53 protein-coding genes, 1 tRNA gene, 1 other RNA gene and 3 pseudogenes (1 of these 58 running past the window's edge) are annotated in these 57671 nt (G+C 56.5%); 29 read left to right on the top strand and 29 right to left on the bottom strand.

What is annotated here, in order from left to right:
- Both flhA and flhB read right to left on the bottom strand, forming a co-directional pair.
- Positions 1-1258: the 5' portion of a flagellar biosynthesis protein FlhA gene (gene flhA, locus HA43_RS04285; RefSeq protein WP_039384912.1), read on the bottom strand. 830 nt of this gene lie to the left of the window's left edge; only the first 1258 of its 2088 coding nucleotides appear in the window; the start codon lies at positions 1256-1258; its stop codon lies off the left edge, out of view.
- Positions 1251-2405: a flagellar biosynthesis protein FlhB gene (gene flhB, locus HA43_RS04280; protein WP_039384913.1), complete on the bottom strand. Its 1155-nt coding sequence runs from the start codon at positions 2403-2405 to the stop codon at positions 1251-1253. Before flhB ends, flhA begins: the two co-directional genes overlap by 8 nt.
- A gap of 594 nt (positions 2406-2999) precedes the next feature.
- Between flhB and HA43_RS04275 the strand changes: the two genes are divergently transcribed.
- The 8 genes from HA43_RS04275 to HA43_RS04240 all read left to right on the top strand — a co-directional run bounded on the left by HA43_RS04275 (position 3000) and on the right by HA43_RS04240 (position 12000).
- Positions 3000-3488 (top strand): hypothetical protein, encoded by a 489-nt coding sequence (locus HA43_RS04275; protein ID WP_039385979.1) that lies wholly within the window; start codon positions 3000-3002, stop codon positions 3486-3488.
- 85 nt (positions 3489-3573) lie between these two features.
- Positions 3574-4788 (top strand): type IVB secretion system protein IcmH/DotU, encoded by a 1215-nt coding sequence (gene icmH, locus HA43_RS04270; protein WP_094111060.1) that lies wholly within the window; start codon positions 3574-3576, stop codon positions 4786-4788.
- Positions 4788-6902 (top strand): type VI secretion system membrane subunit TssM, encoded by a 2115-nt coding sequence (gene tssM / locus HA43_RS04265; RefSeq protein ID WP_094111059.1) that lies wholly within the window; start codon positions 4788-4790, stop codon positions 6900-6902. Before icmH ends, tssM begins: the two co-directional genes overlap by 1 nt.
- Before the next feature lie 13 nt (positions 6903-6915).
- Positions 6916-7614: a type VI secretion system-associated protein TagF gene (gene tagF / locus HA43_RS04260; protein WP_071668900.1), complete on the top strand. Its 699-nt coding sequence runs from the start codon at positions 6916-6918 to the stop codon at positions 7612-7614.
- 33 nt (positions 7615-7647) lie between these two features.
- Positions 7648-8778 carry a type VI secretion system-associated FHA domain protein TagH gene (tagH, locus tag HA43_RS04255; RefSeq protein WP_094111058.1) on the top strand — a complete coding sequence of 377 codons (1131 nt, stop codon included), beginning with the start codon at positions 7648-7650 and terminating at the stop codon, positions 8776-8778.
- Positions 8775-9551 carry a PP2C family protein-serine/threonine phosphatase gene (locus HA43_RS04250; protein ID WP_071668902.1) on the top strand — a complete coding sequence of 259 codons (777 nt, stop codon included), beginning with the start codon at positions 8775-8777 and terminating at the stop codon, positions 9549-9551. Before tagH ends, HA43_RS04250 begins: the two co-directional genes overlap by 4 nt.
- 15 nt (positions 9552-9566) lie before the next feature.
- A complete protein-coding gene (locus HA43_RS04245) occupies positions 9567-10517 on the top strand; it encodes a hypothetical protein (RefSeq protein ID WP_094111057.1) in 951 nt (316 codons plus the stop codon).
- A 64-nt stretch (positions 10518-10581) separates the two neighbouring features.
- Positions 10582-12000, top strand: a complete 1419-nt coding sequence (locus HA43_RS04240; protein WP_094111056.1) for a serine/threonine protein kinase — start codon at positions 10582-10584, stop codon at positions 11998-12000.
- Here HA43_RS04240 and HA43_RS04235 read toward each other — a convergent pair.
- Both HA43_RS04235 and chaB read right to left on the bottom strand, forming a co-directional pair.
- Positions 11997-12671, bottom strand: a complete 675-nt coding sequence (locus HA43_RS04235; RefSeq protein ID WP_169713300.1) for a gamma-glutamylcyclotransferase — start codon at positions 12669-12671, stop codon at positions 11997-11999. The genes HA43_RS04240 and HA43_RS04235 overlap by 4 nt on opposite strands.
- A gap of 231 nt (positions 12672-12902) precedes the next feature.
- Positions 12903-13133 (bottom strand): putative cation transport regulator ChaB, encoded by a 231-nt coding sequence (gene chaB, locus HA43_RS04230; RefSeq protein ID WP_039384929.1) that lies wholly within the window; start codon positions 13131-13133, stop codon positions 12903-12905.
- Between the two features lie 366 nt (positions 13134-13499).
- On the opposite strand from chaB, the gene chaA reads away from it, so the two are divergent.
- A complete protein-coding gene (gene chaA / locus HA43_RS04225) occupies positions 13500-14585 on the top strand; it encodes a sodium-potassium/proton antiporter ChaA (protein ID WP_039384935.1) in 1086 nt (361 codons plus the stop codon).
- A gap of 63 nt (positions 14586-14648) precedes the next feature.
- Here chaA and kdsA read toward each other — a convergent pair whose 3' ends face one another.
- From kdsA to hemA, 6 genes are read right to left on the bottom strand one after another with little or no spacing between them, the layout of a single operon-like run.
- Positions 14649-15503 (bottom strand): 3-deoxy-8-phosphooctulonate synthase, encoded by an 855-nt coding sequence (gene kdsA, locus HA43_RS04220; protein ID WP_039384940.1) that lies wholly within the window; start codon positions 15501-15503, stop codon positions 14649-14651.
- Between the two features lie 24 nt (positions 15504-15527).
- Positions 15528-16337 carry an invasion regulator SirB1 gene (gene sirB1 / locus HA43_RS04215; RefSeq protein ID WP_039384942.1) on the bottom strand — a complete coding sequence of 270 codons (810 nt, stop codon included), beginning with the start codon at positions 16335-16337 and terminating at the stop codon, positions 15528-15530.
- A complete protein-coding gene (locus HA43_RS04210) occupies positions 16334-16732 on the bottom strand; it encodes a SirB2 family protein (RefSeq protein ID WP_039384943.1) in 399 nt (132 codons plus the stop codon). Before HA43_RS04210 ends, sirB1 begins: the two co-directional genes overlap by 4 nt.
- Before the next feature lie 11 nt (positions 16733-16743).
- Positions 16744-17574, bottom strand: a complete 831-nt coding sequence (gene prmC, locus HA43_RS04205) for a peptide chain release factor N(5)-glutamine methyltransferase (RefSeq protein ID WP_094111055.1) — start codon at positions 17572-17574, stop codon at positions 16744-16746.
- Positions 17574-18656 (bottom strand): peptide chain release factor 1, encoded by a 1083-nt coding sequence (gene prfA / locus HA43_RS04200; protein ID WP_094111054.1) that lies wholly within the window; start codon positions 18654-18656, stop codon positions 17574-17576. Before prfA ends, prmC begins: the two co-directional genes overlap by 1 nt.
- Positions 18657-18697: 41 nt before the next feature.
- The gene (gene hemA / locus HA43_RS04195) at positions 18698-19954 is read right to left on the bottom strand and encodes a glutamyl-tRNA reductase (protein WP_071668905.1); all 1257 of its coding nucleotides are present in this window, start codon (positions 19952-19954) and stop codon (positions 18698-18700) included.
- A gap of 215 nt (positions 19955-20169) precedes the next feature.
- On the opposite strand from hemA, the gene lolB reads away from it, so the two are divergent.
- The 4 genes and pseudogenes from lolB (at position 20170) to HA43_RS04175 (ending at position 24131) form a co-directional block, all read left to right on the top strand.
- Complete coding sequence (lolB, locus tag HA43_RS04190; RefSeq protein ID WP_094111053.1) at positions 20170-20796, top strand: lipoprotein insertase outer membrane protein LolB; 627 nt, start codon at positions 20170-20172, stop codon at positions 20794-20796.
- Positions 20793-21649, top strand: a pseudogene (gene ispE / locus HA43_RS04185) (4-(cytidine 5'-diphospho)-2-C-methyl-D-erythritol kinase). The gene lolB and the pseudogene ispE overlap by 4 nt, the downstream one beginning before the upstream one ends.
- 136 nt (positions 21650-21785) lie before the next feature.
- The gene (gene prs / locus HA43_RS04180) at positions 21786-22733 is read left to right on the top strand and encodes a ribose-phosphate diphosphokinase (RefSeq protein WP_104085358.1); all 948 of its coding nucleotides are present in this window, start codon (positions 21786-21788) and stop codon (positions 22731-22733) included.
- Positions 22734-22958: 225 nt separating this feature from the next.
- A complete protein-coding gene (locus HA43_RS04175; RefSeq protein WP_094111052.1) occupies positions 22959-24131 on the top strand; it encodes a GGDEF domain-containing protein in 1173 nt (390 codons plus the stop codon).
- On the opposite strand, the gene ychH is transcribed toward HA43_RS04175, so the two are convergent.
- Positions 24128-24403: a stress-induced protein YchH gene (gene ychH / locus HA43_RS04170; RefSeq protein WP_094111051.1), complete on the bottom strand. Its 276-nt coding sequence runs from the start codon at positions 24401-24403 to the stop codon at positions 24128-24130. The two genes, HA43_RS04175 and ychH, sit on opposite strands and share 4 nt — an antisense overlap.
- Before the next feature lie 262 nt (positions 24404-24665).
- On the opposite strand from ychH, the gene pth reads away from it, so the two are divergent.
- The 9 genes and pseudogenes from pth to HA43_RS04125 all read left to right on the top strand — a co-directional run bounded on the left by pth (position 24666) and on the right by HA43_RS04125 (position 33176).
- Positions 24666-25253, top strand: a complete 588-nt coding sequence (pth, locus tag HA43_RS04165) for an aminoacyl-tRNA hydrolase (protein ID WP_039384967.1) — start codon at positions 24666-24668, stop codon at positions 25251-25253.
- Between the two features lie 109 nt (positions 25254-25362).
- Complete coding sequence (gene ychF, locus HA43_RS04160; RefSeq protein WP_039384969.1) at positions 25363-26454, top strand: redox-regulated ATPase YchF; 1092 nt, start codon at positions 25363-25365, stop codon at positions 26452-26454.
- Between the two features lie 214 nt (positions 26455-26668).
- Positions 26669-27666: pseudogene (gene eitA, locus HA43_RS04155) on the top strand (siderophore ABC transporter substrate-binding protein EitA).
- Positions 27667-27701: 35 nt separating this feature from the next.
- A complete protein-coding gene (locus HA43_RS04150; RefSeq protein WP_369826786.1) occupies positions 27702-28706 on the top strand; it encodes a FecCD family ABC transporter permease in 1005 nt (334 codons plus the stop codon).
- On the top strand, positions 28703-29464 hold the full coding sequence (eitC, locus tag HA43_RS04145) for a siderophore ABC transporter ATP-binding protein EitC (protein WP_039384982.1): 762 nt from the start codon (positions 28703-28705) through the stop codon (positions 29462-29464). Before HA43_RS04150 ends, eitC begins: the two co-directional genes overlap by 4 nt.
- Positions 29465-29475: 11 nt before the next feature.
- The gene (locus HA43_RS04140; RefSeq protein WP_094111050.1) at positions 29476-30702 is read left to right on the top strand and encodes an MDR family MFS transporter; all 1227 of its coding nucleotides are present in this window, start codon (positions 29476-29478) and stop codon (positions 30700-30702) included.
- Between the two features lie 190 nt (positions 30703-30892).
- Entirely contained in the window at positions 30893-31654 is a 762-nt protein-coding gene (locus HA43_RS04135; RefSeq protein WP_071668910.1) for a basic amino acid ABC transporter substrate-binding protein, read from the top strand.
- Positions 31655-31699: 45 nt separating this feature from the next.
- Positions 31700-32464, top strand: a complete 765-nt coding sequence (locus HA43_RS04130) for an amino acid ABC transporter permease (protein WP_039384993.1) — start codon at positions 31700-31702, stop codon at positions 32462-32464.
- Positions 32451-33176 (top strand): amino acid ABC transporter ATP-binding protein, encoded by a 726-nt coding sequence (locus HA43_RS04125; protein ID WP_094111097.1) that lies wholly within the window; start codon positions 32451-32453, stop codon positions 33174-33176. Before HA43_RS04130 ends, HA43_RS04125 begins: the two co-directional genes overlap by 14 nt.
- A gap of 62 nt (positions 33177-33238) precedes the next feature.
- Here the strand turns inward: HA43_RS04125 and phoA are convergent, their stop codons facing one another.
- Positions 33239-34645 carry an alkaline phosphatase gene (gene phoA, locus HA43_RS04120; RefSeq protein WP_094111049.1) on the bottom strand — a complete coding sequence of 469 codons (1407 nt, stop codon included), beginning with the start codon at positions 34643-34645 and terminating at the stop codon, positions 33239-33241.
- Between the two features lie 246 nt (positions 34646-34891).
- Here phoA and HA43_RS04115 point away from each other — a divergent pair.
- The 3 genes from HA43_RS04115 (at position 34892) to HA43_RS04105 (ending at position 35893) form a co-directional block, all read left to right on the top strand.
- Positions 34892-34979 (top strand) — tRNA-Ser (locus HA43_RS04115).
- Between the two features lie 46 nt (positions 34980-35025).
- Positions 35026-35154: non-coding RNA, RtT sRNA (locus tag HA43_RS04110), on the top strand.
- A gap of 505 nt (positions 35155-35659) precedes the next feature.
- A complete protein-coding gene (locus tag HA43_RS04105; RefSeq protein ID WP_039384996.1) occupies positions 35660-35893 on the top strand; it encodes a hypothetical protein in 234 nt (77 codons plus the stop codon).
- A gap of 73 nt (positions 35894-35966) precedes the next feature.
- On the opposite strand, the gene HA43_RS04100 is transcribed toward HA43_RS04105, so the two are convergent.
- Complete coding sequence (locus HA43_RS04100) at positions 35967-36206, bottom strand: DNA polymerase V (protein ID WP_094111048.1); 240 nt, start codon at positions 36204-36206, stop codon at positions 35967-35969.
- Positions 36207-36464: 258 nt separating this feature from the next.
- Here HA43_RS04100 and HA43_RS04095 point away from each other — a divergent pair, with 258 nt between their 5' ends.
- Positions 36465-36692 (top strand): putative hemolysin, encoded by a 228-nt coding sequence (locus HA43_RS04095; RefSeq protein ID WP_094111047.1) that lies wholly within the window; start codon positions 36465-36467, stop codon positions 36690-36692.
- Positions 36693-37310: 618 nt separating this feature from the next.
- Here the strand turns inward: HA43_RS04095 and HA43_RS18820 are convergent.
- The 10 genes and pseudogenes from HA43_RS18820 to HA43_RS19145 all read right to left on the bottom strand — a co-directional run.
- On the bottom strand, positions 37311-37484 hold the full coding sequence (locus HA43_RS18820) for a hypothetical protein (RefSeq protein ID WP_158086429.1): 174 nt from the start codon (positions 37482-37484) through the stop codon (positions 37311-37313).
- 603 nt (positions 37485-38087) lie between these two features.
- Positions 38088-39908: an amylovoran biosynthesis protein AmsF gene (locus tag HA43_RS04085; protein ID WP_094111045.1), complete on the bottom strand. Its 1821-nt coding sequence runs from the start codon at positions 39906-39908 to the stop codon at positions 38088-38090.
- Between the two features lie 110 nt (positions 39909-40018).
- Entirely contained in the window at positions 40019-40333 is a 315-nt protein-coding gene (gene lysC / locus HA43_RS04080) for an Rz1-like lysis system protein LysC (RefSeq protein WP_071667929.1), read from the bottom strand.
- A 200-nt stretch (positions 40334-40533) separates the two neighbouring features.
- Positions 40534-41046, bottom strand: coding sequence for a lysozyme (locus HA43_RS04075; RefSeq protein ID WP_039385005.1), 513 nt, complete (start codon positions 41044-41046; stop codon positions 40534-40536).
- A gap of 1 nt (position 41047) precedes the next feature.
- Positions 41048-41278 carry a class II holin family protein gene (locus tag HA43_RS04070; protein WP_039385006.1) on the bottom strand — a complete coding sequence of 77 codons (231 nt, stop codon included), beginning with the start codon at positions 41276-41278 and terminating at the stop codon, positions 41048-41050.
- 172 nt (positions 41279-41450) lie between these two features.
- On the bottom strand, positions 41451-41819 hold the full coding sequence (locus HA43_RS04065; RefSeq protein ID WP_094111044.1) for a hypothetical protein: 369 nt from the start codon (positions 41817-41819) through the stop codon (positions 41451-41453).
- Between the two features lie 220 nt (positions 41820-42039).
- Complete coding sequence (locus HA43_RS04060) at positions 42040-42807, bottom strand: antitermination protein Q (protein ID WP_094111043.1); 768 nt, start codon at positions 42805-42807, stop codon at positions 42040-42042.
- A 94-nt stretch (positions 42808-42901) separates the two neighbouring features.
- Positions 42902-43603, bottom strand: coding sequence for a replication protein P (locus HA43_RS04055; protein WP_094111042.1), 702 nt, complete (start codon positions 43601-43603; stop codon positions 42902-42904).
- A complete protein-coding gene (locus HA43_RS19150; RefSeq protein ID WP_223811756.1) occupies positions 43600-43893 on the bottom strand; it encodes a hypothetical protein in 294 nt (97 codons plus the stop codon). Before HA43_RS19150 ends, HA43_RS04055 begins: the two co-directional genes overlap by 4 nt.
- Before the next feature lie 264 nt (positions 43894-44157).
- A pseudogene (locus HA43_RS19145) lies at positions 44158-44427 on the bottom strand (replication protein); the annotation flags it as partial.
- A 189-nt stretch (positions 44428-44616) separates the two neighbouring features.
- Between HA43_RS19145 and HA43_RS04045 the strand changes: the two are divergent.
- Together HA43_RS04045 and HA43_RS04040 are read left to right on the top strand one after the other, a co-directional pair.
- Positions 44617-45306 carry an XRE family transcriptional regulator gene (locus HA43_RS04045; RefSeq protein ID WP_039385017.1) on the top strand — a complete coding sequence of 230 codons (690 nt, stop codon included), beginning with the start codon at positions 44617-44619 and terminating at the stop codon, positions 45304-45306.
- Between the two features lie 687 nt (positions 45307-45993).
- Positions 45994-46206: a hypothetical protein gene (locus HA43_RS04040; RefSeq protein WP_039385019.1), complete on the top strand. Its 213-nt coding sequence runs from the start codon at positions 45994-45996 to the stop codon at positions 46204-46206.
- A gap of 79 nt (positions 46207-46285) precedes the next feature.
- On the opposite strand, the gene iraP is transcribed toward HA43_RS04040, so the two are convergent.
- The 6 genes from iraP to putP form a co-directional block, all read right to left on the bottom strand.
- Positions 46286-46648, bottom strand: coding sequence for an anti-adapter protein IraP (gene iraP, locus HA43_RS04035; RefSeq protein WP_094111040.1), 363 nt, complete (start codon positions 46646-46648; stop codon positions 46286-46288).
- A gap of 151 nt (positions 46649-46799) precedes the next feature.
- Complete coding sequence (gene phoH, locus HA43_RS04030; RefSeq protein ID WP_039385023.1) at positions 46800-47588, bottom strand: phosphate starvation-inducible protein PhoH; 789 nt, start codon at positions 47586-47588, stop codon at positions 46800-46802.
- A 528-nt stretch (positions 47589-48116) separates the two neighbouring features.
- The gene (efeB, locus tag HA43_RS04025) at positions 48117-49397 is read right to left on the bottom strand and encodes an iron uptake transporter deferrochelatase/peroxidase subunit (protein ID WP_094111039.1); all 1281 of its coding nucleotides are present in this window, start codon (positions 49395-49397) and stop codon (positions 48117-48119) included.
- A 2-nt stretch (positions 49398-49399) separates the two neighbouring features.
- Positions 49400-50515 (bottom strand): iron uptake system protein EfeO, encoded by a 1116-nt coding sequence (gene efeO / locus HA43_RS04020; RefSeq protein ID WP_094111038.1) that lies wholly within the window; start codon positions 50513-50515, stop codon positions 49400-49402.
- Between the two features lie 13 nt (positions 50516-50528).
- Positions 50529-51389 carry an iron uptake transporter permease EfeU gene (efeU, locus tag HA43_RS04015; RefSeq protein ID WP_128083779.1) on the bottom strand — a complete coding sequence of 287 codons (861 nt, stop codon included), beginning with the start codon at positions 51387-51389 and terminating at the stop codon, positions 50529-50531.
- A gap of 257 nt (positions 51390-51646) precedes the next feature.
- Positions 51647-53131: a sodium/proline symporter PutP gene (gene putP / locus HA43_RS04010; RefSeq protein ID WP_094111037.1), complete on the bottom strand. Its 1485-nt coding sequence runs from the start codon at positions 53129-53131 to the stop codon at positions 51647-51649.
- 527 nt (positions 53132-53658) lie between these two features.
- Here putP and putA point away from each other — a divergent pair.
- Complete coding sequence (gene putA, locus HA43_RS04005) at positions 53659-57603, top strand: trifunctional transcriptional regulator/proline dehydrogenase/L-glutamate gamma-semialdehyde dehydrogenase (RefSeq protein ID WP_094111036.1); 3945 nt, start codon at positions 53659-53661, stop codon at positions 57601-57603.
- Positions 57604-57671: the final 68 nt, after the last annotated feature.

Genomic DNA, 57671 nt, shown 5'->3' with positions numbered 1-57671 from the left:
GTGCGGGCGGCAGCTCCATGTTGTCGCGGATATGTACCACCGGCGGCAGAAAACCAACCTCCTGTGCCACTTTCTTACGGATGCTGCGGATACGGCCCAGCAGCTCGCCATTCTGGGTATGGTCAACCATCGGAATGAGGCGATAGCCCACTTCCATTCCCAGCGAATCCTCCAGCTGAACGTCGGTCCAGGAGGCCTCAACCGTGGCGGGCGTCTCCTGGGTTTTCATCAGGCTGGCTGATTCAGGCTGCTTCTTCGGCTGCATCTCACGGCCGCGCAGCCACCAGGCAAGCCCGAGCAGCGCGCCGGTAAACAGCAGAAAGACAAAGTTAGGCATGCCGGGCACCAGACCAAGCAGGCCGATTACCCCGGCGCTGAGCATCAGCACGCGTGGATTATTAAACAGCTGCCCGACCATCTGCTCACCGACATCCTGGTCAGTGGCGACGCGGGTGACGATGACGCCTGCTGCCGTGGAGATCACCAGCGCCGGGATCTGCGCCACCAGGCCATCACCGATAGTCAGCAGCGTATAGGTCTCACCGGCGTGGCCAACATCCATCCCATGCTGCACAACGCCCACCAGCAGGCCGCCAATGACGTTGATCACCATGATGAGAATACCGGCGACGGCATCCCCGCGCACAAACTTGCTGGCACCATCCATTGAACCGTAGAAATCGGCCTCCTGCGTCACTTCGGAACGGCGACGCTTGGCCTCATCTTCGCCAATCAGACCGGCGTTAAGATCGGCATCAATCGCCATCTGCTTGCCGGGCATTCCGTCCAGTACAAAGCGGGCGCCAACTTCCGCAATACGTCCGGCGCCTTTGGTGATGACCATGAAGTTGATGATCACCAGAATGATAAACACCACAATACCGATGGCAAAGTTACCACCGACCAGAAAGTGGCCAAACGCTTCTACGACGCGGCCCGCTGCGTCGGCCCCGGTATGTCCTTCCAGCAGAATGATACGGGTGGAGGCGACGTTCAGCGCCAGGCGTAATAGCGTTGAGAACAGCAGTATGGTGGGGAACGCCGCAAACTCCAGGGTGCGCTGGGTGAACATCGCCACCAGCAGCACCATGATCGATAGCGCGATATTAAAGGTAAACAGCAGATCGAGAATGAAGGCGGGCAGCGGCAGCACCATCATCGACAGGATCAACATTATCAGCACCGGTCCTGCCAGCACCTGCCATTGCGTCTCTTTAAAACTGCCCGGTAAACGCAGCTTTTCGGCCAGATTAGCCATCGTCTCTGTTCTCTCCTGCAAAGTCCATCTCTGCCGGGACCGGCAGATGCTTAGGTTTGGTCGGGATCAGGCCGCCTTCGCGCTTCCAGCGCCGCAGCTGCCAGACCCAGGCCAGCACTTCCGCTACGGCAGCGTACAGCGCACCGGGGATAAACTGACCAATTTCAGTATGCCGATAGAGCGCTCGCGCCAGCGGCGGCGCTTCAAGGATCGGCACGCGGTGCTCTTTTGCCACTTCACGGATGCGCAGCGCGATGTCACCTGCGCCTTTCGCCACCACTTTTGGCGCATTCATCTTGCCTTCCTGATACTGCAGCGCCACTGAGTAGTGCGTCGGGTTCGTCACAATCACGTCAGCTTTCGGTACATCAGCCATCATGCGGCGGCGGGCCGCCGCGCGCATCGCCTGGCGGATCCGCCCCTTCACGTGCGGATCGCCCTCATTCTGTTTATGTTCGTCGCGGATCTCCTGACGCGTCATGCGCAGCTTTTTGAAATAGCTGTAGAGCTGCCAGAACACATCAAAACCGACCATCGGAAACAGACCCAGCATCACCAGCCCGCAGCTGGTGGCGACCATACTCAGGCCATGGTGCAGCGCGTTAACCGGCGATTCCGCGATCAGCCGCAGCATCTCCTGCCAGTGGCTCCAGAGATACCAGCCCGCTACCACCCCTACCAGCACCGCCTTGAGGATCGCCTTCACCAGTTCAGCCGCGCTCTGGCCGGAAAAGAGGCGTTTTATGCCTGGCAGCGGGTTGAGCTTCTTAAAATCGAGTTTGATCGACTTACCGCTGATATGAATGCCGCCCAGCGCCATCGGGGCCGCCATGGCAACAATTACCAGCCCGCCCATCAGCGGCAGCAGCGCCACCACTGCCTGCATGACCAGATTGCCGATATGCGCCACAATAATTTTGTCATCGTTCACCATACCGTGATCGAAGCGAAAGCCGGTTGCCACCATACGGGCAAGCTGTGTGGCCATGTGGGAACCGCCAAGCCAGAGGATCATCAGCCCGGTCAGCAGCATCAGCACCGATGTCAGCTCGCGCGATCGCGGGATCTGCCCCTCTTCCCGCGCTTTCTCAAGTCGGTGGGGGGTGGGCGATTCTGTTTTGTCCTCGCTGCTACTCTCTTCAGACACAGCACACCTCAGCTGGCAGAAATTCTGAGCACAGGATGACAAACTTACCCGGGAGTGAAGCGCGGATTAAACCACGAAATAACCTGCTTATTGCGTCATAAGTAAAATCGTTGTCGTGCCCTGTCCGTTTTCTCAGCAGAAACAGCGCACAAAAGACGTGACGCGATCGGGGTTTTGGGGATCTGAACAGGCGCGGAAAATCTTAAAATGAGAATTTTCTGCAAAGAGATCACATTATTAATTTCACTGTAAAAAATAAATTTTTATAATGCTTTATCCCGGACAGACGTTTGCCTGAAAAGATTCTTCGCTACCCGGCCTGCCCGATGCCGGGTGAACCGTAAAAGTCGCTTAACTGTTGCAGCCTTCTGCAGACCTCCTCTGCGGCTTCAGGCGTGATGTTATGGTGCTAACACGCAATTTACCGCGATGCAATAGTTTGAATTCTCAAAAGTCTTAGGTAGACTGAGACGCACGTTGTCCTGAAGAGATCTGGCTGTTTTTCGTGGTTTTTTCGCAACACACTATGTTCATACTCGCCGGGTACGCCCACTGTTACTCTGCAATTAATCTGATGGAATGATAAGGATGATGGTGAAAAAAACGCTTATGCTTACGCTGCTGGCGACCCTGACGCTGGCCGGGTGCAAAACCCCGCCGCCGGCAGTGACAGAGGATACGCTGGTAACCAGTACGGTTAACGGCGTTACCCTGACGCATCGTTATGCGGTTGCCGCACCGGCAGAGTTCACCCCCGTCAACGCATCCTGGCGCGCACTCTACGCCGCTTCCGTTATGACCACCCCTGACTACGGCGGTAAAGTCGTGCGCTACCTTGATAACGCCCAGCGCTTTGAAGTGCTTGGCCGGGTGGAGCATAACTGGCTGGCGATTGCTGAAGAGCCTGAAGGCCAGCTGATAGGCTATATCCCCCCTAAAGCGGCCGTTGAGACCAGCCGCTATGACGCCACGTTGCGCAGCGATCGCCCGAAACCGCGTCGTGCTAAACAGGTGTGCGTGGCAGTAGGCGGTGCCAGTAAGGCGTGCCGCACCACTGATACCGCGACCTGGATCCTGGATTGAGTCAACAATCTGGCGCATATTGGCGACAGTCATACCGCAGTTTATGGCAAAATAGCGCCGTCATCGCCAGGAAAAACGAGAGTTAATGATGCAGGATCCCATTGCCCGCGAGGATATCAGCGCGGGCAACGATAACCTTTTGCTGAACGCCGCCGCCCCGGTGCTGAATGCTGTTGTCCGCATCCGGCAGGCTGCCACGCATGACGATCCGGCCGGGTTGCGCCAGCTGCTGATTGATGAAATCCGGCTGTTTGAACAGCGCTGCAAGCAGGCTGGCCTGCCGTTTGAGATGATTATCGGCGCACGCTACTGTCTTTGCAGCGTGCTGGATGAGGCGGCGGCACAGACGCCGTGGGGGACGCGCGGCGTCTGGTCAGGCAACGGCATGCTGGTGAGTTTTCACAATGAGAGCTGGGGGGGTGAAAAATTCTTTCAGCTTCTCTCCCGCGTTTCACAAAGCCCGCAGCAGCATCTGTGGCTGCTTGAAGTCATCCATTACTGTCTGCTGCTGGGATATGAAGGTCGCTACCGCGGCAGCGAAAGCGGCCGCACACAGTGTGAAGGGATCCGTAAACGTCTGGCGCAGCTGATCCACGACGCGCGCGCTGCAGAGAGTAGCACCGCAACGCCGCTGGTCGAGGTGCATCCGTTAGTGAACAGCCTGACGCGGCCGATGGTCCCGCTCTGGGCCTGTGCCACCGTGGCAGCGCTTATCGCCTGCATGGTCTACAGCATGCTGAACTGGCGGCTCGGCAATGCGGCTGAACCGCTGCTGCGCGATATCTATCAGACTCCCCTGCCGCAGATCATGCCCGGACGACGCCCCGCTTCACCGCAGGCGCTGCTCGATCTGCGCCAGCGTCTGAATGATGTGATTGCCGCCGGTCAGCTGGAAGTCAGCGATGGCGCGTTTGGCAGCAAAGTCATTATTCCCGCCGATAAACTTTTTGTTCCGGACGGCACCGTTGTAAACCCGGTCGGCCGCGCGCTGCTGGCGCACGTCGCCAGCGCTATGAAAAGCGTTAAAGGAACCGTTCTGGTCTCGGTCTATACCGATAACCGCGCCGTCGATGGCCGTTTCGCCTCCAGCTATGAATTTTCACTGGCCCGCGCGCGCGCTATTACGCAGCTGCTGACGACGCAGCTGGCGTCGGGGCAGAGCGTTAAAGCTGAGGGGCGCGGCGACAGTAATCCGCTGCTGCCTAACGACAGCAATGAAAACCGCGCCCGCAACCGCCGGGTTGAGATCACACTCTTCGCTGCGCCGGAAGCAGCGGTTACCCCGGAGGGCCAACGCTGATGCGCACATCTGTTCGTCACCTGCTGACTCATCGCCTGCTCTGGAGTCTGATTGGTGTTACCGCCCTCAGCTGCCTGGTGTGGATGCTTGGCCCGCTCTGGGTATGGGGTGAGACCCGACCGCTGGAGCCGGTTTTCTCCCGGCAGCTGGCCGTGGCCCTGCTCTTTTTTTGCTGGACGCTGTTTCAGCTTATTCCGGCAATATGGCGCGGCTGGTTCAATAGCAAGCTGCTGAATCGTCTCCAGAGCATGAGTCAGGAAGAGCTCTCCGATCGTCACTCCACCGAACAGGTGCTGGCACAGCGCTTTAGCGAAGCCGCGCTGCGTCTGAAACGCACGCAGTTTGGTCGCCATCATCAAAAAAGCTGGCTGGCGCGTTTTCAGAGTCACTATCTTTATGAGCTTCCGTGGTATCTGATTGTCGGCGCACCGGGCGCGGGCAAAACCACCGCGCTGCTGAACGCCGGCCTCTCTTTTCCCCTTACGGATACGCACGGCAATAGCGCAGTGCGTGGCGTAGGCGGCACCCGTCACTGCGACTGGTGGTTTACCGACAGCGCCGTGCTGATCGACACCGCCGGGCGCTATGCGCTGCAGGAGAGCCAGCGCGCGCGCGACAGCGCCGAGTGGCAGAGCTTTATCAACCTGCTCAAGCGCTACCGCACGCGTCAGCCAATTAATGGCGTGATCCTCACCATCAGCGTGGCCGACCTGCTGACCGACACCGCAGAGGCGCGGCATGCGCAGGCCACGGCGCTGCGCTGCCGTATGGCTGAGCTGCATCAGCAAACCGGTATCCATTTTCCGGTCTATATCATGGTAACCAAAACGGATCTGCTGAAGGGATTTCTGAGCTTTCATGCGGGCCTCAGCAAGCCGCAGCGGGATGCCATCTGGGGATTTACCTTTCCCTGGGAGCCGGGCAAACCTCACAAAGACGAGTGGCAGAGCAGTTTTACGGCACGTTTTCAGCGGCTTGAGCAGCAGCTTAAGCAGCAGCTGTCGGAGCGCATGGCGGCCGACCGCGATCTGATGCAGCGCGCTGACAGCTTTCTCTTTCCGCAGGAGTTTGGTTCCCTGCGCCCGCTGCTTAATGAGTATCTTGACGTGATCTTCTCCCGTCATGAGGAGGATATTGCCTGGTCTGCCCGCGGGCTGTTTTTTACCAGCGGGACCCAGGAAGGCCTGCCGTTTGACCGCATTATGGGCGCCCTTAATCGCAAGCTGCAGCTGCCGCAGAGCGGTGACCACACCCTGGCAGCCTGGGACAGCGTTAACCGCAGTAATCCTATTCCAGGCAATAAAGGCCAGAGCTACTTTATCCGCGATCTGCTCAGCGAACTGGTGTTTCGCGAAAGCGGCCTTGCCGGCAGCAACCGCCACTGGGAATACCGCAACCGTCTGCTGCACTGGATCGGCTATGGCGCGCTGGCGGGTGCGCTGATCCTGCTGTGCGGCTTATGGCTTACCAGCTATGTGCAAAACCAGCGCTATCTTGATCAGGTGGCGAGCCGTATTGCGCCCCTGACGCAGCAGAGTCAGCAGGTCACACATCAGCCCGTCGATAATATTTTTGATCTGCTACCCTTTTTAAATAACCTGGTTAAGCTGCCGCTGTCCGAGCGCTTTTCGCTGGATAATCCGCCGCTTACTATGCGCGCCGGACTCTATCGCGGCACACAGGTCAGCGACGCGGCCTGGGTGCTTTATCAAAATGCGCTTAAGTCTCTGCTGCTGCCGCGGGTGGCGCAGCAGATCACGCATTTGCTGCGCGACGATCCTGGCACCGATAACGCTTACAGCCGCAACGCGCTGCGCGCCTATCAGATGCTTTATCAGCCGCGAAATTACGACGGCACGTTTCTGCGCAGCTGGCTGATCGAAAATCTGCAGCGCACGCTGCCGGCCGATGTCAGCGTGCGCGATCTGCAGCAGCTCGACTGGCATCTCAGTCAGCTGCTCGATCAGCAGATACAATCTTCACCCTATGCACGTGATAACGCGCTGATGATGCGCAAGCTTGCAGAAAACCTGAAACGGGCGGGTCAGGAGAGCAGCGTGCTGGCGACCGCGCCAGAGGCCTCTGCCGGACAGCTGACCCGCTATAGTGAGTGACGGTGAGGTAAACATGGCGAACCACAGCGTGCCGGGCTGGTATGGCAAACTCCCCGCTACCGGCGATTTTTTGCGGCAGCGCCTGAGCGAGGCTACGGTCTCCCCCTGGAGTCACTGGTTTCAGCAGGGACTCACCCACTGGCATCAGCAGCAGCACGCCAGCACGCAGCTCTTTTTGCGCGCGCCGGTGTGGAACTTTGTTCTGCCGCTGTCGCCGCTGCGTCAGCAGGTGCAGATGGGCTGCCTGCTGCCCTCGTGCGATCGCGTAGGACGCGCCTGGCCGCTGCTGGCCCTGCGCACCTTTACGCTGAATGAGTGGCACCCGGCGCAGCTGACTATCTCCGGCGACTGGTTTCGCGAACTGGGCGGGCTGCTCTGGTCAGCGGTGCGCGAGCGCACCCTGCCGGAGAGCCTGGAAGCAGAGATGCAGCAGCTCTCACCCCTGCTGGTGCCCGGCAATCAGCGCAGCGATATTATGGATGTCATCGGTTTTGCGGATCTTCCCTGCACCCTGAGCTGGCAGGAAGTGGCAGAACGGTTTGAACCGCAGCAGCATATCAGCTACTGGTGGAGTAATCGCAGTGACGGCTTTGCCCACGCCACCCATAAACACAGCGGCCCGCTGACCGCAGAGCTTTTTTCACTGTTATTTAACCCGGCGGCGGGTGCGCAGCCGGGACGTAATGGCCTCTATCCACCCATGTTTGAATAAGCCGGCACGTTTGCCTTGTTAACGGGATGACTCATGCAATTTACCTTTGTGCAGTGCGATACGGATGTGCCCGCCAGAAGCGTCACCTTTATGCCGCCTGGCGGCACCATTGGCCGCAGTCAGGATAACGATCTGATCCTGCCTGATGAGACGCGCGCCATCTCACGCCTGCAGGCGCTTGTCCATCTCTCTGCCGAAGGGGAATGCCGTCTGACCGCACAGGGCAGCGTGACGGCGATTGAGCTCAATGGTCAGGTGGTGCAGCGGGGTGCCCAGGCCCTGCTGCAGCATGGCGATCGGCTGCAGATTGGTCAATATATGCTGGAAATTACCGATCCTGCGCATCAGCCTGCGCTACAGGACGATCCGCTGTCGTTTTTTAGCGAGGACGCCAGCGATCCACTTGGCATGCAGCAGGAGGCCGTCCTGAGTGCTGAGCTGATGCCGGGACCCCCTGCCCCGGTACGTCAGGAGCGGCGGCCCGATCCGCGGCTGGCCATCGATCCCGCCCGAGACAGCGCACCGCAAACCCGCCTGCCTGCAGAAGCCGGCGAGGAGAAGCTTATCGCCGCTCTGCTGGAGGGAATGGGACTCAATAATGGTCATCAGACATCGCTCGGTGAAGAGCAGATGCGCGTTACCGGTCGTATGCTCAGCCTGTTTTCTCAGGGAACCGTTGCCCTGCTCTCCTCGCGTTCAATTCTTAAGCGCGGCGTGAAAGCGGATATGACCATGATTCTGAACGAAGCCAACAATCCGTTTAAGATCCTGCCTTCCGGCAAAACCGTGCTGATGCAGATGTATCAGAGCCAGATGCCGGGTTTTATGCCGCCTGAAGCCGCAGTGCGCGATGCGCTGGTAGATTTGCAGGCGCATCAGCTGGGCATGATCGCCGGTATCCGGGCGATCATTGCTGCCATGTTGCAATCGTTTAATCCGCAGCGGCTGGAAGATCGCGCGCGCGAGGATGGCGCTCTGCCTAAAATCGCCTTCAGCAGCGGGCGCAAGGCCGCCCTGTGGGACGCCTTTACGCGACACTATCAGCGCACTGCCGGCGAGATTGAAGATGACTTCCATACGCTGTTTGGCGAAGCGTTTCTCAACGCGTATGACATGGAAGTTAATCAGTATAAAGATTCACAGACGCGGACGGATGAGACATGAAAATGATGTTTGCCAGCCGCTGTCAGCAGGGCCGGCGTGACGAAAATCAGGATCGCACCGGTGCGCAACTCGACGACGAGCGCGCCTGCTTTCTGGTGTGTGATGGCGTAGCCGGATTACCCGGTGGCGACTACGCAGCGCAGCTGGTGCGCGATACGCTCCTCAGCGCGGTGCAAAACAGCCGCAGCTTTACGCCTGCCACTACCCAGGCGGCTATCACTCTTTGTCAGCAAACGCTGGCGGCTGAGCAGGGGAAGAATCCGAAATTTTCCCGCATGAGCACCACGCTCGCGGCTCTGTTTATTGACCGTGAAAAACAGCGTGCATGGTGGGCGCACGCCGGTGATAGCCGGGTTTATCACTTTCGTCATGGTACGCTATGTGAGGTAACCCGGGACCATAGTCTGGCCCAACATCTGCAAGAGGCAGGCTATGAAAATTCCGGCATTAACAGTAATTTACTTTATAATGCCCTCGGCACTGAGCCGGTACGCCCGGTGACCTTCAGCAGCGCGATTGACCTCCAGGACGGCGATGCGTTTCTGGTCTGCACGGATGGCTTCTGGCTCAACCTGACCACGCAGGAGATGGAACAGGCGTTACGCATGGTTAACGCCTGTGAAGAGTGGCTGACGCTGATGGAACAGGCGGTCAATCGCAGCGACAAGCGGGACAACCTGAGCGCGCTGGCAATCTGGATTGGCGAACCGCAGGATGCCACGCTGCTCTATTCTCAGGCTGATGCGGCGCGCTTTGTGCCGCCTCACTATTGATTTGCAAGGATCCCTATGAAAGTGTGGTTGTCGGGCATTGCCGCCCTGCTGCTGGCCCAGAATGCACAGGCAGAAGATTATCGTGTGGTCTATTCGCCCAGCCTGGCGCTCGAGGTCTGGATCGACAATGTTGCCAGTAAAGCGCCCGACGACTGGTGCAAAGAGACGCTGCCGTTACGTATTGTCTCCGGTAAAAGCAGCGACACGCGCATTCTCACCAGCTTCCTGCCCCGGGTAGGCACGCTGCTGGCGAACCAGTGCGGCAGCCTTGACGAGCTGCCGTGGCAGATGATGACCAAAGAAGGCAGCGTGCTGGCTAACGGCAGCGCAGCAAAACTGCAGAACTGGCGCCCGATTATCCTGAATGATGCAACCGCCAGCGCCAGCGCCACCACCGCCGCACCGCTGGATCTCTCCCGTCCGGCGGACAACACGCCGCTGCAGCACTTTGCGCTGCCGGGCGGCTGTCATTTCCGCACCTGGTGGGACGACAAAGGTGCTTCGCTGTTTATTCCTGATGCGCCGGCGCAGCGCTGCTCAACGGAAGGCTGGCTGGAAGGCGCAGCCAGCATAACGCTGCTGAGTAAAGGTGAACCTGCAACGCTGCCGGTGACCTTTTATCAGGGGTATCCGGTCGCCAGCCTCGCGACCGGCAGCAAACCGCTGGAAATTGTCGCAGTCAATAAACAGCGAATGATTGTGACCCGGCCGGACGCTGCCGGGAGCTGGCTGGTGTTGCCGTTTGATGCGCGGGAGCATGTCTGGCGCTTTGGCGGTACCCTGCTGATTCAGATGGATAAAAAAGCTGGCAGTGACAGCAGCACGGTGAAAACGCAGGTCGATCGTTTACGCGGCATCTGGTCGCCGCAGTTTATGCCACAGCAAAAAGTGACAGTGTTACTAATTGACACCCTGCATGCGGATCTCGCCGATCCGGCTATCGGTGCCTGGCGTAACATTAATTAATCAGCGATCGCTGCCTGCTGCCCCGCGGCAACAGGCACTACAGGATGTGTTCAGAGAACTCACTATGTCGGCAAACGAAAATCATATCCCTAATGCCCTGCCTGCGGGCTACCGGTTTAACGAGTTTGAAATCAGGGACGTCGTGGGCGGGGGCGGCTTTGGCATCGTCTACCGCGCCTGGGATCACCAGCTGGAACGGTTTATCGCCATCAAGGAGTATATGCCGCAGTCGCTGGCCGTGCGCGCTGCCGACATGTCGCTTGAACTGCGCGGTGAGCGCTTTCAGAAACTGTTCAACGCGGGCCGCAACAGCTTTATTCAGGAAGCACGCCTGCTGGCACGCTTTAATCATCCGGGGCTGCTGCACGTGCTGCGCTTCTGGGAAGAGAACGGCACCGCCTATATGGGCACGCTGTTCTATAGCGGTATGACGCTGAAAGCGTGGCAGGCGAGCCAGTCTGACGCCGTTGATGAAGCCTGGATCCGTCGCCTGCTTCCGCCGCTGTTTGGTGCCATCAACACCATTCATACTGCCGGCTATCTGCATCGCGACATCTCGCTGGATAATATTCAGATTCAGGATAACCAGCTGCCGGTACTGCTCGATTTTGGTTCAGCGCGTAAAGAGATCGGCAATCTGTCAGATGAAACTGAAATCATGCTGAAGCCGGGCTTTGCGCCGATCGAGCAATATAGCGAAGAGGGTGAGGTTGAACAGGGTCCGTGGACCGATATCTACGCGCTGGGGGCGGTATTACACACGCTGATTACCGGCCATGCGCCGCCGGTCAGCGTAGTGCGCTGCATTGAGGATAATTACCAGCCGCTTGCCGTCACCCGGCCTGAAGGCTATTCCCTGCCGCTGCTGCACGCCATCGACTGTGCGCTGGCGATGAAGCCTCAGGATCGTCCGCAGACCATCGACGCCTTTGCGCAGCTTATCGATCTGCCGGTGAGCGATGCCGAAGCGCTCAGCACGCCGCTGCCGGTTGTTGCCCTGCCCGCCGGGCTGCCGGAGACCGCCGCTGAACCGGAACCTCCGCTGGTGGCGGTGAATCCCGCCGCCGCCGCCGCTGAGCCGATCGCTGGCAGTGCAGCAGGCCGGCGCGTCTCGCCGGGTATAGTGGCGCTGGCTGCTGTGGCGCTGCTGGCTGTGGGTCTGGTCGTGTGGCAGACGGTGCGTCACAGTGAGACGCCGCCTGTCGCAGCCGCGCCGGAAGCCGCTGCGCCGGCAGCAACGAAGGTACCGGCGGCGGCGGCCAGTACGCCTGCCATTGCCACCATCTATCTGCAGCTGCATTCAGGCGAAAGCGTCGTGCTGAATGGTGAAGTGCAGGATGTGAAAGCCGCCAGCAGCGGTTTTGCGTCACTCAATCTCGCTGCCGGCAGCTATCGTCTTGAGGTGCGGCATGGCGACCAGGTGCGCAGCCAGGCCCTGACGATTAAGCAGCCTGGTACCTGGCTCATTAACCCCGGTAATTAAGCCTGAGGTGCGCTGCGCTGCTGCAGCGCTCTTACCTCAGCGGCAAGACGCGTCAGCGCGGCTTCCTGCATGCCGCGTCTGACCAGCTCCTGCTCAAGCGAGAAAAGATACTGCGCATTGGTTCCGAGCGGCCCGCTCGCCTGCGCAATCAGGGGTGCAATGGTACTGCGGCAGGAGTCATCCTCATATAGCGGATGACGCGGATCCATGATGAACACCAGCGCGGTAACGCGGCGTCCATCCTCCAGCTGCAGCTCACACCAGGTGGGCAGATAGCAGCCGGTGATCATCTCGCGCTTCCAGAGCAGCTCCAGTTCTTCATGCAGGCGCGCCTCCGGCAGACGAAAGGCCAGGCCGCTGGTGCTGCCGCCCTCTTTCAGCGCCAGCATGCGTCCGGGTGCGGCCTCGGTGCCCCGTCCGGCGGTGAGCCGCAGACAGAACGCACGATGCCACCCTTCCAGGCGCCCCGAAGCCACCTCCTCCGCGTCAAACACCGGGTTCCACATCAGCGAACCATAACCAAAGATCCACACCGGACTTTGATCGGGCCGACAGGCGAGCGTGGCAGAAAGCGAAGCGGCGCGCTTTTCACAGCTCCACAGCAGTGCTTCATCGATATCACCAAAGGATGTTTTGCAATCGGCTTTAAGTAAGAATTCCCGGGTTAACACTGCGATCTCCTCTACTGCCCTGGCATCCCGCACGCCTGGATCCCGAACCGGTATCCTGAAAACGACGCGCGTCGGCACAGTCAGAAACAGTAATGCATTCATTGCTGCGGTTTCAAGATTGTCCTGACGCTTTTCACATAAAGAACTGTTTCAGAGTATCGGCGGGCGGGAAAAAATAATGAGAGGATTAAAACCGGGGATGATGCGGGCTCTACAGGCCCGCAGCAGCAACTACTTTTTCGGATGCCACTTGTCGTCGTCACCTTTCACGTAGTCATGCTTTACTGCCGCCCAGGCGACCTTGTGTGCGACCTCTTCCCGTGATGCGTCGCCCCGCCGATCCTCTTTATCCTTGTACTGATCCCAGGCGCTGTTAAACGCGTTCTGGTAAATGGTTTGTGCATGAGCCGGCAGCACATGACGCACGCTGTCCGGCAGTTCGCTGGTTGATGAATAAGGCATAGCTCCTCCGGTATCAGGTATCACTTAAAGTCTGGAACAGCTTAGCTAAAATTCAAATGCTGTCTTTTGCCGCTCATAGCTTAAGTGGCCTGCATAAGGCAAAAAAAAGCCTGTCATTGCAGCCGTTAAACAACATTTTCTGTGCTCTGTCTGCTTACCCGCAGTTTATATTTAGCTGAATTGAAATATAAATATGACAATAACTTCCTGTTTAAGCCACCAGGAGCAATAAAGTGCAAAAAGTAAAGTCGCGTAAAAAAACTGTTCAGCGAGTGATGAAAAGCTACACTGCGCCAGTGTAATTAATGCGTATAGTTAACAGGCAATGACGCCGGTTTTTAAACATTTTGCTAATGGGGATGGTGAATGCCTGGACATGAGAAAACACGACACAGCGAGTTTTCGCTGATTCTTCCCGTTGCTGCGCTGACGGTGCTGACCTTTTTTGGCGATCAGACAGCGCTTCTGCCGGTTATCGGTATCAACCTGCTGGCACTGGTGGCTATTCTGAGCAGCGCTTTCAGCGTTGTGCGCCATGCTGACGTGCTGGCTCACCGGCTGGGCGAACCTTACGGCTCGCTGATCCTCAGCCTCTCCGTGGTGATTCTGGAGGTAAGCCTGATCTCTGCGCTGATGGCAACGGGCGACGCCGCACCGGCACTGATGCGCGACACACTCTATTCCATCATTATGATCGTCACATCCGGGCTGGTAGGCTGCGCGCTGCTGCTGGGAGGCAGAAAATTCGCTACTCAGTACGTCAATCTGGCCGGCGTCAAACAGTATATGATTGCCATCTTCCCGCTTGCCATTCTGGTACTGGTATTCCCGAACGCCCTGCCGGGCGGCAATTTCACCACCGCACAGGCGCTGATTATCGCGGCTATCTCTGCGGCGATGTATGGCGTTTTCCTGCTGATTCAAACCAAAACGCACCAGAGCCTGTTTGTCTATGAGCATGAGGATGAGGGGGACGATCCGCATCACGGTAAGCCTTCAGCACACAGCTCGCTGTGGCATACAATCTGGCTGATCGTCCATCTGATTGCGGTTATCAGCGTGACTAAAATGAACGCTAACCCGCTTGAGCTGCTGCTCACAGAGCTTAACGCTCCGGAACAGTTTACCGGCTTCCTCGTCGCGCTGCTGATCCTTTCACCGGAAGGGCTGGGTGCCATCCGGGCGGTACTGACCAACCAGGTGCAGCGCGCCATGAACCTGTTTTTCGGCTCCGTGCTGGCGACAATCTCACTTACCGTGCCCGCGGTCAGTATCATCGCCACGCTGACGGGTCAGACGCTGATTTTTGGCCTGGAGCCACCGCATATGGTCATGCTCATCGCCGTTCTGATCCTGTGCCATATTTCGTTTTCAACCGGCCGAACGAATGTGCTTAACGGTGCGGCACATCTGGCGCTGTTCGCCGGTTATCTGCTGACAATAATGCTCTGACCGGATACACCGCGAAAACAAAAAAGGCACCCTTACGGGTGCCTTTTTATTTGCCAGAGGCTGTCAGCTGCTGGTGTCCAGCGCCGGGAAGCTCTTGACCAGATCGTCAATCGCTTTCATCTGCGCCAGGAACGGCTCCAGTTTATCCAGCGGCAGCGCGGAAGGACCGTCGCATTTTGCGCTGTTTGGCTCCGGATGCGCTTCGATGAAGAGGCCGGCAATACCCACGGCCATACCGGCACGCGCCAGCTCGGCAACCTGAGCACGGCGACCGCCCGATGCGGCACCAAACGGATCGCGCGTCTGCAGCGCATGCGTCACGTCGAAAATGACCGGGCTGTTGTTAGTGACTTTCTTCATCACGTTAAAGCCCAGCATATCCACAACCAGGTTGTCATAACCGAAGTTGCTGCCGCGATCGCACAGGATAACTTTATCGTTACCGCCTTCCGCAAACTTATCCACGATATTGCCCATCTGGCCCGGGCTGACAAACTGCGGTTTTTTAACGTTAATTACCGCGCCGGTTTTTGCCATCGCCTCTACCAGGTCCGTCTGGCGTGCCAGAAACGCTGGCAGCTGAATAACATCAACCACATCGGCAACCGGCTGCGCCTGCCAGGATTCATGGACGTCGGTGATGATTTTCACGCCGAACGTCTGCTTCAGCTCCTGAAAAATCTTCATCCCCTCGTCCAGACCCGGACCGCGATACGATTTAATCGAGGAGCGGTTTGCCTTGTCAAAAGAGGCTTTGAAAACGTAAGGGATACCCAGCTTGTCGGTAACCGTCACGTAGTGCTCACAGATGCGCATCGCCAGCTCGCGTGATTCCAGTACGTTCATGCCGCCAAACAGCACAAACGGCAGATCGTTTGCGACATCGATATCGCCAATTTTAACTACTTTCTCTGTCATGACCTTTCCTTATGCCGGCAACGCTTAGTGTAGCGTGACCTGTTTCTGTTCGATTGCGTGGATCTGTACTTTAATCATTTCACTCACCGGATCTTCCGGGCACTGCTCAACAAAATAGGTTAAGTCAGTGAGCGCAATATGCTCGCACTCCAGCTGGGCGTAGATGAGACCGCGATCGCGGATTTCATAGGGATCGTCAGGATCGATTTCCAGCAGTACTTTACTGACATTCAGCGCCAGCTCCATCTGCTTCTCTTCCATCAGCGCCGCTTTCAGCGTGTCGAGCATTTTCCGCATTACGCTGAGCGTTTTGGCTTCATCCAGATCGTCGGTATAGAGTTTGGCCGTGGGGCTGATATTGCCCTTCAGCCAGACCTCAAGCGTATGGGTATCGAGCGTTTCACCGTTAAACGGATTGATCAGCCACATTTCGCCATCCAGCCAGTCTGCGCGCAGAATCAGCTGAGTCGGAAAAATCACCGGCATCAGCGGCAGCTCCAGCTGCTCGGCGATATGCAGCAGTATCACGCCGAGCGACACCGCCGTGCCCTGACGGCTTTTCAGCACTTTATCAATCCAGAGCGCATCTGAAAGGTTGTAGACACCGCTGGCGCCGCCAAAGCCCCATTCGCGATAGAACAGCTCCAGCAGCTTTTCCAGCCGCAGATCGGCATCTGTGGCGCTGCTGATATAGTCGCGCGCTTCTTCCACCAGCTTTGACAGCTGCTGCTGAACCGAAGGCGCGGAAAAATCGTCGCGGATGGCGCAGGTTGCACCGATAACCGCTTCACTTAACGGTGATTCATTAAAATCAAATTCTACTGATGAGGTCATACTATCCCCAAAATCGGCATTTTGGTCATCGCCAGTTTGCCTGCAAACAGCAGAGCAACCAGCGCAAGCAGGCAGGCGATCCAGCGCGTGCTCAGCTTCCGCGGACGACGACTCAGTGCCACAAAACCCAAGGCGACGTAGATAATAACCGCTAACAGCTTCTCCGTCAGCCAGCTTCCTTGTGGTGTGAAAGGATAAAAGTGAGTAATTATCACCAGCAGCGCGCCGCTCAGCAGTAAAAACGTGTCGCACAGGTGCGGCACAATCCGCACCCAGCGCTGCTGCAGCAAGCCTGAAGCGGTCGTCAGCCAGTAAAAGCGCAGCAGAAACAGGCTGACGCTGACTATCACGATAAAAATATGAAACTGCTTAATCTGCGGATACCAGCTGGCCATCCAGTGCCCCTTTATGCATATTGCCCAAGCGTCACGCGCGGATTGCCGCCGTAGTCGTTGAGAGTGGTAACCTGCTGATAGCCCTGCTCAAGCATCAGGGTGCGCACGTCGGCATCCTGCTGCCAGCCATGTTCCAGCAGCAGCCAGCCCTGCGGCTGCAGCCACGCCGGGGCGCTGTGAATGATAAAACGAATATCAGCCAGTCCGGCGTCATCGGCTACCAGCGCGCTGCGCGGCTCAAAACGCACGTCGCCCTGCAGCAGATGCGCATCGTCCATGTCGATATAAGGTGGGTTGCTGGCGATGAGGTGATAACGGATCGCAGGCAGGCTGTCAAACCAGTGGCTGAGCTGAAAGCGGGCGTTGGTGAGACCCAGCCGTGCCGCATTCTCCTGCGCCAGCGCAACGGCAGCGGGAATGCGATCGCAGCCGGTGATCTGCGCGTCAGGTCGTTCACTGGCGAGCGCCAGCGCAATAGCACCGGTGCCGGTGCCCAGATCAAGCACGTGACAGGGTCCCGCAGGCAGACGCAGCAGCGCCTGTTCCACCAGCACTTCAGTATCCGGACGCGGGATCAGCGTGGCGTCACTGACGCGCAGCGGCAGCGACCAGAACTCCCGCTCGCCCGTCAGGTGAGCGATCGGTTCACCCCGCTGACGGCGCGCCAGCAGCTGCTCCAGCTGTGCCAGCTGTGCGTCGCTCAGCGGGTGCTCATCAAAGGCCAGCAGCCAGCTGCGCGTTTTGCCGGTCACAAAGCTGAGCAGGATCTCGGCGTCCCGCTTCGGACTTTCGCCTCCGCTCAGCGCCGTCATAGCCAGCTGACGCCAGCGGCGGATCTCCATCAATCCTGTCCGGCCAGCGCGGCGAGCTGATCGGCCTGATACTCCTGAACGATCGGCTCGATCAGCGTATCCAGCTTGCCTTCCATGGTTTCATCCAGCCGGTAAAGCGTGAGGTTAATGCGGTGATCGGTCACGCGTCCCTGCGGGAAATTATAGGTGCGGATACGGTCGGAGCGATCGCCGCTGCCAAGCAGGTTGCGCCGGGTTGATGCCTCAGCCGCATGGCGTTTTGCCATCTCAGCCGCGTGAATACGCGCACCCAGCACCGCCAGCGCTTTGGCTTTGTTTTTATGCTGTGAACGCTCATCCTGACACTCAACCACAATGCCGGTAGGCAGGTGGGTGATGCGGATAGCGGAGTCGGTGGTATTGACGTGCTGCCCGCCCGCGCCTGAGGAGCGGAAGGTATCGATTTTCAGATCGGACGGATTAATGTCCGGCAGTTCCGCTTCCGGCAGCTCCGGCATAACGGCCACGGTACAGGCCGAGGTGTGGATACGCCCCTGCGATTCAGTTTCCGGCACGCGCTGAACGCGATGACCACCCGACTCAAACTTCATCCGCCCGTAAGCGCCCTCGCCCGTCACCCGCGCGATCACCTCTTTATAGCCGCCATGCTCGCCTTCATTGGCGCTCATGATCTCTACCTGCCAGCGCCGCCCTTCAGCGTAACGGCTGTACATCCGGAACAGATCGCCGGCAAAAATCGCCGCTTCGTCGCCGCCGGTTCCGGCACGCACCTCAATAAAGCAGGGGCGTTCGTCATCCGGATCTTTCGGCAGCAGCAGCACCTGCAGCTGCTGCTCCAGCACCTCGCGTTTGTCGCGCGCCAGTCTGAGTTCGTCCTGCGCCATTTCGCGCATTTCCGGGTCCTCAAGCAGCATTTCAGCGGTATCCACATCATCCTGCACCTGCTGCCAGTCGCGGAAGCAGCGGGTCACATCGCTCAGCTGGGCATATTCGCGTGACAGCGCGCGGAAACGTTCCTGATTGCCAATCACGCCGGCATCGCCCAGTAACGCTTCCACTTCTTCATGGCGTTCCTGTAACGCTTCCAGCTTGGCAATAATCGAGCTTTTCATCTAATTGTAGGTATCCCGGTGATAGGTCGTGACAGCGGAGATTACTCTAAACCGAGGCTGTCGCGTAAGATCTGCAGGCGTTCGCCATCGCCATCGCGGGCGGCCTGCTGAAGTGATTTGGTTGGCGCATGGATCAGGCGGTTGGTGAGTTTATGTGCCAGCTCCTGCAGCACTTTTTCTGCGTCTGCTCCCTGCCGCAGCGCAGCCAGCGCGCGCTCCTGCAGTTCAGCGCGCACCTGCTCTGCCTGCATGCGGTATTCACGGATCGATTCGCCGGCGCTTTGCGCGCGCAGCCACGCCATAAACTCTCCGCTCTCCTGCACGACAATGCTTTCCGCCTGCAGGGCTGCCGCTTTACGCTGCGCCATATTCTGCTCAATGATCGCCTGCAGATCGTCGACGCTGTAGAGGTAGGCGTTGGGCAGCTTGCCCACTTCAGGCTCAACGTCGCGCGGTACGGCGATATCCACCAGCAGCATCGGCTGATTACGTCGCGCTTTCAGCGCACGCTCCACCATGCCTTTACCAATAATTGGCAGCTGGCTGGCGGTAGAGGAGATAATGATATCAGCTTCAGAAAGACGGGTTTCAATCTCAGCGAGGTTGATCACCTCGGCACCCACCTCGTCAGCCAGCAGCTGAGCACGTTCGCGGGTGCGGTTCGCGATCATCAGTTTTTTTACGCTGTGCTCGCGCAAATGGCGTGCGACCAGCTCAATGGTTTCGCCCGCCCCGACCAGCAGCACATTAACGGTGCTGAGCGACTCAAATATCTGCCGCGCCAGCGAGCAGGCGGCAAACGCAACAGAGACCGCGCTGGCGCCGATTTCGGTTTCGGTCCGCACGCGCTTGGCCACGGAGAAGGTTTTCTGGAACATACGCTCCAGCTCGCTGGTCAGCGCCCGGTCGCGTGAGGAGTCAGCATGCGCCTTTTTCACCTGGCCGAGGATTTGCGGCTCACCCAGTACCAGCGAATCGAGGCCGCTGGCTACGCGCATCAGATGGCTGACCGCAGCGTTATCCTGATGCCAGTAAAGGCTGTTGCGCACGTCCGCTTCCGGCAAATTATGATAATCACATAGCCAGCGTACCAGCTTCTCCTGCAAATCCGCCTGCTGCTCTACACTGAGGTAGAGTTCGGTGCGGTTACAGGTAGAGAGTACCACTCCGCTCTGTACCATTGGCTGCGACAGCAGGCTGTTTAGCGCCTGGTCAAGCGTGTCCGGCGTAAACGACACGCGTTCACGCAGAGCGACAGGAGCAGTTTTGTGATTGATTCCGAGTGCCAGGAGCGTCATGTGATTGCGGCTGGGAAGTCCCATTGATTGTCTGGTTTTGTGAAGCGCATTCTACAAGATGCGGCAGATCATGGAAAGCCATACAAAGACTATGACAGTGATAAGATTAAACTGATCGTGCGCAATTTTCCGCTGGCCGGCATTGACGGTTCTAAGGCGGGCAGTTAGCGTTATCGGTTACGAATTAAAAACGTGTCTGAGGAGATGACCACGTGATGCCATTGCCCACGCGCAAACTGTTGCGCCTTTTACCCCTTGCCAGCGTTCTGCTGGCGGCCTGCAGCATCAACAAACCGCAGCAGGGCGCGGGGCCCGCTACCACCGCACCGCAGTGGCAACAGCACCAGCAGCAGGTAGCCGGTATCAGCCATTATCAGACGCGCGGCGCCTTTGCTTATCTGTCCGATAAACAGAAGGTCTACGCCCGCTTCAACTGGCAGCAGAGCGCCCCTGACCGCTATCGTCTGCTGCTGACCAACCCGCTGGGCAGCACCGAACTGCAGCTGGATGCGCAGGGCTCCGTGGTGCAGATTGTTGACAACAAGGGCAAGCGCTACACCAGCAACGATGCTGAGAAAATGATTTCGCAGCTCACGGGCATGGATATTCCGCTGGCCAACCTGCGGCAGTGGATGATGGGTCTGCCGGGCGATGCCACCGATTATCAGCTCAATAATAGCTACCAGCTGAAAAGCCTGAGCTACAGCCGCAACGGCCAGCAGTGGCACGTCGCTATCGGCGACTACGACACGAAAGTCACGCCCTCTCTGCCCGCTAATCTGGAGCTGACCGAAGGTGACCAGCGTATCAAACTGCGTATGGATAGCTGGACCCTGCAATGATGACCACCTGGCCCGCTCCGGCAAAACTTAATCTGTTTCTCTACATTACCGGCCAGCGCGCTGACGGCTACCACAATCTGCAAACGCTGTTTCAGTTTCTTGATGCCGGCGATACGCTGGAGATGACGCCGGACCGCAGCGGGCGCATCAGCCTGCTGACGCCGCTGGCCGGCGTGGCGGACGCTGACAATCTGATTGTACGCGCGGCGCTGGCGCTGAAGCAGGCGGCGGTGGCAAAAGGCACGCTTGACGATCGCGCGGGCGCGCAGATTGCGCTGGAAAAAAAACTGCCGATGGGCGGCGGGCTGGGCGGCGGCTCCTCGGATGCCGCCACGGTGCTGGTGGCGCTGAACCACCTGTGGCAGTGCAGGCTGAGCACAGATGAACTGGCTGCGCTTGGCGTCACGCTGGGTGCCGATGTGCCGGTGTTTGTGCGCGGCCACGCTGCGTTTGCCGAAGCGTCGGGGAGCTGCTGCAGCCCGCCTCGCCGCCAGAAAAGTGGTATCTGGTGGCGCATCCGGGCGTGAGTATCGCCACGCCCGATATCTTCCGCGATCCCGATCTGACGCGCAATTCACCGATACGCACATTAGATGAACTGTTGAGCCTGCCTTTTCACAATGATTGTGAAGCTGTGGCAAGAAAACGTTTTCGTGAGGTTGATGCGCTGCTTTCCTGGCTGCTAGAATACGCGCCGTCGCGCCTGACCGGGACCGGCGCTTGCGTGTTTGCTGAATTTGACACCGAGTCCGACGCTCGTCAGGTGCTGGAGCTTGCCCCGAAATGGATTCGCGGATTTGTGGCGCGCGGGCTTAACCTCTCGCCGTTGCAGCAAACCCTTTCCGGGCTTTAAGCGTTTACGTGACCGTATTACCCGTTCCAGATACGGCACGTTGCGCATTAACACACCGTATGAACAGGCTCAAACATATTCGCCGGTTATGTTTGAGCGGTTCATTCTCTGGACGTCCAAGCCTGAGGTTCTTCTCGTGCCTGATATGAAGCTATTTGCTGGTAACGCCACCCCGGAACTAGCACAACGTATTGCCAACCGCCTTTACACCAGCCTCGGAGACGCCGCTGTCGGTCGTTTCAGCGACGGCGAAGTAAGTGTACAGATTAACGAAAATGTACGCGGTGGCGATATTTTCATCATCCAGTCCACCTGTGCCCCCACCAACGATAATCTGATGGAGCTGGTTGTGATGGTCGACGCGCTGCGTCGGGCTTCTGCTGGTCGAATTACCGCTGTTATCCCCTATTTCGGTTATGCCCGTCAGGATCGCCGCGTGCGCTCAGCGCGTGTACCGATCACCGCTAAAGTGGTGGCTGACTTCCTCTCCAGCGTCGGCGTGGATCGCGTGCTGACCGTTGATCTGCATGCCGAACAGATTCAGGGCTTCTTTGATGTGCCGGTAGACAACGTCTTCGGCAGCCCGATTCTGCTGGAAGATATGCTGCAGCTTGGCCTGGAAAACCCTATCGTGGTTTCCCCGGATATTGGTGGTGTGGTGCGCGCCCGCGCAATTGCCAAACTGCTTAATGACACGGATATGGCTATCATCGACAAACGTCGCCCGCGCGCGAATGTTTCTCAGGTTATGCATATTATTGGTGATGTCGCAGGCCGTGACTGCGTGCTGGTCGACGATATGATCGACACCGGCGGTACGCTGTGCAAAGCGGCTGAAGCACTGAAAGAGCGTGGTGCCAAGCGCGTATTCGCGTATGCCACCCACCCTATCTTCTCAGGCAACGCGGTTGAAAATCTGCGCAAGTCCGTGATTGATGAAGTGATTGTTTGCGATACCATCCCGCTCTCGGAAGAGATGAAAGCGCTGCCAAACGTGCGCACGCTGACGCTTTCCGGCATGCTGGCTGAAGCTATTCGTCGTATCAGTAACGAAGAATCTATCTCTGCTATGTTTGAACATTAATTGTTCACGCTTAACCGGGCCTCGCGCCCGGTTTTTTATGCTTATCCGCTTCCTCCTGCCTTGCTGAAGCTGCTTTTTCCCGCGCGCTTCGCCCGATAAATTTTCAGTCTGTGCACTATTTCCCCTGCCTTCTGCTCTTTTTCACTTTCGCGCTGTCCGGCACTTCAGCAGCCCCGGAAATAGTGCTATTTTCAGCTCCACTTTTTTCCGGGAACGCCCACTGCCATGACGCTCGATATTTATACGCTGTTTGTTTGCGAGCTTTATGTGCTGGGGTTTCTGAGCATCATTATGATATTTGCCTGGGTCGGCGCTCAGTACGATCGCGTGCTGGGCTTTACCACGCTGACCCTGATACTGACGCTGTGCGCGGTGTTTCTCAGCAGCCTGCGCAGTGCCGGCCTGCAGTTTCTTCCGGTTGCGCTGGGCAATGTCATAGTTATGCTGGCTTACGGTACGCTGCTGTGCGCATTTCGTACTTTCTGTAAACGACCCGCTGGCCTGCTGTGGCCCGGTGGCGCGCTGCTCTGGGCGCTGCTTTGCCTGCTGCCCGCTTTCTATCACAGTCAGCCACTGCGGGTGCTGGTGCTCTGCCTGCTCTGCATACTCTACACCGCAGCGTTTATCACTCTGCTGTGGCGCGCGCGCAGCATGCTGAAAGTGACGTTCTGGCCTGCGCAGACGCTGCTGTGGATCCATCTCGGCTTTCATCTTGCGCGGATTTTTCTCGATGACGCCGTGGCCAGCCGCCTGCCGGGCGCCATTGGCGGCTCGGGTTTCTCGATTTACGTGATCCTTGAGTCGATTCTGTTTGTGATTGGCCTGACCTTTACCCTGCTGGCGATGGTGAATGAACGGTCGCAGGTGGCGCACAGGCTGGCGTCACTGCGCGATCCGCTGACCGGCACATGGAACCGGCGCGCGCTGTTTGAGCAGGCGGATAATGTGCTGCTGCGGCGGGCCAGAGTCTCCTCTGCCGCCGGGTTTAGCGCGGTGCTGTTCGATCTTGACCATTTTAAGAGTATTAACGACCGCTACGGCCACCTGCAGGGTGACCGGGTGTTAATCGACTTTTGTCAGATAGCTGAGGCGCAAATGCCGGCAGAAAGCTATTTCGCCCGGCTCGGCGGCGAGGAGTTTGCCGCGCTGGTGACAGGCGACAGTGCACAGGTGCAGCGCGTGTGCGAAGCTATTCGCGTGGCAACGCAGCGGTCGCAGCCGGCCGGCATCGGTTATACCGTCAGCATTGGCTATGCGCCGGCCGATCCGACCGTCAGTCAGTTTCCGGCGCTGCTGGCGCTGGCTGATGAAGCGCTCTATCGCGCGAAAGCCCACGGCCGCAACCGGACAGAATGCTACGTTGCCCGGCCACAGCCAATTACTGAAATGGCGATTTAATGTGGCGTATGGTTACGACGACAGCGGACGTCGCCATGGTGACGATGCCAGTAGTAACGATCTTCAATCTTCTCGCGACCACTGACGCGGGCGCCCGCCAGCCACAACAGTGCCCCGATAAATATGCCAAACATGGCTCCGCTGGCCAGCAGAGGCGGCATATTCACTGACGGCAGCTGATTGACTACGGATGAGGCGACGCCTGCAACCATGGTCAGCAGTCCCAGACACATCAGGCTATTGCCTATAACGCGGCATTGATGACGTTTCATGAATCACCTCCATCCTTATGAGCAAAGTAAAAAACCGCACATAACGTTAACCTGTCATAAGTTTAGGCAATGATAGCGGGACATTTTGCGCCCAGGATCACACAACACAATGTGCAAATGACAAAAATTTACCTGCAGCATCTTGTTTTATATAGAAATTGACTAATCACACCCTGACACTACTTTTGCCTGACAATCTTTGTCATCCCTCTCAGCAGACAGTAAACTAGCCACCTTTCTGCAGGAGAACAGGATAACTATTGTGAGCAGCATTAAACTGATTGTGGGACTGGCAAATCCCGGTGCCGAATATGCGGCGACGCGTCATAACGCCGGCGCGTGGTATCTGGATCTGCTGGCCAGCCGCCATAATCAGGCGCTAAAAGAGGAGCCTAAATTCTTTGGCTATACGGCGCGCCTGGCTCTGGCCGGGAATGATGTGCGGCTGCTGGTGCCGACCACCTATATGAATCTCAGTGGTAAAGCGGTGGCGGCAATGGCCACGTTTTACCGCATTACGCCTGAAGAGATTCTGGTGGCGCATGATGAGATGGATCTGCCGCCGGGCGTTGCCAAATTTAAACAGGGCGGCGGGCACGGCGGGCATAACGGCCTGAAAGACATTATCAGCAAGCTGGGTAACAACAATAATTTTCACCGTTTACGCGTAGGCATCGGTCATCCTGGCGATCGCAACAAGGTGACCGGATTTGTGCTGGGGAAACCGCCGGCCAGCGAGCAGAAGCTGATTGATGACGCGGTTGATGAAGCGGTGCGCTGCACGGAGCTGTGGCTGAAAGAGGATAAGATTAAAGCGATGAATCGTCTGCACGCTTTCAAAGCGGGCTAAGGCAATTCCCGCGCCGCGCCGGGCAATTCTGTGTATAATGCGCGAAATTTTTTGAATCAGGCGTACCGCCCGGCGGTGTGCCACCCTCAGTGAGAAAGGTAATCAGATCATGGGATTTAAATGCGGTATCGTGGGCCTGCCAAACGTTGGTAAATCTACCCTGTTTAACGCGCTGACCAAAGCGGGTATCGAAGCAGCGAACTTTCCGTTCTGCACCATCGAGCCAAACACTGGCGTAGTACCGATGCCCGATCTGCGCCTCGATCAGCTGAGCGAGATTGTTAAACCCCAGCGCGTGGTGCCTACCACCATGGAGTTCGTGGATATTGCCGGACTGGTAAAAGGCGCATCGAAAGGCGAAGGCCTCGGCAACCAGTTTCTGACCAACATCCGTGAAACTGAAGCGATTGGTCACGTAGTGCGCTGCTTTGAGAATGAGAACATTATTCACGTCTCAGGCAAAGTTAACCCGGCGGAGGATATTGATATCATCAATACTGAGCTGGCGCTTTCTGACCTTGATACCTGTGAGCGCGCCATCCAGCGCTGCCAGAAAAAAGCCAAAGGCGGTGATAAAGACGCGAAAGCGGAGCTGGCTGCGCTGGAGAAGTGCCTGCCACACCTGGAAAACGCCGGTATGCTGCGCGCCCTGAAGCTGGACGCTGATGAAAAAGCCGCTATTCGCTACCTGAGCTTCCTGACGCTGAAGCCCACCATGTACATCGCCAACGTCAATGAAGATGGCTTTGAGAACAACCCGTACCTTGACCAGGTACGCGCTATTGCTGAAGCAGAAGGCTCGGTAGTGGTGCCGGTGTGTGCTGCCGTTGAATCTGACATCGCTGAGCTGGATGATGAAGAGCGCGATGAGTTTATGGCTGAGCTGGGTCTGGAAGAGCCAGGTCTGAACCGCGTGATCCGCGCCGGTTACGCGCTGCTGAACCTGCAGACTTACTTCACCGCTGGCGTTAAAGAAGTGCGCGCCTGGACCATCCCGGTAGGCGCCACTGCCCCACAGGCCGCCGGTAAAATTCACACCGATTTTGAAAAAGGTTTTATTCGCGCGCAGACCATCGCCTTTGATGACTTCATCACCTATAAAGGTGAGCAGGGTGCCAAAGAAGCGGGCAAAATGCGTTCCGAAGGCAAAGAGTATATCGTTAAAGATGGCGATGTGATGAACTTCCTGTTCAACGTCTGATGACCCCGGCTGGTTCGCGGGATCACCGTTAATCTCGCGAAGCTAAGCAACTGCTTTCAAATCCACGCTCTGGCGTGGATTTTTTTATGGCGGCTTATGCCATTACCGTCAGGCAGTCACCGGCGATAGCCAACCGTTGATAATGTAATTCATTATCATTATTATCGCGGGCATAAACTTTACGGATTAGCGCTTTTAAACAAGAAAGGGTTAGATGAAAAACGTCATTTGTGCATTTGCTTTACTGTTTACTGCCGCCAGTCAAGTCGCTGCTGCCCCCTACCCGCTGACCATCGAAAACTGTGGCTATAAAGAGACGTTTACCAAGCGCCGGAGCGCGTGGTTGCGCTGGGACAGAACACCACGGAGATCCTGCTGCTGCTCGGGCTGCAGGATAAGATTGTTGCCAGCGCTTTCTGGCCGACAAAAGTGCTGCCGCAGCTGGCGAAGCAGAACGCCGGAATCAAAACGCTGACCGTGGAGATCCCGACGCTGGAATCGATTCTGGCGCAAAACCCGGACTTTGTACCGGCGCAGGCGCCGCTGCTGCTCGGTCCGGAAAGCAAGGTCGCAAAGCGTGAAGATTTTGCCACGCTGGGGCTGAACAGCTATATGTCGCCCGGCATGTGCGCCACCAAAAAAGGCGCGGGTGATATGTACGGCAGTCGTCAGAAATTGTGGGACATGACTTATCTGTATCAAGAGATTGACGATTTCTCACGTATCTTCAATGTGGAAGATCGCGGTCAGGCGCTGATTGCGGATTTCAGACAGCGTGAAGCCGCACTGCGTGAAACCTTCAGTAAAAACAAGCGTAACCTCTCTTTTGTCTTCTGGTTCTCCAGCTCCTCCCCTGCGGCAGACGCCTATGTGGGCGGCAAAAACAGCGCTTCCGGTTTCATTGCCAGCGTGCTGGGCGGGCATAACGCCATTACTACCGAGACCGAGTGGCCTACCGTGGGCTGGGAGAGCATTATTGCTGCCAACCCGGATGTGATTGTTGTCTCCAGCCTCGATCGTAACCGCTGGACGCTGGACAGCGCCGAAGAGAAGATTAAATTCCTTAAGAGCGACCCGGCGGTAAGCCAGCTGGATGCGGTGAAAAAAGGGCATATCGTGGTCATGGATGGCCAGGCGATGAACCCGACTATCCGCACCATCTACGGCGCGGAGCAGGTGGCAGAGCAGCTGCGTAAGCTGGGGCTGAATTAATGCCCTCCGCTGTTACCGCCGTGCGGCAGACGCTGATGCTCAGCGTGACCACAGCAGCGGCGCTGCTGCTTCTGACCCTGGTCATTGCGCTGGGGATCAGCGTGGGCGAACTCCCGGTGCCGCTCAGAAGCGTGTTTTACGCGTTCAGCAACCGTCTGGGCCTGACGGCAGAGCCGCTCAATCGAATTTATGAGAGCGTGATCTGGGACTTCCGGCTTAGCCGGGCGCTGGTTGCCGCCTGCTGCGGCGCGGGTCTCGCCATCTGCGGCGCGGTGCTGCAGAGCCTGCTGAAAAACGCGCTGGCGGAGCCTTACGTGCTGGGCGTATCGGCGGGCGCCTCTACCGGCGCGGTGGCCATTGTTATTCTGGGTCTCGGCACCGGCGCTGTTTCGCTCTCGGCGGGGGCGTTTGCCGGCGCCTTTGCCGCGTTTGCGTTTGTCGCTTTTCTCACTAAGGGCGCGCGCAGCGGCAATGAACGCACCATCCTCGCCGGCGTCGCGGCCTCTCAGCTGTTTAATGCCGTGACCGCCTACACCATCAGCACGTCAGCCAGCGCCCAGCAGGCGCGTGACGTGATGTTCTGGTTACTGGGCAGTTTTAGCGGCGTGCGCTGGCCGGAATTTCAGCTGGTGCTGATTGTGGTGCTGCTGGGGCTGGCGATCTGTCTCTGGTACGCGCGCGCGCTGGATGCGTTTACCTTTGGTGATGATGCCGCCGCGTCGCTGGGTATCGCCGTACCGCGGGTGCGCCTGATCCTGTTTACCACTACCGCACTGATCACCGCCACCATTGTCAGCATGGCCGGCTCGATCGGCTTTGTCGGCCTGGTTGTGCCGCACGTGATGCGCTTTTTCTTCGGCCCGCTGCATCGCACCCTGCTGCTCGCGTGCGCGCTGGCGGGAGCGATTCTGATGGTGCTGGCGGATATCGCCTCGCGCCTGCTGATTGCGCCGCAAAGCCTGCCGGTAGGCGTGGTTACTGCGCTGGTCGGCGTTCCTTTCTTCGCCATCATCATTTACCGCTCAGGAAATAAACCATGAGTATTTGCGCTGAAAACATTACGTGGAAAGTGGGCAGGAAAGTCATTGTTAATGATGTCTCGCTGAACGTAGCGCGCGGAGAGACCGTGGGCCTGCTGGGGCCAAACGGCTCCGGTAAATCGTCGCTGCTGCGCGTGCTGGCGGGCCTGCGGCGTCCGCATGCAGGACAGGTCACGCTGGATGGCAACGATATCCGCTTTATCGCCAAAAAAGCGCTGGCGCGCCGGGTGGCCTTTGTTGAGCAGCACGGGATGACGGAGGCCAATATGCGCGTGCGCGACGTGGTGAAACTGGGACGTATTCCGCATCACTCCCCTTTCTCCAGCTGGAGTGCGCAGGATGACGCCGCGGTGCTGGCGGCGCTGCAGCGCGTGGATATGGTAGAGAAAAGTGAACAGGGCTGGCAGAGCCTCTCCGGGGGTGAGCGGCAGCGGGTGCATATTGCGCGGGCGCTGGCGCAGATGCCGAGCGAAATTCTGCTGGACGAGCCGACCAACCACCTCGATATTCATCACCAGATGCAGTTAATGAAACTGATCAGCGAACTGCCGGTGACCAGCATCGTCGCAATACACGATCTCAATCACGCCTCGATGTTTTGCGATACGCTGATTGTGATGCAGCAGGGAGAGATTGTTGCCACCGGCACGCCGCAGGCGATTCTGAATGAGGATCTGCTGTGGGATGTTTTCCGCGTGCGGGCAAAAATTGAAAACTCCCCTTACCACAGCGGTAAACACATTCACTATATCGCCTGACGGAAACCTTCATGTCTGTGCCCCGGCCCGCCACGCGGCTCTGGCTGCCTCTGCTGCCGGGCTGCCAGTTTATTTTCAACCTTGGCTTTTACGCCGTGGTGCCTTTCCTGGCCATTTTTTTGCGCGACGATCTGGCGCTCTCAGGCACGCTTGTCGGGCTGATACTGGGACTGCGCACCTTCTGTCAGCAGGGTATGTTTCTGCTCGGCGGCGCGCTCTCCGATCGCTTTGGTGCCCGGCGTGTGGTGCTGGCAGGCTGCATAGTGCGTATCAGCGGCTATCTGCTGCTGGCAGGCGGTGAATCTTTAACGCCGGTTATCATGGGTGCCTGTCTGACCGGTATTGGCGGCGCGCTGTTTTCGCCCTCTATTGAAGCGCTGCTGGCGAAAGCGGGTACGCAGAGTGAAGCTGAAGGTAAACGCAGCCGGGCAGAGTGGTTCGCCCTGTTTGCCGTCTGCGGTGAACTGGGTGCCGTTATCGGTCCGGCCGCGGGCGCGCTGCTGACCGGCTACGGTTTTCGCCAGATCGCCTATGCCGGCGCGGCGGTATTTGTACTGGCGATGATTGTGCTCTTTTTCACCCTGCCCGCCGCGCCAGTACGCCGCGCTTCGCTGCAGATCGTGCCGTGGTGGCGCACCTTTCACCAGCCGCGCTTTGTAGCATTTATTATCGCTTACAGCAGTTGGCTGCTGAGCTATAACCAGCTCTATCTGGCCTTGCCGGTGGAGATCCAGCGCGCCGGCGGTCAGGAGAGCGATCTGGCGCCGCTGTTTATGCTGGCCTCGCTGCTGATCATTACGCTGCAGCTGCCGCTGGCGCGTCTCGCCCGCCACACCGGCGCGGCGCGGGTTGTGCCGTGGGGCTTTGCGCTGATTACCGTGGCATTTCTCAGCGTAGCGCTGTGTGCTGATGCTACTCCCGCCGCAGGCTGGCTACGCCTGCTGCCCGCAGCAGCTTTTGTCACGCTGCTGACGCTGGGACAGATGCTGCTGGTGCCGGCGGCAAAAGACCTGGTGCCGTGGTTTGCGGAGCCGTCATCGCTAGGCGCGCACTATGGCGCCCTGGCCACTGCCGGTGGCGTGGCGGTATTGCTGGGTAACGTCCTGCTGGGAGGCGTGCTGGAACAGGCGCGCGAACCCTCAGAGGCGGCACGGCTGCCGTGGCTACTGCTGGCGCTGTTTCCTCTCGCCAGCGCGATTGCCATGCGCATTATCTGTGCGCCATTGCGCAAAGCGTGACCTGCGGCCGGACGCGCTGCTCTCCTGCGTTCCGCACTGTGCCACAACGGGCGGATGCCCCCCTTCACGCTTTGATGAATATTGTCCTCAGCGCTGACTATTCCGCTTGCCAGAGCATGCAGCAATGTGTATTTTTATGCATTAAATTTGCATAAATTACGCACCTTGTCCCTTCTCCAGGAGAATCACTATGTTTACCCGTTCAGCCCTGCTGGGCTTAGTGCTGGCACTGTCAGCCACGGCGGCGCAGGCCGTTACCTATGTTGTCGGCTCTGGCGGCACTTACCGTCCGTTCGAATTTGAAAACGCGCAGAAGCAGCTGGAAGGGTTTGATATCGACATTATCAAGGCCGTCGCCAAAGCGGAAAATTTTGATATTAAGCTGGTCAATACCCCGTGGGAAGGCATCTTTGCCACACTCAATTCGGGCGATCGCGACATCATTATCTCCGGCATTACCATCACCGATAAGCGCAAACAGATGGTGGATTTCTCCGCGCCCTACTTCCCGGCTGAACAGGCTATTGTGGTACCGGAAACCGCCAGCGTATCGTCACTGGCGTCGCTGAAGAACCTGAACGTAGGCGTGGTGAACTCCAGTACCGGCGATATCGTGGTCTCCGATGTGCTGGGCAAAAACAGCACGGCGATTAAACGTTTTGATAATACGCCGCTGATGCTGCAGGAGCTGTATGAAGATGGTATTGGCGCGGCCGTGGGGGATGTTGGCGTGGTGAAATACTACATAAAAACGCATCCGGAAAAGCAGTTCAAACTGGTTTCTGATAACAAGTTTGAGCGCCAGTATTTCGGCATCGCGGTAGCAAAAGGCAACGATGAATTACGCAGCAAGATCAACGCCGGCCTGCAAAAAATCATTGCCGACGGCACCTATGCGAAAATTTACGCGACCTGGTTCGACAGCAACGTTCCTGCTCTTCCCGCGCAGTAATTTTCCCGTCGCCGCGCGCTCGCGCGGCACAATAAGGACGTTTTTATGACTGGCTTCCGCTGGGAAATCATCGGGGAATATATGCCGCTGTTTATCGACGGCGCGATGATGACCCTCAAATGCACGCTTATCTGTGTGATCACGGGCACCCTGTGGGGCCTGACGCTAGGCTTAGGCCGCCTGGCGTCGGCGCCGCACGGCCCGTGGAAATATATACTGCATTACGGCATTCAGTGGCCGGTGCGCATCTATATCAGCGCTTTTCGCGGCACGCCGCTGTTCGTGCAGATTATGGTCGTGCACTTTGCGCTGATCCCGCTATTTATCAATCCGCGCGACGGCGTGCTGGTGGCGAACGGCATTATGCCGGCAGAGTTTGCCCGCGAGCTGCGCGCCAACTATGGCGCTTTTCTTTCCTGCGTTGTGGCCATCACTCTTAATGCAGGCGCTTACGTATCAGAGATTTTTCGCGCCGGGATCCAGTCGATCGATCGCGGCCAGATGGAAGCGTCGCGATCGCTCGGCATGCCATATGGTCGCACTATGCGCAGAGTGATCCTGCCGCAGGCGTTTCGCCGCATGCTGCCGCCGCTCGGCAACAACGCGATCGCTATTGTTAAGGATTCATCGCTGGCGTCAGCGATCGGCCTCGCCGATCTGGCGTATGCTGCCCGTACGGTTTCAGGCGCCTATGCGACTTACTGGGAGCCCTATCTGGTGATTTCGCTGGTGTACTGGGTATTCACCTTCCTGCTGTCGCTGCTGGTTCGTTACATGGAAAAGAGGTTTGGCAAAAGTGATCCACGTTGAAAACTTGCAGAAAAACTTTGGTGAAAACCAGGTGCTGAACGGCATCAGCTGTGACATTCCGGCGCAGGAAGTATTGTGCGTTATCGGTCCGTCCGGCTCCGGTAAAAGCACCTTCCTGCGCTGCCTGAACGGGCTTGAAAGCATTGACGGCGGTCGCGTGGTGGTGAACGGGTTTGAGGTACAGGATCCCAAAACCCGCATCAATACGCTGCGTCAACACGTGGGTATGGTGTTTCAGCGCTTCAATCTGTTCCCGCACATGACCGTGCTGGAAAACCTGATTATGGCGCCGATGGATGTGCGCAAACTGTCGCGCCAGCAGGCCACAGAACAGGCTAAAGCGCTGCTGGAGAAGGTGGGCTTAACCGATAAGATGCACGCCTGGCCAAACAGCTTATCCGGCGGCCAGCAGCAGCGCGTTGCTATTGCACGGGCGCTGGCGATGGAGCCGGAGATCATGCTGTTCGATGAGCCGACCTCCGCGCTCGACCCTGAGCTGGTCGGCGAGGTGCTGAGCGTCATGAAAATGCTGGCGCAGGAAGGCATGACCATGGTGATTGTCACGCATGAAATGGGGTTTGCGCGCGAAGTGGCAGATCGCGTGATGTTTATGGATCAGGGGATCATTCAGGAGCTGGACACGCCGGATGTGCTGTTCACCCGGCCGCAAAATCCGCGTACTCAGGCGTTTCTCAGCAAAGTGCTGGGGTGATGCTGCTCCGGTAATAACAAAAATCCACGCCGCAGCGTGGATTTTTTCTGTCTGCTATCCGCTTATTTAAGCGCCAGCGCATTTTTTAGCGTGAAGAACAGATCGGTCTGATCGGTCAGCCCCACCACGTTTGCCGCGTGCGGTCCGTAAGCAGCAATGCGCAGCTGAGCACCGGTATGCTCCTGCGAATCCTCTTCCGAGTTGCCGTAGCTGATGGTCATTACCGCACCATCTTTTGTGTTCAGCGCCTGGGTCAGGCCCGGCGCTTTGGTGCCGTTCTCAACAATCTGACTGCTGTGCGCGTGGTCGGCGGTGACCACCACCAGCGTATCGCCATGTTCGCGGGCATAGGCCAGCGCCACCTGGACCGCTTCGTCGAGATCGACCGTTTCGCCAATCTGGCCGCACGGATTAGCCGCGTGATCCTGTTTATCGATTGAAGCGCCCTCGACCTGCAGGAAGAACCCTTTCTCATTTTTGCTCAGCAGGTCGATCGCTTTTGTTGTCATCTGCGCCAGCGTCGGCACCGATGCCGGACGATCCTGATTAACCTCACAGGTCACCACCGGTTTATCGATGTTGCCATGATAACTGGCTTTGGGACCCTGCCAGCGCACCGGCATATTGCCCGGCGCAAACAGCCCCAGCAGAGGCTGCTGCTGGGTGGCCTGCTGTACCGCGTTCATTGCGTCCAGGTTTTCTACCAGCTGATAGCCGCGCGCCTGCGCCTGCTCATACAGCGTTTTGCCTTTATAGTCGCCTGCTTTAGCCACCTCGTTAAAGCTCTTTGCACCGCCGCCCAGGACCACATCCGGCCGGGTCAGCAGCATTTGCTCGGTAATTGAGCCGCGGCCGCCCTGTTCTAAGGCGTTGCCCGGGCAGAGTTCGCTGGTTTTCTCCGGGCCGTAGCATTTGCGTGAGGTAACATGCGCCATCAGTGCCGCTGGCGTAGCATCCTGCAGTTCGGCAGTAGAGACATTACCCGTTGCTTTGCCGGCCGCTTTAGCCAGCTCAAGCAGCGTGATTTGATCCTTGCCATTGACGTCGACGCCAATCGCCCCGTTATAGGATTTGGTGCCTGTAGCCCACGCGGTGGCGGACGCGGCAGAGTCAGTGACGTAAGAGGGTTTATGCGTTTTTTTATCCAGCGAATAGTGCGTGTACTGCCCGGTAAGCGGAAGCGCATCAATACCGGCAAAAAAGCCGCCCGCTCCCACTGCAAGGTTACGTGCCGCGGTGATCTCAGAGTCACCCATGCCGTCGCCGATCAGTAAAATGACATTTTTCGCCGTCTGATTACTCAGCGAGGCTTTCAGCGCCTCAGTCTGATCGCTGCTCAGCCGACGCGCGCCACCATGCTGCGTCAAATCGCCAGTTGCTGCTCTATTGTATGTTGTAACATCTGCCACCGCGGAGGTGGCAATCAGCGAAGCCAGCAGTGAAACCGTCAGCAGAGGTAAGTGTTTCATTCTTCAGCATCCTTATCAGTGAGACAACCCGGTTATTTTCGCTGCCAAGTCTGCGTCAGCGGGATGACATTTTTGTGTCAGACGCGCAACGTTTCTATGACAATCGCCGCGAAGCGAACAGGGTTAATACAATCTGCGCAGAGCTTAAGCAGATAGAAAAAAAGGAGAAAATAGCGCTTGACCCTTTTCAGCTAACTCCCTATAGTAGCGCCCCGTTGACCCAGTGCGGTTAGCAAAAAAATATGTGGTGAGGTGTCCGAGTGGCTGAAGGAGCACGCCTGGAAAGTGTGTATACGGCAACGTATCGGGGGTTCGAATCCCCCTCTCACCGCCACAAATTTGAAGAAGAGCCTGAACTCACGTTCAGGCTTTTTTTTTGCATATTGCACAGTGAGAGGGGTATGAGAACCTCCGACCGGGTTCGACGGTGAACTCTGTTCACCGGACAGCGGAGCCTGCGACGCTGCCCGCAGGGTGAGCGAAGCGAATCAATCCCCCTCTCACCGCCACAAATTTGAAGAAGAGCCTGAACTCACGTTCAGGCTTTTTTTTTGCATATTGCACAGTGAGAGGGGGATGAGAACCTCCGACCGGGTTCGACAGTGACATCATGACCTTCAGACATGAGCTCACATACAGCTTTTGAGATGGCGCAAGCGACCAACTCAGCCCTTCCGTGATCATTTTCCCTATATCTTCATGCTTCGTGACTGCCTGCGCTAACACATGGTACGGCTAATTGATGTGATTACTATTTGCTCAGGCAATGTCAGGCTTGATGGCGCCTTCATACAGGAGGCCATAAGCGACAGTACAAAATGAATTTTCCATGCTGGATCGCTATCATTCTAATGATTGCATTCGCCGGCGCAGGTAGCGTCGCGCTGGTTAAGATTGCCTCACAGGTTTCTAACAATAATGATGAGAAGGAACCATAACAGGAATGATTGTTTTTATAGTCGGGCGCTATATCCCCTGTCATGTGATATACTGCCCGTCCCTGAGAAATTTGATATGAAATCTGAAGACACGCTGGACTGGTACCCTGCCCAGCTTCCTCCTGTAAAAACCATACTCGGTGATGCTGTGATCGAAGTCGGCAGAACCGGACGGCCAGTCAATACACGCACACTTCTTGAATACCTCCAGATACAGCAAAACAAACAGAAGTTACGCGATAATAAAATAGCAATGCAGACCGCTATTGATGTTCTGAGAGATAACCAGCGCGTTAACGGAAGGTTATAGCCTCGCGGTTATCGATAGCCTGGCAAAGTTAAGCCGCGGCTCTGTATAGTCCTGCGCCGGTGAAGGGAACCCCTCAGAGGCCACCGTTAAGGTTGAACCGGAACCACGTCATGTTCTCGCCCTCCTGCGTTGAAGCGTCGCGGAAGGTGGTTGTATGGCTCCGGATCCAGTCATTGGCTGCCTTGAGCGTAAAGTGCCAGTTAACGCGCTCCAGCTCCTCTACGAAGTCAGAAGTGGCAACGGTGCTGCGGCCTGATGGCTCGCGCTTGATGGAACTGACGAATGCTTCTTTTATCTGGTATTCGCATGGCATGGTTAAATCCTCCTCTGATAATAACTGTATATAAATACAGTAGTATCGATCGGAGATCCGATCAAGATGCGCCAGGCGTATCTTTTGCGAACCTGCTGACTGGTATGGATATGTATTTGCTGCGGCTCGCGTGAATGGCTCTTTTAAGCCTCCACCCCTGGTCTGCTCATATATCAGTAAATCACATGTGAATTAACACTGGCTGGTTAATTCAGGTTTGAGTTAAAGTCATTCAATAGACTTTAAATAAGGACCGTAATGAAAATTATTCTACTGATTGCTTCCAGTGTATTACTGGCAGCATGCTCGTCCCGGACAGACAAGCCTCAGCAAACAGGCATGTCTAACCCTGCCTCAGTTTATTGTGAAAAAATGGGGGGTAAACCAGACATAGTTAAAGGTCCTGATGGTGATTCAGGTTACTGCACCCTTCCGGGTGGGGAGCGTATCGAGGAGTGGGCGCTGTACCGCCGAGATAATCAATAAGCTGTGGTGCCGGTTAACGGTAACTAAAATGTAAGGTGCCGGGCCTGGCGATCGGGACGAAAATGCGTCTGGTTTACTGTTTGATAGCAGGAAGAAAATTTTAGCTAAGGAGATGGCATGTCAGTTTTTGCGAAGATATCAATTCCGATGTTTTGCATTGCGTTCGCAATGTTCTATTTGGCGCGCAATAAGCGGGACAAAAATTACCTCGTTCCGGGCTTTGTTCTGTTAGCTGCTGGCTTTGTGAATGTCGTGATAGCGTTTACTACGGGTTAGTAGCCGGAAAGAGCGTTTAGATAAGATAAGGCCGCAGAAATGCGGCATTGCACACGCTAAGGCATTTACATCGATACAGCTTAGCGATCAATAAGTTACACTTGTTTCTTTCCGAAATCGGCGTCAAATCTTTCAGGCAGCACATCGTTAAGCTCCCGGGCGTGGCGGCCATGAGTGATAACAAAGAAGAATATGAAGCTGATATTGAGAAAGTATTTGGGAAAATGAAGCCTGAACTGTAAAAAATATCCGGATCGCATCCTGGTTTTTCATGCTCCCTCACCCATAAGCCTGCCACTGAGCGGGCTTTTTATGTTTATAACTTGCCTTTCTTAATGATCACTATGGCATCGCGGTATACATCTGCCATGAAGACATCATTGGTTGCTCGCCGGTAGGCTCAAGCCTGCCCAGCAACTCTTCGATTGTGGTTTCAGCCCCGGTGTCAGCGAGTTCGAGTGCTGCTTTCAAAATGGCATTAGCTATCAATTCCACTCTGTCATTGTCATTTTCCATAATCCCCCATCTGTAACTGCTAACCACATTAACACTTGCGGGGTCGGGATGTCGGTTTATCGGGCTTTTTCTTCTATTGAGCTACTATGCTTCCTCTTAAAGCCGGCGCTAAGCGGGCTTTTTTATGCAATGCGTGCCATGCAGAGTAATTTGTCGAATGGTTGTTTCCTTAAGTAACACTGAACGCATATCCTTACTGTCGTCAGCTAACGCTGACAAATGATTTGCCCTTATTGAACGAATTTACGCCCGTGTAACGCGGGTTTTTTTACGTCTGAAAAAAAATAAAATCACATATCAGATGCATTTAATCTCATCAGCAGCACGCTGAAGCAACGCAGGGGCACGGAACTGAGTCCCGCCGCTCCTTAACATCAGGCGCTGAAAAAGCGCAAACATACAAAGCAGTAAGCTTTGGTGCGCGGCAACGCTCAATCAAAGCTAACTGACAGGAGAATAACTATAAACGCACAAGAACGCCGCCGTGCTGCCCACGCTGATACGATGGGCACCTGTCGAGACCTGGGATCAAAACAGAGAGTGAAAAGAGCCTGAACTCTCGTTCAGGCTCTTTTTTACCTGCCGCAATACTCTCTCAGGCGGTTAAAAATAGGCGAGCTTGCGGTTAACGCCGTTAATCCTGACGGTAATGTAACCCGCCGCCGTGGCTGATGCGGCCGGTGCCGATGCCGGATCGGACGTCAGCGTAACCACTTTGCCGTCATAACCCACGCCGGCGGTGCCATTGTGATAGTTCATCACCGTTGACAGGTTAACGCGGTTATCCGTATTCAGATTGGTCACTTCAGACAAATCAGGATTAAACAGTGAACATTCACCGCCATCGAACCGCGACGGGCCATCAGTAGTAAGGTTGATGACTACATCACCACACTGTGCTTTAAGCTTGATCCAGACTTCAGCATATTTTCCTTTATCATCAGTGGTGCGAACAATGCAGTCGATGACACCGGAATCACCTTCATAATGCAGATTGCCGCCGACCGAACTTTCTCCGCGATAAACATTGAGCAATGTTTTACCGCAGACGTTGGTAAGCAGTGGTGCGGTAGCTGGCTGTGTCTGAGTATCACGCAGCGCTTTGCCCAACATGTCGATGTTCCAGTGCTGATTAGCACGAGGGAAAAAGAACTTGCCAAGGCGGAACCAATTATCTTCCGTGCTGGTATTGGAGACGCGATATCCCGAGTACCAGCCCGCCTTCATCGAACCCGTCATCTGGGTGCCAAAGTTCTCATCACGGCGCCAGCCCTGTTCATAGTTTGAAAGCAGCGCAAAGCCGGTGCGCTCGGTATCAATGCTGGAACCGGACTGCAGGCTTAGCTGGCGCATCAGAACACGTGAGTAGTTAAGCTTCAGCGGGTTAATGGAGGATTCGATGCTCAGCGCATCAATGATCCACTGACCATTACTCAGATCGCCAGGGAAGCGCGTATGTTCAATCCATACATTACGGATCAGGCCCTGCCCCACGCGCGGCATAAACAGCGTGGCATCACCATAACCGTGCTGGAAATTGGAGTTGGTTAGCTCCACGGCCGTTGAGTGGTCCCAGTTACCCTGGGGTGAATCGGACCAGGTAATATCAAATACCCGACCATAGGTATTGCTGGAGTAAATCTGATCCAGTCGCGTATCAAGCGTATCGATAAACCTGAACACCGAGTTACCATTGTTTTCCACACGAAAACAGGTGACGTTGATGTACTGGCCTTCAATGGTAATATTTTCAAAAAATGGCTGCTGGTTACTTACCATTGCAGTGGTAATCGCGCCGGTGTTTGCCGTGGTATCGGCGGTCGCCTGACCATCCCAGAAAATACCGCGAATAGCCGTCCGGCGCGCTTTAATTTTGAAAACGGTGTTAGCTGACTTATCCGAGGTAATAATCGTTCTGGGTGCAACACCATATTCGCAGTCGTCGCCATAGAGATTGAAGAATGGCAGCTCGCCTTCACCGGTTAAATCGACAGGATTAATAATAAACTTACCGGCAGGAAAACGTATTCCGATATCGCGGATAGGGTTTTTGTTCGGATCATCAACCGGTGATACAAAGCCTCTGGCCCAGCGGTACATGTTGATACAGGCATTGTGGTTAACTGCGCCGTTATCGGCATCAAATGAAACCGAGCCGCGTAAGCGCTTGCCGCCAAAATGGAAAATATTAATAGCGGATACATCATCAATAATACGCTGCCAGTAATAATCGCCGGCAGAAGAGACCGCAACGGTGCCACTGTCATCCGCAGGGGCTTTACCCTTTGTGTCGACAAAGCCTACAAAGCGGCCACCACCATTAAAGGTTGAGTCCCTGTCGTAATAGCGCTTAAGAAATGCAATTTCACCTGATGCAGAAGGTTTGGTGGTGCGGAGTTCAGCAAATGAATTTACTTCGATCATGATATTTCCTTTTAGGGTTTATTGAGCCTGTTTGCTCGTGGAGAAGCTTTATTTTTCGGTTAAGGTAAATAACCTGCAAAATGCAGATAGTGAGAAAATCGCCTGATGAGTTACCGGAGCGATTCAATTTTTCTTATGGCGCGCTTATCCCGGTTGCAGTTTTCAACCGACGTCATAAGCCTTTCGTTAAGTTCGAGGCTGTCGCCCCAGGTCATAGGATCGGGTACGGGGGGGATTTCGCAGTCAGCCAGCAGCTCTGCCGGAACGGGCATTGCCGGAAGCTGAACGTATTCTTTCTCTGTGTCTGCGCAGGCTGTCAGCCACATCAGCAGGAACAGAGTGAGCGGAACACGCATCCTCTTTAACCGCCTGCCTGATGTAGACAACGCGCCTCTCGCTTTCAGCGTCGTTTTGATATCGATCATGATGAGCAGCCTTTGCGATATCGTTAAAGAGCATTACTGCGGTAATGAGGTTGCTGGTTACTGACTCCGCCTTTTTCCGGGCCTGGACTGCCCGGGAGATCTCCTCCTGCGCCTGCAACATTCGCGAGTGATAGTGACTGGCAACGGCGGCAGATATCACAACCGTCGCCATAAGGAAGAGCCTGAGAACCAGATGCCCGTTATTTATCAGCCAAATCATCACTACTCTCCGCCAGGCACAAAGCGCGTTCCATGTCGCGACGATGCATCAGCCCGCGCCATTTTATGCCACCGGCATAGACCCAGCGGCGCAGCTCTTCGCAGGCCTGAGCCCGATCGCCAGCGTTGAGTTTTTTGAGCAGAGTGGAGCGGGTGAAAGCAGACGGGCCGATGTTATAGGCAAAGCTGTATAGCGATGCGCGCTGGTATTCACTCAGGGGAACCTTTACTACGCCATCGACCACCTTTTTAACGGACCGGAGATCGTTTTGCAGCAGCCGATCGCAGTCGCTATCGCTATACTGCCTGCCGCTGATGATATCGCTGCCGGTATGCCCGTCACAGACGGTCCGGACGCCGGCCACATCCTGATAAGCTTTATAAGTACGCCCTTCCGCTCCCTCCTTTCCGCCAAGAAACAGGGTGGCAATCAGCATGGAGCCGCCACCTGCGGCGGCGATCAGTTTTCTGCGCACGCTGCCGGACATAGTCATATCAATCCTCCTCCACTTTTACGGCCGGACCATATTTCTCAAGTGCTTTTACCTGAGCGTTGGCGACCTTGCGTTTGAAGTACCAGTTGATGAGCCCTGTAATGATGATGCCGGCAATACCTGCCAGTACGCCGATGGCAGACCACTCATCAGGACTCAGGCTGGTGAGTACACCGTTAAGAATGGTGCCCCCGGACGTGCCCAGGGCAACACCAGTAACAAGTTTGCTCATAGTTTGAGTGCTCGCAGACGCCGTCCGATCGGACAGGTGCTGTTGATCAACAGAAGAAAAGAGGCCCTCCGCCACAACGGATAGCATTGATGTCGCATTGAGTGGCGGGGGCGGAAACGAAAAAGGCACCGCCGAAGCAGTGCCTTTAGAAAAGGAAATAAACTATTCAGGATTATTTTTTAAGCGTTTCCAGAACGTTTTTGATACACAGCGGCATCATTCTTCCCCGCAAAAAATCTCTTGTATCTGCATAGGGATAGCTGACATCCTTAGCCATCTTTCTGTAGGTTTCTGCGCCTTTTACAGAGACGCTTATGAAGTCATCTTTTTCAATAGCGTAGTCGGAAAGAGCGTGCCCATCCGCTTCAAACGCCTGAACTTCTTCTGACACTATTTGCCTGGTGCTGAGATGGGTCGACATTGATCGGTCAGTTATACGCCATTCCATTTCGCACAGATCGTTAGCTGCGCGTTGCGCATCCGATATCACAGCAAAAGATGGCGCGCACAGCACGATTAAAAGGGCGCACAGAATTCTCATTATTCCTCCCTGAAACCGGCGTCATATATTTCAGATGCCCATAAAAAAAGCCCTCGCAGCGTGTGAATCTGCAGGGCTCTTTTATTATCACAGAGTGATGAAAGCTGATTTAGTTTGCGGGCTGAACATCATCACGCAACTTCAACTGTTGAAAAGTATACCCCCGGGTTCGGGAAAAGTAAATAGCCTGCGATAATTTAATACACTATTTTTTAGGGTGCTATTCAGTGGCGCTTTTCAGCGCGGCATCTGCGCGGGTTTCCTCAGCTTCCAGCTTAGTAATAAGCCGATCGTAAAATGGCTTACCGCTCTTCTTCCATGTGTCCAGGCTGATAGCGCCGGTGAATTCTGAAATTGCCTTATACGCCCCGGTTGAGGGTATGCGCTCGTAGCCGCGCCCGCAGCAGCGCCTGCACTCACCCTTCACCGGCACCCCCTGCTTTTCCGTTGCCGCTTTTAGCACTGCCTGTCCGCGTCCGTTACAGTCGCGGCATGCAGTTGATACGACGCCCTTGCCTTTGCACGCCCCGCAGAGCACGCGTACGGCCTCTTTGACGTTTCTGGTGAGGCCGCCGTGCAGAGGCGATTTCATTGAAAACACCTCTGCCTCGATGAATCCGGTGGCCTGACAGCATTCGCACGGCTTCACGCTGGCGGCGCTGCGGCAGTAATCGAGCCAGGCATAAGCGGCGAGCGTTTGCATAACTGCCGTTCTGACACCGGCATCAAGCTTGCGAAAGGCGGCAACCTTATCGCAGCTCTGCAGTGCAAAATCAGTTAGCAGGGAGACGGCCCGTGCTGCGTCGATTTCACTGACGCCCATCTTCCCCATGAAAGCGCTGTAACCGAGCTGAACGCGGCTCTGCGTCATACCTATGGCGGCGATATAGTCGATGCCGGTAAGCGTATCAGGCGACGTCTGCGGTGCTGTTCCGCTAAAGTTCTGCCCCTTCGGAAAATGATACTTAACCGTTGCTTCTAAGCTCATACTGCCTCTCTTTGCTTAATCAGTTCGCCTGTTTTATCCCGGCGGTACATCTGCCGCCACAGCGGGATATCGATGTCGTGCTGAATCCTTTGCATCATGCTGTAGTGCGTTTTGCTTTCAGCGTAGCGCGCAGCAGGGCCACGCCCTCCCTCGCCTTTTCCGGGGTGGAGGGCATTGCAGCCTTCAGCAGCTGCCTGCGCGGCTCCGGAATTGTTTCACCGGCCTCGATCCGCGCAGACATTTTGCGCAGCTCAGAGCGGCACGTAATGCGCAGCTCAGACTCGCTCAGGTTGTTCGCGCGCATCAGGCTGCAGAGGCTGGTAACCATCCAGTAATCGGCGTTGCTCTTCCACGGATAGTGCTCCGGAGAGGCATAGTCGCCACGCTGCGCGCAGTAGGTCATCACCCTGCTATAGAGCGTCTCTTCATCCGGCAGGCCCGCAGCGGCGAAAGCGTCCTGTTTACACCAGCTGATGAACTGGCCCGGTGATGGAAGAAATGGCGAGCCGCTGGCGCGCGCCTGGCGCATGCCGGCTGAAAGCTGCTGTTTGCTGGTCACGCCGTTCTCCGCTAAGGCGGCTATCCACTGACGTTTAGCGGCGGCTTCGTCTGCCGGATCCCGCCAGACCGTGCTGACTGAGGCAGGGAAAACCTGCTTCAGCCCGCTGAAGAACTCATCTATCACTTTTTCGATCGCCTGATGCAGGCGTCGATCCGCCGGCTGCGGGACATCACCGGCCATGCGCGCCAGCGCGCTGCTGTCACGATGATTAACTGCCGTGACGAGATCTCTCATATGAAGTTCTCCCATGCTTCCTGGCTGTTCCAGTGGACGGCAGGCTGCTGCCCCGCTGGTGCCGCCCGGTTACGGTCTGGCTGGTTCATCTGAATTTTCAGTGTGTCCCACTTTTCCCGCAGCTTCGCAGGGCTGAGCACGTTTGACTGCCAGAAGCGATCGCGGCTGGCCCAGAGAAATACCTCACAGATATCGCGGTGCGTAACCTGCAGGGCCGAGCGCAGCAGTCTGATGTCGTTTGACCAGGCGGGCCAGGCGGGCTGCCGGGCATGCGGAGCGACAATCTGCACCCTGCTGAACATCCACCTGGCTGTTTTGAGATCCTCTTCGGTTCCCCACTTGTCCCCCCTGGGAGTCCGGACCGCGGCTTCAGGACGCGATGCAGAAAGCGTTGCAGAGGATGTGTCAGGGGATTCGACACAATTCTCTGACGCAGAATTATTGTCTTTTGTCACAGTGTCTTTTGTATGCCTCTGTTTTGGTGACAGCGCTGTCGCTGATTTGGTGACAGCGACACCCTCCCGGTGACACCCCGGTATTTGCCACTGTGAAAGGTGTTTATTTGGGCCGATCATCGTCCCTTCCCGGATAAGCACACCCATCTGAATCAGCTCATTTTTTGCCTTGTTAACCTTCTGTCTTGGCAGCCCGGTTAACTGGCTTATCTGGCTGTCAGCAATACGGTCCATGCTTTTATTAAAGCCGCAGGTTTTCCGGCAAACGGCGTGTGCGACTTTGGCCTGATTTCGCGTCAGGCTGGCCCCTATCAGCTCCTCATACAGCGCGTTTGCCAGACGTGTAAATCCCTCTTCGGTATCTGCCATACTTGTCTCCACGGCCCGCAGTCCGGGCCTGATTAGCGTCATAAATTTTCACTTTTTTCTATACACGCACTTTCCGCGATGGCATTGTGGCAATGCATTTAAATAATGCGTATCACGCATATTATGAGTATAATCAAATATGCGCAAGGCGCTTTGCGTGTAACGCATAAAAAAGGTTAACTATCCGCTATGAAAATAGGCGATAAAATCAGACAGATTCGCAAAGCGAATAAGATGACCCTGAGTGAACTTGCCCTGCGTACAGATAGCGATGTGGGCAATCTGTCACGCCTGGAACGCGGCATACAGGGATACAGTGATGGTCTGCTACACAAAATTGCAGCAGCCCTGTCAGTTCCTGTTTCTGAGCTATTCTCTTCTAATGAGGCTAATGATACTGTAGATTCATACAGTGTAAGTTCCATTATAAAAAAGGGGAGAAAAGATGTGTACAGGATTGATGTTCTTGACGTTTCTGCAAGTGCCGGAGACGGGTCGCCGTCTAAAGATGTGGTTGAAGTCATAAGGTCTATTGAATATGTTCCGGATCAGGCGCGCGTGATATTCGGCAACCGGCCGGAAACCTCTGTTAAGTTGATCAACGTCCGCGGTGACAGCATGGAGGGAACCATTGAGCCCGGTGATCTCATCTTTGTAGACGTAGCTGTCAGTACGTTTGATGGGGATGGAATTTACGTCTTTGACTTCAACGGCGATATGTTTGTTAAGCGCCTGCAAAAAGTTAAGCGCGAAATTATCGTTATCTCTGACAATCCCCGTTATCGTGAATGGTCTATCTCAGAAGAAGAACTCTCTATGCTCCATGTTGCTGGCAGGGTAATGCTCAGTCAGTCCCAGCAGTTCCGACGTCACGGATAACCGCCCTCTTTTCAACCAGGCCCGCGTTATGCGGGCTTTTTTGTACCTGCCGCATTATTTTCATAAAATCTAATGTGAAAACATTAGCCTGGTTTGGTTTACCTGAAGCTGTTTTGTGCCATGCTATGCGTTTTACGCATAATGCCAGGGCGTCATAAATGGCGCCCCTGCGTGATTGCGTCGAATGACAGGTGCCGCTGTAGGGGACGCATTTATGCGTCCCTGGCGTCATTTATGCACCGCACCCGATTGCCAGGGCGTCATAAATGGCGCCCCTGTAAGGTTGCATCCAAACTTAATAAATGACAGATGCCGTCCGTAGGGGACGCATTTATGCGTCCCTGCCGTCATTTATGCCCCGTACCCGATGGCCAGGGCGCCATAGATGGCGCCCCTGTAAGGTTGCGTCCCCTGCCAATTTGTGCAATGCATATTATCGGATTCAGGTGCCCACTCCTGACCGCAATGCGCCATCATCAGCAAACTCAGACCGCAGCTCTGCTCCGCCTCTGCTAAACTGACCCGGCAGCAACATTTAGCAGGCATAAACCGGATGCGGGTATCAGCTACCTCTTTCGCTCAAACCTGCTGAAGGAGACGCCATGTTGCAGACACCTCCTGGATTGTCATCAACGTGGTCAGGGCCGTGGGGCCTGAAGAAACATATGTTTTATTAAGGAAAAAGTTATGGATGATGTAGATCTGGCACAGGAACGAGAAGCCGCTCATCTGGAGAGCGCCCTGTTTGCGCGTAAACCACGTCTGGTGAGCGCAACGGGCAACTGTATCTGGTGCAGAGATGAACGCGTTGTCGCCGATACTGCATTTTGCTCTGCAGAGTGCGGAGAGGACTATCACAAGCACCAGCGTGAAATGAAACAGCGTATTAACGGCGAATAAGCCAGCCGCGGCATGAATTTATGCCTGAAAAAAGCCTGAACGCGCGTTCAGGCTTGATTATCTGCTGTGTCTGGCCAGCTTACTTTTTAGCAGGTAAAACGGGTTCAGCAGCCGCAACGCCGGTCAGCTCGCTCAGTCCTGCATGGTTAATTTCACCATCGGCTTTATCCACGGCCTGAGAGATAGTCAGCAGATTCTGCAATTCGCTTAGCAGAATAGCGGCATCGGACCTCAGCACCTCATCGCTTTCAGCGGAGTCGATAACCGTATTGATCGCTTTATTAGCCGCATCGATCATCTCCGTCACTCCACCCTGCCTGCTGACGGCCAGTACCAGCGCGCTAATCAGCAGCGACTGTGCTTCAACCCGGGCGGTCAGCTGTTTCATGTCCGCATCGATGTGCGATATTTTTGCCAGCATACTCAGGACGACGTTTTTCATTGGTTTTGCTCCCTGAAAAAAGATCAATCTTACCGCGTTAGCGAACCGCTGCAACTCTCATCACTCTGAAAGGTCGTCATGCTTTGCCGGTGAAATTAGGGACAGAAAAAAACCCGGCCGGGGCCGGGTTTATCAACGGGATGGGATGCTATCAGCCGTAGGCGTGCAGCGTGCGCTGGCAGAGTGCTGAGCGAACGCAGTCCTCTTTCGCAAAGCGCACCACGCCCACCATCTCATCCTCTTCAAAGCGCGCCAGCGCATCGGCAAGACCGGACTGGACGCTGGCGGGCAGATCGCACTGGGTAATATCACCGTTAACGATAACCGTGACGTTTTCCCCCAGGCGGGTCAGAAACATCTTCATCTGTGCAGCGGTAACGTTTTGTGCCTCGTCGAGGATAACCACTGCGTTCTCAAAAGTACGTCCACGCATATAGGCGAAGGGCGCAATCTCTACCTTGGCGATTTCAGGCCGCAGGCAGTACTGCATAAAGGAAGCGCCGAGACGTTTAACCAGAACGTCATAAACCGGACGGAAATAGGGGGCGAATTTCTCGGAAATGTCTCCGGGCAGAAAACCGAGATCTTCATCCGCCTGCAGTACCGGGCGCGTCACGATAATCCTTTCGATATCCTTATTGATCAGGGCCTCAGCTGCTTTTGCAGCGCTAATCCAGGTTTTACCGCAGCCAGCTTCACCGGTTGCAAATATCAGCTGTTTCGTTTCTATGGCGTTAAGATAGTGCGCCTGAGCTTCATTCCGGGCTGCAATTGGTGCCCGGTCGCGCACATCGCGCGCCATGCCAATTGCATCTAACCCGCCCATCTGCACCAGCGAAGTGACCGATTCTTCTTCGCGCTGACGATGACTCCGGGAGTCACTACGAAGCACACGACGAGCTTCACGACGCGCTTTGATCACTGCTTTCTGTCTTCCCATAGTGGCACCTTACAGTTGGTTTCATGAATCGCGACGGATCACCCGCGGCGATGACTTGAACGCTTTAGAGGTTACGTTGGCTTCCTTTTAGCCGTACTGATACACAAAACGGGGTGTACAACAGCGCCGAAACGCCGCAGCGCACCGGATAAAAACAAACGGGATGATGAAAATAGTGGATGAAAGATGAGTAAAACGTTGACAGGAGGCTCTCTCCCGCAGAGAACTGCGCTTGCTGTGTTACACCTGCTGGTTCCGGAATGGAACGCCTCATGCGCGAACTCCAGTGGCTGATGCCACAAAACTGACAACGCTTATGAGTAAAGTGAAACATAGCGCCGAAAATTTGCAACACTATTTTTACTTTTAGATGCAAATTAAGATTTGTTGTGGCGATGGCATCAGGCGCTTCACATAAAAAATTCAATTAAAATAATGCCTTATATAAAATATCAAAAGGATCCTTTGCGGATCCTTTTGCAGAGCATAACGCTAATCTGCCGCAACACGCATTGCCGGAAGCAGGGTTCAGGCCTCAATCAGCGATTGACCAAGATAGCGCGTGGCATCGGCGACGCCCGGCAGCGCAAAAAAGTAGCCGCCGCCGGTGGGTCGGACATACTCTTCCAGCGCCTCACCGTTAAGCCGCTGCTGCACTGCGATAAAACCTTTAGTGAGATCGTGCTGATAGCAGATAAACAGCAGCCCCATATCAAGCTGCCCTGCCCCGGTGATCCCGGCAGAGTAGCTGTAGCCGCGCCGCAGTATCAGGCTGTCCGCCGTCTCAGGCGTACGCGGGTTAGCGAGCCGGATATGGGCATCCAGCGCTATCACATCCCCATCCGGATCGCTGGCATAATCCGGCTCATCATGCTCATGATGCCCGCCAAGCGGCGCTCCGCTGAGCTTTTCCCGGCCAAAAATAGTCTGCTGCTCACCCAGCGGCGTGCGATCCCACTGCTCAACGCGGAAACGAATAATCCGCACCGCCTGATAGCTGCCGCCGTATGTCCAGGCGGGCTCCTGCTGATCGGCCGTGACCCACAGCATTTTATCCATCAGCGCGCCGTTTTGCGCATCCGGATTCGCCGTACCGTCTTTAAAACCCAGCAGATTAATCGGGGTTTCCTGCCCGTGACTGCGCGCTGCGTGCTCAGGAATAAACCCTTCGCGCCGCCAGCGTATCGCCAGCAGATCGGGAGCGTGTTTGATGATATCGCGCAGCGCGTGGATCACGGTGTCCTGACTATTAGCGCAGATCTGAATCAGTAAATCCCCGTGGCACTGGCTGGCGTCAAGCGAATCATTGGGGAAGCGTGTCATGGCCTGCAGCTGTGCAGGCTTGTGCGCGCCCAGCCCAAAGCGTTCGTCAAACAGCGAACTGCCCACGGAGAGCGTCAGCGTCAGGTTATCTGGTGCAATAGTGGCACCGAGAATGCCGGAATCAGCCGGCGGCAGCTGCGCATTTGTCACCGCTGGTGCGGGTCCGCCCTGCGTCAGAAAGGCGAACCTCTCCGTCAGCAGCCGCAGCAGACGCGTCAGCTCCGCTTTACCGTCGGCCAGCACGTCAAAGGCCACCAGCATCATGGCGGCCTGCTGCGGCGTCAGGATGCCCGCCTGGTGCGCACCATAAAATGGTTGTACCTGCTGACGCGCATCAGGTGCAACCGTGCCCGGATAAAAATGCTCTGCTGCTGCGCCAGCGTGGAACGGACAGCTGCCCCCGAGCGCAGCCGCACCGCCCAGCACACCCAGCCCCTGCAGTAACCGGCGACGTGCCGGCTGCATGGCATCATGCTGTTTAGCCATGGTTAATCGAGGCCCAGCGTGCCGCGCAGCAGCGAGAGATCTTCAGCCAGCACGGTAATCGGTGCTTTTAACGCATTGCGATCGGCCGCGGTCAGCTTCTCATAGGATGCGTAACCCTCAGCCGTACGGTATTTATCCAGTATTGCGTCAACTTTGCTGAAGTTAGTATCGATTTTTGCCAGAAGCTGCGGATTCCGCTGCTGCAACAGCGGGCGCAGCAGCGACACAATTTTCTGCGCGCCGTCGACGTTTGCCCGGAAATCAGACAGGTCAGTGCGGCTGTAACGATCCTCCTCTCCGGAGATTTTGCTCGAAGCCACCTCTTCAATCAGACCCGCTGCGCCGCCCACGACTTTAACCGGCGCAAATGCCAGCGCGCTGATGCGCGCCTGCAGCGCTTTAACATCGTCATTGAGCTGACTGGCGAAAGGCGCGGCACCGGTCGTTGTGCGATCGGCAAACAGCAGCTTCTCCAGGCGGTGGAAACCGGTGAATTTAGGATCCGCCGCTTTCTGTTCAAAATCATCTTCGCGTGCGTCGATACTGCCATCCAGATCGGAGAAGAGTTCAGCAACAGGCTCAATCCGCTCGTAGTGGGCGCGGGTCGGCGAATAGAGCGCTCTCGCCTTGTCACCGTCGCCTGCATTAATGGCTGCCGTAAACGCTTTGGTACTGCTTACCAGCGCGTTAACTTCATTCAGGACGTACGCTTTATAGTCGGCGATAGGCTGAGCCAGCTGCAGCAGCTCTTTCTGCTCTGGCGTTGATGACTGCCCCGATCCGGCCACCGTCAGTTTGCCTTTCGGATTACTCAGCAGGCCGCAGGTCATCTCATACTCACCCGCTTCCAGATTTGCCGTCAGCTTCTGCGTAAAGCCCGGCGCGATATTTTCCCGCTCCTCGACCACCATGACCCCTTTCAGGATCTCCCACTCCAGCGCTTTCTGGCTATGGTTTTTGATAATGAACTGGCTTTTACCCGCCGGCACGTTCAGCGTCATGGGCTCACACTGTTTATCCGTAACGGTGACGGTGAACTGCGGGATCTCTGCAGCGGCTGCAGCACCGGAAAGCAGCAGCGCGACGACAGAGGCGGTAGCGCGTAACGTGGTATTCATGATGGTATCCGTGTTAAAGAGTCAGGTTAAAACAATCGGGATTAGCGCAGGCTGCGTGCGGCAGCCGGAGCAGAAGGCGCCGGGAAAAAAACAGCAGCAGCGCCGGCACCAGATAGAGCAGCCAGGCTGCAACCTCACTGACGCTGGGCGCTTCCTGATAGCCGAGCAGGCCTTCAAGCAGCGTACCGGCCAGAGAGTGCACAGAGAGCACGCTGCTTATATCAAACGCCGTTGCCTGGAAATGGTTCCACAATCCCGCCTCATGGAAAGCGCGGATTGCGCCGGCCGCAAGCCCGGCGGCTACAAACAGAATGAACAGGCTGCTCCAGCGGAAAAAATGGGCCAGATTAAGCCGGACGCCGCCGTAGTAGATCAGCGTACCGAGCAGCGCTGCGGTCAGCAGGCCGAGCAGCGCGCCCGCAGGTGGGGCATAGCCCACATCCTGCGTAAAGGCCGCCAGCAGAAAGAACACCGACTCCAGCCCTTCGCGCGCTACGGCGAGAAACACCATAATCACCAGCGGCAGGCCGCTGCCGCCCCGCTTTGCCAGCGCCAGATCCACTGACTTCTCCAGCGTCAGGCGCATGCTGCGCGCAACTTTGCGCATCCAGAACACCATGGTGGTCAGCATCACGACCGCAATCAGCGCTACCACGCCTTCAAACAGCTCCTGCTGCTTCTGCGGAAACTCACCGGTCGTGGCATTGATGGCGATACCCAGTCCCGCGCAGAGCACAATGGCCGCTATCACCCCGCCCCACATCGCCGGGAACCACCGGGTGCGTCCGGTGCGCTTCAGATAGCTGGCGATCAGGCTGACAATCAGCGCCGCTTCCAGACCTTCACGGAGCATAATGAGAAACGGAACAAACATCGTTTGCCTCTTAAGTGTTTAGCAGGGTAAATCTGTCGTAAAAAAACGTAAAGTGCGAACGATATCGATTATCATTATCGCTGCAGAAAAAACAAGTCACTGCGGGAAATTATTTTGCTGCACAGGGGGGAGAAGTCAGGGGATGACCGTTCAGAAAGGTCGGCAGGATCGCGTTGCCTGACGCCTCAACGTAAAAAGGAGGCACATTACTGTGCCTCCTTTTTGATGGCGGTGCCGCAACGCACCGCGCGAATACCTTAATCTGCCTGGTATTCCGCTTCCGCGGCGGCAAAACGCTGCTGCGCAGCGGCGGAAGGTGCTTTGCCCGTCAGGCTGAAGACCACAATCGCGATGCTGGCAAAGATGAAGCCTGGAATGATTTCATACAGCTCAGCGTAACCGTACTGTTTCCACAGCAGCACCGTCGCGGCACCAATTACCATTCCCGCCAGCGCGCCGTTACGCGTCATGCGCTTCCAGCAGACACCAAACAGCACCACCGGACCAAACGCCGCGCCAAAGCCAGCCCATGCATAGCTCACCAGGCCCAGCACCCGGTTATCCGGATTGGATGCCAGGGCAATAGCAATCAGTGCAATCAGCAGCACCATGGCACGTCCGACCCATACCAGCTCCTGCTGGCTGGCATTTTTACGCAGGAAGCCCTTATAGAGATCTTCCGTCAGCGCACTTGAACAGACCAGCAGCTGGCAGCTCAGAGTGGACATAACCGCAGCAAGAATGGCCGAAAGCAGAATACCGGCGATCCACGGGTTAAACAGAATACGCGTCAGCTCAATAAAGATACGTTCTCCATTCTGCGTGACGCCTGCGGCCTGCGCCGGGTTATTCTGGAAGTAGGCGATACCAAAGAAGCCTACGGCAACCGCGCCCGCCAGGCAGAAGATCATCCATGCCATGCCAATGCGACGCGCAGTACGGATGGAGCGATGAGAGTCTGCCGCCATAAAGCGTGCCAGGATATGCGGCTGCCCGAAGTAGCCCAGCCCCCAGCCCAGCAGCGAGATGACCGCGACAAAATTGAGCCCCTTGAGCATATCGAGGTTCTCGATACTCTTCTCGCGGATCACCGTCAGTGAATCATCAAAGCCGCCTACGGCGATAATGACAATCACCGGCGTCAGGATCAGCGCAAAAATCATCAGCGTCGCCTGCACCGTATCGGTCCAGCTCACGGCCAGGAAGCCGCCCACCAGCGTATAGAGTATGGTGGCCGCAGCACCCGCCCAGAGCGCAGTCTGGTAATCCATACCAAAGGTGCTTTCAAACAGGCGCGCACCGGCCACCACGCCTGAAGCGCAGTAGATGGTGAAGAAAATCAGGATAACTACCGCGGAGATCACGCGCAGCAGCTTGCTTTTGTCTTCAAAGCGGCTGGTAAAGAAGTCAGGCAGCGTCAGGGCGTTATCGTGATGCTCGGTCTGTACACGCAGGCGACCCGCCACAATTTTCCAGTTCAGCCAGGCGCCAATCGTCAGGCCGATAGCGATCCAGCTTTCAGAGATGCCGGACAGAAAGATGGCACCAGGCAGGCCCATCAGCAGCCAGCCACTCATATCGGAGGCACCGGCTGAGAGCGCCGTAACAAAACTGCCCAGGCTGCGGCCGCCCAGAATATAATCATCAAAGTTTTTTGTTGACCGGTAAGCGATAAACCCTATCAACACCATCCCAAGGATATAGATAATAAAGGTCACCAGCATTGGTGTACTTATACTCATACTCTCTCCACTTATTATGTAATTGCTTAAGAGAAATTCTTTGCCCGCCCTGCCTCAGCAGCATTAGCCGGGCGTCTCCCTGGCGCGACGTATCACTTACCCTCTTTGTCACGGCAATTGAATCAGCGCGGCAGCACCGGAACGGGGTGGCCACTGCGCGTTACCGCCGTCAGAGAAGCGAATTTCTCTTAAGGCGCGGTATCCTGCCGCAAAGGTGCGATGTGCACAATGGATTTAACACAGCTGTTACCTGGGTTTCACCTCTCTTTCTCATTTCTTTGCTCAAAGGTTGCGCCCGTTCAAACTTTTGGTTGCACCAGAAACGCGGCTTTTTGCGGTTTAGTGAACCCGGTTGCAACTCTGGCGAGATTCTTGCAGCAAGAAACGTGCCGTTTCTTTACAGTTAACAAACAAACGGCTTTCAGGCATGCAACCTGGGTCACATTTAACACGGTTGCACAAAGTTGCAACATGAGTGATAGTGCAGCCCACGCTGATGTTGATTTATTTTTCAAGACGAGGAATTCATGGGAACAACTACCATGGGGGTGAAGCTGGATGAAGCCACCCGCGAGCGCATTAAGCTGGCAGCACAGAAGGTCGATCGCACATCTCACTGGCTGATTAAGCAGGCTATTTTCAATTACCTAACCCAGCTTGAAGCGGGCGAGACCCTGCCGGAAATTCCCCTGCAGGCCAGTGAAACCACGGCAGAAGAGAACCTGCCCGAAGAGAGCCTGCAGCCGTTCCTCGACTTTGCTGAACACATTCTGCCGCAGTCAGTTACCCGCTCCGCAATTACCGCCGCATGGCGCCGGCCCGAGACGGAAGCGGTGCCGATGCTGCTGGAGCAGGCGCGCCTGCCCGCTCCGCTGGCAGAGAAAACCCATCAGCTGGCCTATAGCCTTGCCGACAAGCTGCGGCACCAGAAAGGTGCAACCGGACGCGCCGGAATGGTGCAAAGCCTGCTGCAGGAGTTCTCCCTCTCCTCGCAGGAGGGCGTGGCGCTGATGTGCCTGGCAGAAGCGCTGCTGCGTATTCCGGATAAACCCACCCGCGACGCGCTGATCCGCGACAAAATCAGCAACGGCAACTGGCAGTCGCACCTGGGCCGCAGCTCATCCATGTTTGTTAACGCCGCAACCTGGGGCCTGCTGTTTACCGGACGCCTGGTCTCAACCCATAACGAAGCGAGCATGTCCCGCTCGCTGAACCGTATTATCGGTAAAAGCGGCGAGCCGCTGGTGCGCAAAGGCGTGGATATGGCCATGCGCCTGATGGGCGAGCAGTTCGTTACCGGCGAGACCATCGCTGAGGCGCTGGCCAACGCCCGCAAGCTGGAAGAGAAAGGCTTCCGCTACTCCTACGATATGCTCGGTGAAGCGGCCCTGACCGCCGCCGATGCGAAAGCCTATCTGCTCTCTTATCAGCAGGCGATCCATGCGATTGGTAAAGCCTCCAACGGCCGCGGCATTTATGAAGGCCCGGGCATCTCGATCAAACTCTCTGCGCTGCATCCGCGCTACAGCCGCGCCCAGTACGATCGCGTTATGGAAGAGCTTTATCCGATCCTGAAATCGCTGACGCTGCTGGCGCGTTCATATGACATCGGCATCAATATCGATGCCGAAGAGGCCGATCGCCTTGAGCTGTCGCTGGATCTGCTGGAAAAACTCTGCTTTGAGCCTGAGCTGGAAGGCTGGAACGGGATTGGCTTCGTGATTCAGGCTTACCAGAAACGCTGCCCGATGCTGATCGACTCGCTGGTCGATCTGGCACAGCGCAGCCGTCGCCGCCTGATGATCCGTCTGGTGAAAGGCGCCTACTGGGACAGCGAAATCAAGCGCGCGCAGATGGAAGGCCTTGAAGGCTATCCGGTTTATACCCGCAAGGTGTATACCGATATCTCCTATCTCGCCTGCGCCCGCAAACTGCTGGCGGTACCGAGCCAGATCTACCCGCAGTTTGCCACGCATAACGCCCACACGCTGGCCGCTATCTATAATCTGGCGGGTAATAACTACTATCCGGGCCAGTATGAGTTCCAGTGCCTGCACGGCATGGGCGAGCCGCTCTATGAACAGGTGGTGGGCAAAGTGGCCGATGGCAAACTCAGCCGTCCCTGCCGTATTTACGCGCCGGTGGGCACGCACGAAACGCTGCTGGCTTACCTGGTACGTCGCCTGCTGGAAAACGGTGCCAACACCTCCTTTGTTAACCGGATCGCCGATAAGAGCCTGCCGATAGATGAGCTGGTTGCTGACCCGGTGGTAGCGGTAGAAAAAATGGGCGCAGCCGAAGGCGCCGTGGGTCTGCCACATCCGAAGATCCCGCTGCCGCGCGATCTCTATGGCGACAAGCGTCCGAACTCCGCGGGTCTCGACCTCGCGAATGAACATCGCCTCGCCTCACTCTCCAGCGCCCTGCTGAACAGCGCCAGCCAGCCATGGGTGGCCCAGCCGATGATCGAGGGCACCCTGGAAACGGGTGTCAGCCAGCCGGTACTGAACCCGGCGGCGCCGGCTGACGTGGTCGGCAGCGTGCGCGAAGCCACCGAAACCGAAGTCTCTGCCGCGCTGGATGCGGCGGTCGGCGCCGGACCGATCTGGTTTGCCACTCCGCCAGCCGAGCGCGCGGCGATCCTTGAGCGTGCCGGTCAGGCGATGGAAGCGCAGATGCAGCAGCTGATTGGTCTGCTGGTGCGCGAAGCGGGCAAAACGTACAACAATGCCATCGCCGAAGTGCGCGAAGCGGTAGACTTCCTCTACTACTACGCCGGTATGGTACGCGATGATTTTGACAACGAAACGCATCGTCCGCTGGGTCCGGTAGTCTGTATCAGCCCGTGGAACTTCCCGCTGGCGATCTTTACCGGCCAGATTGCCGCCGCGCTGGCTGCCGGCAATAGCGTGCTGGCAAAACCGGCCGAGCAGACGCCACTTATCGCGGCGCAGGCGGTGCAGATCCTGCTGGATGCAGGCGTTCCCGCCGGTGTGCTGCAGCTGCTGCCTGGCCAGGGTGAAACCGTGGGCGCACAGCTCACCGGCGATGAGCGCGTGCGCGGCGTTATGTTCACTGGCTCAACCGCCGTGGCAACGCTGCTGCAGCGTAATCTTGCCGGTCGTCTCGATCCCCAGGGGCGTCCGACGCCGCTGATCGCAGAAACCGGCGGCATGAACGCCATGATCGTTGACTCCTCTGCTCTCACCGAACAGGTGGTGGTGGATATCGTTGCCTCCGCGTTTGACAGCGCCGGCCAGCGCTGCTCGGCGCTGCGTCTGCTCTGTATTCAGGAAGATGCCGCCGATCACACCATTAAGATGCTGCGCGGCGCGATGGCGGAGTGCCGCATGGGCAACCCGGAGCGTCTTTCAACTGATATCGGTCCGGTTATCGACCAGGAAGCGAAAGCGGGCATCGAGCGTCACATTCAGGCGATGCGCAACAAAGGCTTTACCGTTTATCAGGCGGTGCAGGAGAATGCGCAGGACCGTAAAGAGTGGGAGAGCGGCACCTTTATCAAACCCACGCTGATTGAGCTGGATCAGGTCAGCGATCTCGATAAAGAGATCTTCGGACCGGTGCTGCACGTGGTGCGCTTCTCACGCAGCAGCCTGCCGCAGCTGATTGAGCAGATCAATGCCACCGGCTATGGCCTGACGCTTGGCGTACATACGCGTATTGATGAAACCATCGCTCAGGTTACTGCAAACGCGCACGTCGGCAACCTCTATGTGAACCGTAATATGGTCGGTGCCGTAGTTGGCGTGCAGCCGTTTGGCGGCGAAGGCCTCTCCGGTACCGGCCCGAAAGCGGGTGGCCCGCTCTATCTCTACCGCCTGCTGGCACATCGTCCGGATGGCGCGCTGCGCCTGACCTTCGATCGTCAGGATGCTGAGCAGCCGGTTGACAGCAGCGTGCGTACAACGCTGATGGGTGCACACCAGGCGCTGCAGAACTGGGCGCAGGATAAGCCAGCATTGCAGGCGCTGTGCCAGCGCTATGATGAGCTGTCGCAGGCGGGCACGGTGCGTCTGCTGCCGGGGCCAACGGGCGAACGCAACACCTTTAGCCTGCTGCCACGTGAACGCGTGCTCTGCCTGGCCGATAATGAGCAGGATGCGCTGATCCAGCTGGCTGCGGTTACCAGCGTGGGCAGTCAGGCGCTGTGGCAGGATGATGAGCTGCATCGCGCCCTGCTGAAATCGCTGCCGTCTGCCGTACAGCAGCGTATCCGGCTGGCCAAAGATGCCCTGTCCGGTGAGTTTGATGCGGTGATCTACCATGGTGATGCCGATCAGCTGCGTACGCTGTGTGCCGATATCGCTGCACGCGAGGGCGCTATTGTTTCCGTCCAGGGCTTTGCCCGCGGAGAAACCAATCTGCTGCTGGAGCGGTTGCTGATTGAACGCTCGCTGAGCGTCAACACCGCAGCAGCAGGCGGCAACGCCAGTCTGATGACCATCGGTTAAACCCCCCGGTTCATCACAGTAAAGGGCCCCCTGCGGGCCCTTTTTTATTGTGGGTTTGCCAGGGACGC

Source organism: Pantoea eucrina (assembly GCF_002095385.1).
Classification (GTDB): Bacteria; Pseudomonadota; Gammaproteobacteria; order Enterobacterales; family Enterobacteriaceae; genus Pantoea; species Pantoea eucrina.
The sequence above is the reverse complement of the archived record's forward strand: the minus strand, read 5'-3'. Positions and strand labels throughout refer to the sequence as shown.

Coding starts and splice junctions, on each gene's coding strand:
- HA43_RS04105 (WP_039384996.1), top strand. CDS start 35,660: ATGAAATCTGAAGACACGCTGGACTGGTACCCTGCCCAGCTTCCTCCT.
- lolB (WP_094111053.1), top strand. CDS start 20,170: ATGCCATTGCCCACGCGCAAACTGTTGCGCCTTTTACCCCTTGCCAGC.
- iraP (WP_094111040.1), bottom strand. CDS start 46,648: ATGAAAAACGTCGTCCTGAGTATGCTGGCAAAAATATCGCACATCGAT.
- phoH (WP_039385023.1), bottom strand. CDS start 47,588: ATGGGAAGACAGAAAGCAGTGATCAAAGCGCGTCGTGAAGCTCGTCGT.
- lysC (WP_071667929.1), bottom strand. CDS start 40,333: ATGATCGATATCAAAACGACGCTGAAAGCGAGAGGCGCGTTGTCTACA.
- tagH (WP_094111058.1), top strand. CDS start 7,648: ATGCAATTTACCTTTGTGCAGTGCGATACGGATGTGCCCGCCAGAAGC.
- HA43_RS04100 (WP_094111048.1), bottom strand. CDS start 36,206: ATGCCATGCGAATACCAGATAAAAGAAGCATTCGTCAGTTCCATCAAG.
- HA43_RS04055 (WP_094111042.1), bottom strand. CDS start 43,603: ATGAGAGATCTCGTCACGGCAGTTAATCATCGTGACAGCAGCGCGCTG.
- putP (WP_094111037.1), bottom strand. CDS start 53,131: ATGAGTATAAGTACACCAATGCTGGTGACCTTTATTATCTATATCCTT.
- sirB1 (WP_039384942.1), bottom strand. CDS start 16,337: ATGACCTCATCAGTAGAATTTGATTTTAATGAATCACCGTTAAGTGAA.
- efeU (WP_128083779.1), bottom strand. CDS start 51,389: ATGTTTGTTCCGTTTCTCATTATGCTCCGTGAAGGTCTGGAAGCGGCG.
- HA43_RS04085 (WP_094111045.1), bottom strand. CDS start 39,908: ATGATCGAAGTAAATTCATTTGCTGAACTCCGCACCACCAAACCTTCT.
- hemA (WP_071668905.1), bottom strand. CDS start 19,954: ATGACGCTCCTGGCACTCGGAATCAATCACAAAACTGCTCCTGTCGCT.
- HA43_RS04040 (WP_039385019.1), top strand. CDS start 45,994: ATGGATGATGTAGATCTGGCACAGGAACGAGAAGCCGCTCATCTGGAG.
- chaB (WP_039384929.1), bottom strand. CDS start 13,133: ATGCCTTATTCATCAACCAGCGAACTGCCGGACAGCGTGCGTCATGTG.
- kdsA (WP_039384940.1), bottom strand. CDS start 15,503: ATGACAGAGAAAGTAGTTAAAATTGGCGATATCGATGTCGCAAACGAT.
- HA43_RS04065 (WP_094111044.1), bottom strand. CDS start 41,819: ATGAGAATTCTGTGCGCCCTTTTAATCGTGCTGTGCGCGCCATCTTTT.
- HA43_RS04210 (WP_039384943.1), bottom strand. CDS start 16,732: ATGGCCAGCTGGTATCCGCAGATTAAGCAGTTTCATATTTTTATCGTG.
- HA43_RS04075 (WP_039385005.1), bottom strand. CDS start 41,046: ATGACTATGTCCGGCAGCGTGCGCAGAAAACTGATCGCCGCCGCAGGT.
- HA43_RS04240 (WP_094111056.1), top strand. CDS start 10,582: ATGTCGGCAAACGAAAATCATATCCCTAATGCCCTGCCTGCGGGCTAC.
- HA43_RS04250 (WP_071668902.1), top strand. CDS start 8,775: ATGAAAATGATGTTTGCCAGCCGCTGTCAGCAGGGCCGGCGTGACGAA.
- efeB (WP_094111039.1), bottom strand. CDS start 49,397: ATGGCTAAACAGCATGATGCCATGCAGCCGGCACGTCGCCGGTTACTG.
- HA43_RS04175 (WP_094111052.1), top strand. CDS start 22,959: ATGACGCTCGATATTTATACGCTGTTTGTTTGCGAGCTTTATGTGCTG.
- HA43_RS04130 (WP_039384993.1), top strand. CDS start 31,700: ATGACTGGCTTCCGCTGGGAAATCATCGGGGAATATATGCCGCTGTTT.
- chaA (WP_039384935.1), top strand. CDS start 13,500: ATGCCTGGACATGAGAAAACACGACACAGCGAGTTTTCGCTGATTCTT.
- HA43_RS18820 (WP_158086429.1), bottom strand. CDS start 37,484: ATGGAAAATGACAATGACAGAGTGGAATTGATAGCTAATGCCATTTTG.
- HA43_RS04095 (WP_094111047.1), top strand. CDS start 36,465: ATGAAAATTATTCTACTGATTGCTTCCAGTGTATTACTGGCAGCATGC.
- ychH (WP_094111051.1), bottom strand. CDS start 24,403: ATGAAACGTCATCAATGCCGCGTTATAGGCAATAGCCTGATGTGTCTG.
- HA43_RS04045 (WP_039385017.1), top strand. CDS start 44,617: ATGAAAATAGGCGATAAAATCAGACAGATTCGCAAAGCGAATAAGATG.
- HA43_RS04140 (WP_094111050.1), top strand. CDS start 29,476: ATGTCTGTGCCCCGGCCCGCCACGCGGCTCTGGCTGCCTCTGCTGCCG.
- eitC (WP_039384982.1), top strand. CDS start 28,703: ATGAGTATTTGCGCTGAAAACATTACGTGGAAAGTGGGCAGGAAAGTC.
- HA43_RS04150 (WP_369826786.1), top strand. CDS start 27,702: ATGCTCAGCGTGACCACAGCAGCGGCGCTGCTGCTTCTGACCCTGGTC.
- putA (WP_094111036.1), top strand. CDS start 53,659: ATGGGAACAACTACCATGGGGGTGAAGCTGGATGAAGCCACCCGCGAG.
- HA43_RS04245 (WP_094111057.1), top strand. CDS start 9,567: ATGAAAGTGTGGTTGTCGGGCATTGCCGCCCTGCTGCTGGCCCAGAAT.
- tssM (WP_094111059.1), top strand. CDS start 4,788: ATGCGCACATCTGTTCGTCACCTGCTGACTCATCGCCTGCTCTGGAGT.
- HA43_RS04070 (WP_039385006.1), bottom strand. CDS start 41,278: ATGAGCAAACTTGTTACTGGTGTTGCCCTGGGCACGTCCGGGGGCACC.
- efeO (WP_094111038.1), bottom strand. CDS start 50,515: ATGAATACCACGTTACGCGCTACCGCCTCTGTCGTCGCGCTGCTGCTT.
- phoA (WP_094111049.1), bottom strand. CDS start 34,645: ATGAAACACTTACCTCTGCTGACGGTTTCACTGCTGGCTTCGCTGATT.
- prmC (WP_094111055.1), bottom strand. CDS start 17,574: ATGGAGATCCGCCGCTGGCGTCAGCTGGCTATGACGGCGCTGAGCGGA.
- icmH (WP_094111060.1), top strand. CDS start 3,574: ATGATGCAGGATCCCATTGCCCGCGAGGATATCAGCGCGGGCAACGAT.
- HA43_RS04060 (WP_094111043.1), bottom strand. CDS start 42,807: ATGAGCTTAGAAGCAACGGTTAAGTATCATTTTCCGAAGGGGCAGAAC.
- tagF (WP_071668900.1), top strand. CDS start 6,916: ATGGCGAACCACAGCGTGCCGGGCTGGTATGGCAAACTCCCCGCTACC.
- ychF (WP_039384969.1), top strand. CDS start 25,363: ATGGGATTTAAATGCGGTATCGTGGGCCTGCCAAACGTTGGTAAATCT.
- HA43_RS04135 (WP_071668910.1), top strand. CDS start 30,893: ATGTTTACCCGTTCAGCCCTGCTGGGCTTAGTGCTGGCACTGTCAGCC.
- prfA (WP_094111054.1), bottom strand. CDS start 18,656: ATGAAAAGCTCGATTATTGCCAAGCTGGAAGCGTTACAGGAACGCCAT.